At 55.3% G+C, this 57,671-nt stretch carries 43 protein-coding genes (1 of these 43 running past the window's edge); 10 read left to right on the top strand and 33 right to left on the bottom strand.

Annotated features, from left to right (window positions below):
• The 12 genes from EXY20_RS19585 to EXY20_RS19530 all read right to left on the bottom strand — a co-directional run.
• A protein-coding gene (locus EXY20_RS19585) for a CDP-glycerol glycerophosphotransferase family protein (RefSeq protein ID WP_135553791.1) crosses the window boundary here: on the bottom strand, nucleotides 1-1,014 show its 5' portion. The gene continues 156 nt to the left of window position 1, outside the view; the window shows 1,014 of its 1,170 coding nt (coding positions 1-1,014); the start codon lies at nucleotides 1,012-1,014; the stop codon falls past the left edge of the window.
• Between the two features lie 16 nt (nucleotides 1,015-1,030).
• Entirely contained in the window at nucleotides 1,031-2,023 is a 993-nt protein-coding gene (locus EXY20_RS19580) for a glycosyltransferase family 2 protein (protein ID WP_135553790.1), read from the bottom strand.
• 53 nt (nucleotides 2,024-2,076) lie between these two features.
• Entirely contained in the window at nucleotides 2,077-3,303 is a 1,227-nt protein-coding gene (locus EXY20_RS19575) for a hypothetical protein (protein ID WP_135553789.1), read from the bottom strand.
• 36 nt (nucleotides 3,304-3,339) lie between these two features.
• A complete protein-coding gene (locus tag EXY20_RS19570) occupies nucleotides 3,340-4,134 on the bottom strand; it encodes a LicD family protein (protein WP_167859373.1) in 795 nt (264 codons plus the stop codon).
• 32 nt (nucleotides 4,135-4,166) lie between these two features.
• Nucleotides 4,167-4,988, bottom strand: a complete 822-nt coding sequence (locus tag EXY20_RS19565) for a glycosyltransferase (protein WP_135553787.1) — start codon at nucleotides 4,986-4,988, stop codon at nucleotides 4,167-4,169.
• 329 nt (nucleotides 4,989-5,317) lie between these two features.
• Nucleotides 5,318-6,025 carry a sugar transferase gene (locus tag EXY20_RS19560; protein WP_328592560.1) on the bottom strand — a complete coding sequence of 236 codons (708 nt, stop codon included), beginning with the start codon at nucleotides 6,023-6,025 and terminating at the stop codon, nucleotides 5,318-5,320.
• A 52-nt stretch (nucleotides 6,026-6,077) separates the two neighbouring features.
• Entirely contained in the window at nucleotides 6,078-7,190 is a 1,113-nt protein-coding gene (locus EXY20_RS19555) for a DegT/DnrJ/EryC1/StrS family aminotransferase (protein WP_135553922.1), read from the bottom strand.
• 62 nt (nucleotides 7,191-7,252) lie between these two features.
• Entirely contained in the window at nucleotides 7,253-9,073 is a 1,821-nt protein-coding gene (locus EXY20_RS19550; protein WP_135553786.1) for a polysaccharide biosynthesis protein, read from the bottom strand.
• Between the two features lie 219 nt (nucleotides 9,074-9,292).
• Nucleotides 9,293-9,991 carry a CpsD/CapB family tyrosine-protein kinase gene (locus EXY20_RS19545; protein ID WP_135553785.1) on the bottom strand — a complete coding sequence of 233 codons (699 nt, stop codon included), beginning with the start codon at nucleotides 9,989-9,991 and terminating at the stop codon, nucleotides 9,293-9,295.
• Nucleotides 9,975-10,733, bottom strand: coding sequence for a YveK family protein (locus EXY20_RS19540; RefSeq protein ID WP_135553784.1), 759 nt, complete (start codon nucleotides 10,731-10,733; stop codon nucleotides 9,975-9,977). Before EXY20_RS19540 ends, EXY20_RS19545 begins: the two co-directional genes overlap by 17 nt.
• Before the next feature lie 92 nt (nucleotides 10,734-10,825).
• Nucleotides 10,826-13,351: an S-layer homology domain-containing protein gene (locus EXY20_RS19535; protein ID WP_135553783.1), complete on the bottom strand. Its 2,526-nt coding sequence runs from the start codon at nucleotides 13,349-13,351 to the stop codon at nucleotides 10,826-10,828.
• Nucleotides 13,352-13,479: 128 nt separating this feature from the next.
• On the bottom strand, nucleotides 13,480-14,244 hold the full coding sequence (locus tag EXY20_RS19530; protein WP_268966420.1) for a tyrosine-protein phosphatase: 765 nt from the start codon (nucleotides 14,242-14,244) through the stop codon (nucleotides 13,480-13,482).
• 229 nt (nucleotides 14,245-14,473) lie between these two features.
• On the opposite strand from EXY20_RS19530, the gene EXY20_RS19525 reads away from it, so the two are divergent.
• A complete protein-coding gene (locus tag EXY20_RS19525) occupies nucleotides 14,474-14,773 on the top strand; it encodes a Rieske (2Fe-2S) protein (RefSeq protein WP_135553781.1) in 300 nt (99 codons plus the stop codon).
• Nucleotides 14,774-14,858: 85 nt separating this feature from the next.
• Here EXY20_RS19525 and EXY20_RS19520 read toward each other — a convergent pair whose 3' ends face one another.
• From EXY20_RS19520 to EXY20_RS19450, 14 genes are all read right to left on the bottom strand, one after another.
• Nucleotides 14,859-16,853, bottom strand: coding sequence for an Ig-like domain-containing protein (locus EXY20_RS19520; RefSeq protein WP_135553780.1), 1,995 nt, complete (start codon nucleotides 16,851-16,853; stop codon nucleotides 14,859-14,861).
• 173 nt (nucleotides 16,854-17,026) lie between these two features.
• A complete protein-coding gene (locus EXY20_RS19515) occupies nucleotides 17,027-17,449 on the bottom strand; it encodes an RbsD/FucU family protein (RefSeq protein ID WP_135553779.1) in 423 nt (140 codons plus the stop codon).
• 3 nt (nucleotides 17,450-17,452) lie between these two features.
• Complete coding sequence (gene rbsK / locus EXY20_RS19510) at nucleotides 17,453-18,370, bottom strand: ribokinase (RefSeq protein ID WP_135553778.1); 918 nt, start codon at nucleotides 18,368-18,370, stop codon at nucleotides 17,453-17,455.
• Nucleotides 18,367-18,984, bottom strand: a complete 618-nt coding sequence (locus tag EXY20_RS19505; protein ID WP_135553777.1) for a KpsF/GutQ family sugar-phosphate isomerase — start codon at nucleotides 18,982-18,984, stop codon at nucleotides 18,367-18,369. Before EXY20_RS19505 ends, rbsK begins: the two co-directional genes overlap by 4 nt.
• A gap of 83 nt (nucleotides 18,985-19,067) precedes the next feature.
• Nucleotides 19,068-20,069: a LacI family DNA-binding transcriptional regulator gene (locus tag EXY20_RS19500; protein ID WP_135553776.1), complete on the bottom strand. Its 1,002-nt coding sequence runs from the start codon at nucleotides 20,067-20,069 to the stop codon at nucleotides 19,068-19,070.
• A gap of 1,736 nt (nucleotides 20,070-21,805) precedes the next feature.
• The gene (locus tag EXY20_RS19490; protein ID WP_135553775.1) at nucleotides 21,806-22,753 is read right to left on the bottom strand and encodes a dihydrodipicolinate synthase family protein; all 948 of its coding nucleotides are present in this window, start codon (nucleotides 22,751-22,753) and stop codon (nucleotides 21,806-21,808) included.
• Nucleotides 22,754-22,766: 13 nt separating this feature from the next.
• The gene (locus EXY20_RS19485; RefSeq protein ID WP_167859372.1) at nucleotides 22,767-23,876 is read right to left on the bottom strand and encodes a sialidase family protein; all 1,110 of its coding nucleotides are present in this window, start codon (nucleotides 23,874-23,876) and stop codon (nucleotides 22,767-22,769) included.
• A 97-nt stretch (nucleotides 23,877-23,973) separates the two neighbouring features.
• Complete coding sequence (locus tag EXY20_RS19480; RefSeq protein ID WP_135553773.1) at nucleotides 23,974-25,659, bottom strand: hypothetical protein; 1,686 nt, start codon at nucleotides 25,657-25,659, stop codon at nucleotides 23,974-23,976.
• Between the two features lie 49 nt (nucleotides 25,660-25,708).
• A complete protein-coding gene (locus EXY20_RS19475; RefSeq protein ID WP_135553772.1) occupies nucleotides 25,709-28,477 on the bottom strand; it encodes an FG-GAP repeat domain-containing protein in 2,769 nt (922 codons plus the stop codon).
• A 19-nt stretch (nucleotides 28,478-28,496) separates the two neighbouring features.
• The gene (locus tag EXY20_RS19470; protein WP_135553771.1) at nucleotides 28,497-30,110 is read right to left on the bottom strand and encodes a type 2 periplasmic-binding domain-containing protein; all 1,614 of its coding nucleotides are present in this window, start codon (nucleotides 30,108-30,110) and stop codon (nucleotides 28,497-28,499) included.
• A 118-nt stretch (nucleotides 30,111-30,228) separates the two neighbouring features.
• A complete protein-coding gene (locus EXY20_RS19465) occupies nucleotides 30,229-31,137 on the bottom strand; it encodes a carbohydrate ABC transporter permease (protein WP_135553770.1) in 909 nt (302 codons plus the stop codon).
• 23 nt (nucleotides 31,138-31,160) lie between these two features.
• On the bottom strand, nucleotides 31,161-32,081 hold the full coding sequence (locus EXY20_RS19460; RefSeq protein ID WP_135553769.1) for an ABC transporter permease: 921 nt from the start codon (nucleotides 32,079-32,081) through the stop codon (nucleotides 31,161-31,163).
• A 176-nt stretch (nucleotides 32,082-32,257) separates the two neighbouring features.
• Complete coding sequence (locus EXY20_RS19455) at nucleotides 32,258-33,661, bottom strand: hypothetical protein (protein WP_135553768.1); 1,404 nt, start codon at nucleotides 33,659-33,661, stop codon at nucleotides 32,258-32,260.
• Nucleotides 33,662-33,939: 278 nt separating this feature from the next.
• Nucleotides 33,940-35,034, bottom strand: coding sequence for a GntR family transcriptional regulator (locus tag EXY20_RS19450; RefSeq protein ID WP_167859371.1), 1,095 nt, complete (start codon nucleotides 35,032-35,034; stop codon nucleotides 33,940-33,942).
• A gap of 173 nt (nucleotides 35,035-35,207) precedes the next feature.
• On the opposite strand from EXY20_RS19450, the gene EXY20_RS19445 reads away from it, so the two are divergent.
• Together EXY20_RS19445 and EXY20_RS19440 are read left to right on the top strand one after the other, a co-directional pair.
• Complete coding sequence (locus EXY20_RS19445) at nucleotides 35,208-35,987, top strand: AraC family transcriptional regulator (protein WP_135553766.1); 780 nt, start codon at nucleotides 35,208-35,210, stop codon at nucleotides 35,985-35,987.
• A gap of 102 nt (nucleotides 35,988-36,089) precedes the next feature.
• Entirely contained in the window at nucleotides 36,090-36,959 is an 870-nt protein-coding gene (locus tag EXY20_RS19440) for a phytanoyl-CoA dioxygenase family protein (RefSeq protein ID WP_135553765.1), read from the top strand.
• Between the two features lie 66 nt (nucleotides 36,960-37,025).
• On the opposite strand, the gene EXY20_RS40310 is transcribed toward EXY20_RS19440, so the two are convergent.
• Complete coding sequence (locus EXY20_RS40310; RefSeq protein WP_268966419.1) at nucleotides 37,026-40,691, bottom strand: S-layer homology domain-containing protein; 3,666 nt, start codon at nucleotides 40,689-40,691, stop codon at nucleotides 37,026-37,028.
• A gap of 352 nt (nucleotides 40,692-41,043) precedes the next feature.
• On the bottom strand, nucleotides 41,044-41,703 hold the full coding sequence (locus EXY20_RS19425) for an SGNH/GDSL hydrolase family protein (protein ID WP_135553764.1): 660 nt from the start codon (nucleotides 41,701-41,703) through the stop codon (nucleotides 41,044-41,046).
• Nucleotides 41,704-41,832: 129 nt separating this feature from the next.
• On the opposite strand from EXY20_RS19425, the gene EXY20_RS19420 reads away from it, so the two are divergent.
• Complete coding sequence (locus EXY20_RS19420; protein ID WP_135553763.1) at nucleotides 41,833-43,029, top strand: ROK family transcriptional regulator; 1,197 nt, start codon at nucleotides 41,833-41,835, stop codon at nucleotides 43,027-43,029.
• On the opposite strand, the gene EXY20_RS19415 is transcribed toward EXY20_RS19420, so the two are convergent.
• Nucleotides 43,019-44,230 carry an N-acetylglucosamine-6-phosphate deacetylase gene (locus EXY20_RS19415; RefSeq protein WP_235886101.1) on the bottom strand — a complete coding sequence of 404 codons (1,212 nt, stop codon included), beginning with the start codon at nucleotides 44,228-44,230 and terminating at the stop codon, nucleotides 43,019-43,021. The genes EXY20_RS19420 and EXY20_RS19415 overlap by 11 nt on opposite strands.
• A complete protein-coding gene (locus EXY20_RS19410) occupies nucleotides 44,220-45,005 on the bottom strand; it encodes a glucosamine-6-phosphate deaminase (protein ID WP_135553762.1) in 786 nt (261 codons plus the stop codon). Before EXY20_RS19410 ends, EXY20_RS19415 begins: the two co-directional genes overlap by 11 nt.
• Nucleotides 45,006-45,368: 363 nt before the next feature.
• Between EXY20_RS19410 and EXY20_RS19405 the strand changes: the two genes are divergently transcribed.
• Together EXY20_RS19405 and EXY20_RS19400 are read left to right on the top strand one after the other, a co-directional pair.
• Nucleotides 45,369-47,210 carry an LTA synthase family protein gene (locus EXY20_RS19405; protein ID WP_328592557.1) on the top strand — a complete coding sequence of 614 codons (1,842 nt, stop codon included), beginning with the start codon at nucleotides 45,369-45,371 and terminating at the stop codon, nucleotides 47,208-47,210.
• A 46-nt stretch (nucleotides 47,211-47,256) separates the two neighbouring features.
• Nucleotides 47,257-47,925, top strand: a complete 669-nt coding sequence (locus EXY20_RS19400) for a phosphatase PAP2 family protein (RefSeq protein ID WP_135553761.1) — start codon at nucleotides 47,257-47,259, stop codon at nucleotides 47,923-47,925.
• Nucleotides 47,926-47,988: 63 nt separating this feature from the next.
• Here the strand turns inward: EXY20_RS19400 and EXY20_RS19395 are convergent, their stop codons facing one another.
• From EXY20_RS19395 to EXY20_RS19385, 3 genes are all read right to left on the bottom strand, one after another.
• Nucleotides 47,989-48,852: an AraC family transcriptional regulator gene (locus EXY20_RS19395; protein WP_135553760.1), complete on the bottom strand. Its 864-nt coding sequence runs from the start codon at nucleotides 48,850-48,852 to the stop codon at nucleotides 47,989-47,991.
• Between the two features lie 78 nt (nucleotides 48,853-48,930).
• The gene (locus EXY20_RS19390; protein WP_135553759.1) at nucleotides 48,931-49,923 is read right to left on the bottom strand and encodes a Gfo/Idh/MocA family protein; all 993 of its coding nucleotides are present in this window, start codon (nucleotides 49,921-49,923) and stop codon (nucleotides 48,931-48,933) included.
• Nucleotides 49,916-50,959, bottom strand: a complete 1,044-nt coding sequence (locus EXY20_RS19385; protein ID WP_135553758.1) for a Gfo/Idh/MocA family protein — start codon at nucleotides 50,957-50,959, stop codon at nucleotides 49,916-49,918. Before EXY20_RS19385 ends, EXY20_RS19390 begins: the two co-directional genes overlap by 8 nt.
• Nucleotides 50,960-51,148: 189 nt before the next feature.
• On the opposite strand from EXY20_RS19385, the gene EXY20_RS19380 reads away from it, so the two are divergent.
• The 4 genes from EXY20_RS19380 (at nucleotide 51,149) to EXY20_RS19365 (ending at nucleotide 57,194) form a co-directional block, all read left to right on the top strand.
• On the top strand, nucleotides 51,149-52,012 hold the full coding sequence (locus tag EXY20_RS19380; RefSeq protein WP_135553757.1) for a sugar phosphate isomerase/epimerase family protein: 864 nt from the start codon (nucleotides 51,149-51,151) through the stop codon (nucleotides 52,010-52,012).
• Nucleotides 52,013-52,168: 156 nt separating this feature from the next.
• The gene (locus EXY20_RS19375; RefSeq protein ID WP_135553756.1) at nucleotides 52,169-53,923 is read left to right on the top strand and encodes an ABC transporter ATP-binding protein; all 1,755 of its coding nucleotides are present in this window, start codon (nucleotides 52,169-52,171) and stop codon (nucleotides 53,921-53,923) included.
• Between the two features lies 1 nt (nucleotide 53,924).
• Nucleotides 53,925-55,724, top strand: a complete 1,800-nt coding sequence (locus EXY20_RS19370) for an ABC transporter ATP-binding protein (RefSeq protein ID WP_135553755.1) — start codon at nucleotides 53,925-53,927, stop codon at nucleotides 55,722-55,724.
• A 573-nt stretch (nucleotides 55,725-56,297) separates the two neighbouring features.
• A complete protein-coding gene (locus EXY20_RS19365; RefSeq protein WP_135553754.1) occupies nucleotides 56,298-57,194 on the top strand; it encodes a transposase in 897 nt (298 codons plus the stop codon).
• The last annotated feature ends 477 nt before the right edge of the window (nucleotides 57,195-57,671 follow it).

Below are 57,671 nucleotides of genomic sequence, written 5' to 3'. Positions count from 1 at the left end.
TTCAGAACTGAATAGCGGGAGTTCGTTGACATCTAAATACAAACCTCGCTCATCATAATAATTATTTTTGTCAGGAGTAAAAATAAATATCGGCCTTTTTAATATTGAATAATCAAAGAATACAGAAGAATAATCAGTTATTAGCGCATCTGCGGCACATAACAATTCTTGCATGTCCCACATAACAGACACATCACGTACTCTTTCCCCATATTCCATTATTATTGCTTTCATATTTATTGTGTCAGCGACGTTTGGGTGAAATCTCAAAAACAACACACATTTTTTGTTATATTTCTTTTCATATGCGTCTAAAATTACGTTTGGGTCTAACTTTTTGAGTTGTTCCAAACCATTTTTTTCTATATCATTACGATAAGTAGGAGCAAATAACAGTACAGCTTGATTTTCGCAATTAAGTTTTTTTCGAACCTGCAGACCAATTTGTTCACAATTATTCAACAAGAGATCATTCCTAGGTGTCCCACACTCCAGCATTTCACCTTCGTATTCAAAAGCTTTCCTGAAAATTGCAGTAGAATATTGATTACCTGACAATAATATGCTAATATTCTTCGAGTCTCGCTTAGCATATTTTCTATATTTTTTTCCAAGCTTATCTCCTGCATCTGCCTCAATAAGCTTTAACGGTGTTCCATGCCATGTTTGTAAGTAAAATTGCTTTTTTCTTTTTCTAAAGAATAGCGGCTTTCTTATATTGTCCACCCAAACCTTAGAGGTAAACAATTCATATGCAGCGGCAAAAGATTCATATTCCACTACTTTTACATAATCGGGAAGAAGCTGATTTACCTTTCTTGCACCTTTCATTAACCATACAATTTCAGCTTCAGGATGGATATTATGTAGTTTTTCTGATATTGCCTTGGGGTTATCGGCATACTGCTTCCCTGCAAAGCTGCTAAAAACTACTTTTCGCTGATTGATAGGAAACACCATAATAATCAAAGGATATACATTCCTATGTAAAAACTTCTTAATTTTGATTAACAATGATTATACCTCTCGTTCATGAGATTCTAACCTTCTTAAATAACATGGAAAAGATTCTGCATCGCGCCATATGTTTCGGTAACCCAGGAAACATGAGGAAGGCAATTGTCAAAACTTTGATCAGTACTTTCATCCTTTTTTCTACAATAGTTTCTTTGTAATATAATTTTATCACATTAGTACATCTTTCAAATGCCGCATTATCTTCATAATAATTACTTTTTATCATCATGAATAACATTCGTATTGAAGCATAAACATATCTCCCCCGGACTACTCCAGCTAGTTTAGGGTAGTAATTATCAATAAATTTAATAAGTTCTTCATGGATGGTGAAAGAATCAAATTTTTTATTGTTAAAAGTCGATTGTATTATGCTATTCTCCCTTAAAAAATAGTGGTATTTGGTTGATTCATTCACTACGATGCTCTCGCAATTATGTATCAACTTGTAGGTAGTGGCCTTATCTTCCATCAACATTCCTTCGGGATATCTTACTCCAAAGAAAAGCTCTGACCTATACAATTTATTAACTGCAGAATACCCTATGTAATTATTCGCAAATAATAATTCCATAGCTTCATTTTTATTAAAACATCTCCAAATTTTTATTTCATCTGTTTGAAAGGCGATTTTATCAAAATCGCTAACTTTCTTAAAATGTAAAACAGCTATATCAGCCCCATATGTCACTAATCCTTGATACAAGAGTTGATAAAAATCAGGCTCGATCCAATCATCACTATCAACAAATCCTATGAAATTTCCTGTTACGACCTCAAGGCCAGCGTTTCTAGCAGAAGATAATCCCCCGTTAGTTTTGTGAATTACAATGACTCTATCGTCTTTTCTTTTATACATCTCACAAATTTCACCTGAACGATCATTTGATCCATCATTTACAAGTATCAATTCAATATTTTTCATGGTTTGATTTAATATGGAATCTATACAATTACTTAAATATCGCTCTACATTATATACAGGAACGATAACAGATATTTTCACTGTTTAATCCTCCATGAATCAAAACAGATCCATTATAAGATTATTGGGCATTTCTAGGTAATTGGTATATACATATTTATAAGACTTCTAACCGTCACAGAAGAGAACATTTGAGAAATATTTGTTACTTTATCTAAAAATATTATTTGCTGAATCAATCCGCCAATTGCGCCTGACAATATTCCAAATGAAATTATTTGTTTGGATATCTTACTCTTAATCCACTGATGATATCGCAATAAGACTAAAAATGAAAGCATGATTGCCGGAAAAGTAAATCGAAGATATACAGTAATTACAATCGGAGCCGTTCCTACAACTGTTAAACAAACTAAGCTATAAAAAGATAGCATTTTTTTGTGTTTTTCATTTAAAGCTAAAATCGAAGACTGCCGTCTAATTATGAATAGCAACATTAAAAAAAACAACACAATTGATACAAAATAATATTTCTGTAGGTTCATAAATAAATTACTTTGTAGATAAATTGCATAAGCGCTATCATTATTAGTAGCGTAATTATCAGCTTTTATAAAAAAGGCCTGAATAACACGATTAGGTAACCCTGATTTCTCAACAATTTCTGAAAACTGTGTAATGAAAAAAGCCACGCTTGCAATTCCCAATGAAATAACAATACTCCTTTTTTTATTAAAATCATAAATGGAAACGATAATTCTTAATAGCAGTAAGCTTACAGTCGCAATATGGATAAACACTGGTATCATATAAAGGATATATGTCAATACATTTCTTTTCCCTTGTTCAAATTCTCTGTAAGCGCCAAAAATGAAAATTGAAAAGGCCATAATATTACGCACATTGCTGACTAGAATTGGAAAAGGCAAGACACATAATATAAAAATCAATGTCCCAAACATTTCCCTTGATCGAACATTGTTCTTATTAGAGTAGTCTGTAATTATATAAAATAGAATGAAATACGAAATAAAAATCGATATAGCGGGTAGCAAGTGATAGTTTTGCGATTGGGCAATGAAATAAAACAGCAATTCTTGTATAACTAGTAGTTGTTTACTTAATATAATTTCATAAAAGCTATCCCAAGATAGTGTACTATAAGACTTAAGTTGTGCAAAATACCTAGTTAAATCCATCTCATGCTTTGGAATGAACCAATACGCAAAGGACGAGCACAACAATGCCATCATCGCTGAGTAGTGGATATTCCTTTTTCTGTCGCTAAACAATCCGATAGAAGAGAATATCGAGCCAATCAATGGATTTAGGATAAACACTAACCAAGTAAATGCAACCATTTTTACACCCGCCTACTTACTTTATCGCCAGTACAATTACAATATTACTTCTTCAGGCAAATGACCGAACTGTTTTTCCTTCGGAGGCAATTTCATATAATCCCCAAAGTTTTTCCTTAAAAATTCATGTGTCATGCCTGGTACTGGAAGAAATCTTCCCTCAAATTCAATATACTCTGGTGTTCCAAAAAATTCTCTTGGAATAAAGGCATTTTTGAATCTAACATTTCCAAATAGAATCCCTAATCTTTTTGTCTCTTCCTTATTATATCTTCTGACCTGGTTGATTAAAACCTTTTCCAAAGCCCTATTGGATATGCGCTTTATTATTGACATGACTACCCTTTTACCGAAAGTTGCAGTCATATAGCCCCGCTGGGCAAGAGTTCGCGCAATTACTATTTTGCTACATATATACTGCCATGTCGAAGCCACAATACCATCCGCAATATTTTCAAGGCTGAATACATCAATAAAAATCCCCATGTGCGATTCACACATGGCATCTGGTTCTCTAAACACTGTACCATTCATTCTAATTTTAGTGAAGTATAAGGGCCATTTCTCACTAGCTTCTCTTTGAAAAAAATACCTATCTTTATCCAGTTGTTCTTCGCACACTTTTAAAAACTTCAGGTAGTTCTCATTAGTCATTGCAATATCAAAATCGTCATCCCACGGAATGAACCCTTTGTGTCTAACAGCACCTAACGCGGAACCGCCAATTAAAAAATATTGAATCTTGTTTTTTTTGCACAATTCATCAATATAATCTATAATATCCAGTAATTTTAACTGTATATCTCTTATGGATACTTTTTGAGTTTTCACTTCATTGATCCCCCAACCAGTTGATAGTCTATTCAACTTCTAGCAAGTTTTTTAAATAGATATCCACGAATGCTATTTGGTACTAGCACTTGAAAAATAAATCGTATCCAACTATTCCACAAATATTGTTTGTAGCTTATTATTTTCTTTTTATACATATATTTTTGAAGTTCTTTTTCACTTTTGTAGTATCTTTTTCCACCACGGCGCTTATACATATCTGGCCCTACACGCACATACACTAGCGTTTCAGCGAGATTTGCAAATTTGCTTCCATACTCGTACATTCTGATCCATAGATAATAATCTTCGTTGCAGTACCAATCACAATAACTCCCTGCTTTAATAACTTCATTCTTTTTGAACATTACTGAAACATGATTAAATGGACATCTCTTTTTTAAGTATGCTTTAATCTCATTATCTCTTGTCGGGACAATTCTTCTGCCAATGATGTTAGTTTCTATATCAATAAATTCTGAAATAGTCCCGCCGATTAAGCTTATTTCCTTGTTTTTTTGAAATTCTTTTAATTGCTTCTCACATCTTTCAGGCAAAGAAATATCATCTGTATCCATTCGTGCTACTAATTCATTTTTACAATGATTTAGTCCTGTGCTTAATGACATACCTAACCCGAGTTGCTGTTCATTGGTAATTATTTTAAATAACGACGGATATGCACTTGCATATCCATCCAAGACGGAATCTAACTGTTCAGTCAGTGGCCCATCTTTAACAATTACAATCTCATCCGGAAAAACTGTCTGATTCAACATGCTATCTATGCTTTGTTTTAAATACTGCGGTTGTTCTTTTATGTAGACCGACATTAGCACACTATACCGATTCATAATAACTCCTAATGCTAAAGGATATAATATTTTGCAGCTAATCACTCTACTGTCTCAGAACAAATCAATTTTAACAAGATTAGTTCCAGACGGAGGATGTCTACCAGCTTGGGGGACTGATAAAGTGATGTTGTTCATTTTCTACGTACTATGTGTTGAAAATGAGTACAATAGATAGGGTTGGATGATTTCAGCGAAAGTACTTGCTTGACCTTGACAAGAAAATCATCACAAAGATCGACTTTAGACCCTCTACCTTAATATATTCCACTGAAATATTCCAGTTAAGCACATTACTTAAGGATTTGTATGACGATGAGAAAGCTTTGTTATTTACAACTTTCAATAGCAATACGATATTCATCCCAACTAATTTTTTTTTCTCGTAACAGATAGTCTCCAAAATCTTCTGATGTAACCATGCCTTCAGAATTAATATTTTCTCGGCTCAATACTTTTACAAATGTCCTTGCTATTATTTTGAAATCATACAAAAAACTTATGTGATTAAGATATATTAAATCTAAATCAAGTTTATCCTCCCAGCTAAGATTATTACGTCCATTTACTTGAGCCCAGCCTGTCAGCCCAGGCAGAACACTATGTCGTTTCCTATGTTCAGAAGTCATAAACACTACATCTCTTAACAATTGCGGTCTCGGACCCACCAACGACATCTCTCCACGAATTACATTCCAAAGTTCAGGTAACTCATCAAGACTTGTTGATCTCAGAAATTTCCCGAATTTAGTTAACCTTAAATTATCAGGAAGAAATTCCCCATATTCATCTCTGTCATTAGTCATTGTCCTGAATTTATACATTGTAAATACTTTTTCGTGTAGACCCGGTCGATTTTGTTTGAATATAACAGGATTCCCAAGTTTTATTTTTATTAAAATACAAAGGCATATCAAAATTGGACTTAAAATAAAAAGCAATAAACAAGCTATTATCAGGTCAAACAGTCTTTTCATTTTTCTTTCGTACCATCTTTCATTTTTTTCATAATCCATCATTGCCTTAGTATTTTGCATTACCAATCCCCATTCCTTTTTCATGTTTTAATTGGGATTTAGAAAAATTTTTCTATTTTGCAATTAATCTAATTATTCTTACTATTCTTTCGAGATCGCTAACTGTCATCTTCGTATCACTCGGCAAGCAAACTCCAAACTCAAAGATTCGTTCCGACCTACCGTCGCCAACAAAATCATACTTTTCAAATAACGGTTGCATATGCATCGGCTTCCAGACTGGCCTGCTTTCTATATTCTCCGCATCCAATGCTTCCATTACATCAATCGGCCTGATTTTGCCCCACAAAGTAATGCAGCTCAACCAATAATTCGGCTCGTTCCACTCATTTACGGGCATAAATGATAATCCTTTCAGCCCTTCTAGTCTATCTTTATAGAACTCAAATATTTTTCGTTTTTGCTGGATCCTGCGATTCAACACATTCAATTGGCCTCTGCCTATTCCCGCGACAATATTACTCATTCTATAATTGAAACCTAATTCGCTATGTTGATAGTGCCTAGCCGGATCTCTCGCTTGGGTTGCCCAAAACTTTACTTTTGCAATCCGTTCTTCATTGTTGCTTATAAGCATCCCACCGCCTGAGGTGGTTATAATTTTGTTTCCATTAAATGAAAAGATGCCATAATCGCCAAGGGTGCCTGTGTGTTTCCCTCTATACAAACTTCCCAGGCTTTCAGCGGCATCTTCAATCAACGGTACACCGCGCATCGCACAAATTTTTACTATTTTCTCCATATCCGCAGTTAACCCGTAAAGATGAACCACGATGACGGCTTTGGGAGTATATTTTTTAAATGCCTCTTCGAGTAACTCCGGACTCATGTTCCATGTATCTTCATCACTATCGATAAACACAGGGATAGCATTCAAATAAATGATCGGGTTAGCAGTCGCTGCAAATGTAAGTGTAGGGCAAAAAACAATATCTCCCTCTCCTACTCCCGCAGCCATTAATGCCATGTGAATTGCAGCCGTACCAGAAGAGAGCGCTGCGGCAGACTTAATACCAACAAGAGATGCAAGCTCTCTTTCGAAACCATCTATATTGCCACCGATCGGAGCAATCCAATTCGATTCAAATGCTTCATGTATGTACTGCTGTTCATATCCTTCTTCACTCATATGGGGAGAAGCAAGGTAGATCTTCTTATGAGTCATGGTGTCGGTTTGAATTGCCACCTATCCTTACCCCTTTTCCAGTTGCTAAGTTCAATACTGCGTTAAGAAGCATCCCGATAACTAGGCACAATCATTTTCACAGCCTCTTGTATCACTTGCTGCTCCGCATCGAGCACGCGCTCGAGCCGTTTGATCTCAAACTCCAGCTCGCTGCGGTTGATATTCATCGGCTTCCCGACGAAGATCCGTTCCATCGTGGTCGCTGTCGCGCCCTCTTCACTGAGCAGCAGCTCTTCGTACAGCTTCTCGCCCGGCCGCATGCCGGTGAATTCGATCTTGATGTCCACGCCTGGCTCGAAGCCTGAGAGGCGGATCAAGTCCTGGGCCAGGTCGAGTATCCGGACCGGCTTGCCCATGTCGAGGATGAAGATCTCGCCGCCCTGGGCCAGGGAACCGGCCTGGATGACGAGCTGCACGGCCTCGGGAATGGTCATAAAATAGCGAATCATGTCGGGATGTGTCACGGTAACCGGACCGCCATGAGCAATCTGTTCCTTGAAGCGCGGGATGACGCTGCCGCGGCTGCCCAGGACATTGCCGAAGCGTACGGCGACGAACTTGGTCTTGCTCGTGCGATCGAGACACTGGATCAGCATCTCGGCAATGCGTTTGGTCGCCCCCATGATGCTTGTCGGGTTGACGGCTTTATCGGTCGAGATCAGCACGAAACGTTCGGCTCCGTATTGATCGGCGCACTCTGCAACATTTTTGGTGCCGAATACGTTATTCTTAATAGCTTCCGCCGGGTTGCTCTCCATTAAAGGAACATGCTTGTGCGCCGCGGCGTGAAAGACGACTTGCGGTTGGTATGTATGAAAGATCTCTTCGATTCGCGGCCTGTCGCGAATATCGGCGATGATGCTTTGAATGTTCAAGGTCGGGTAAGTGCGCCGCATCTCCATCTCGATGTCGTAAATGCTGTTCTCGCCATGCCCCAGCAGCAACAGTTTCTCCGGTTGGAAACGGGCAATCTGTCTGCAGAGCTCGGATCCGATCGATCCGCCGGCACCGGTAACGAGGATGCGTTTTTCGGTTATGTAACTGGCAATCAGCGCCAAATCCGTTTTCACCGGATCGCGTCCGAGCAAGTCCTCCACTTCCACATTGCGTATGTGATTGATCGAAACTTTGCCCTGGATAATATCATTGATTCTCGGGATGATCTTCAAGGTTGCTTTGGTCTTCTTGCAAATGTCGATGATGTCGGAAATGTCTTTCCTCGATGCGGAAGGAATCGCGATAATGATCTCGTCGATTTCGAACAGCTCGACGATTTCGATGATTCGATGGCGACCGCCCACTACGGTAATCCCATGTACCTGCATCCGATGCTTCTTGATGTCGTCGTCGATAAATGCGACTGGCATCGTCCGGGAAGCGGAGTTGAACTTGAGCTCCTTCAGGATCAAGGTGCCGCAATCCCCCGCACCTATAATCAACGCCTTCAGTTGGTTGGTCTTGCGGTTCAAGTATTTGTCGCGCAGGACTCGCCAAGCAAATCGTGTACCGCCGATCAGAAGAACCAACGTTTCGAAGTTGCGAATGACGATGGATAGCGGGATGCGTTGCCCGCTGATCAGGTAGGTCAGGAAGTAGGTCACGATTGAGAAGGTGACGACCACCTTGAGTACGGAAATCAATTCGCCGATGCTGGCATATTGCCAGATCCGGTTGTACAGCTTGAACAAGATCAGGCAGGCCGCTCCGACAACGGTCGAGACGCCGCCGAAAATAACCATCTGTTGCACATATTCCGTCGGAATTTCACTTCCGAATCGAAACCAATAAGAGGAAACGATACTGACCCAGACCATGGCAATATCCAACATTAGCAAAGAGTACATGCGAATCCGGTAATTCATAGCGTTCCCCCAGTATGCTTCGACCCGTCATCCTTGCTTAACCTGCTTAATGACATTGGGTATATCCTACCGCCTGATCATCTCTCTGGCTAGTGGACATTATTGTGTCTACTAACTGCGAATGCCCATAACGGCACCAATACGCCGGCCGCCACAAAGGTCGAAAGTTGACAACGATAGTCGAAGGGGTACGCAACGAATCAAAGTTGTCGGCAATCGCTACTTCTGGTCTGCCTGGTTTCCGTAGTAATAGTAGTAGTAATAATTTTCGCTCGTCTTGCGGTCGATATTGTTGAGCACCACGCCAAGCAATCTCGCTTTGACATGCTCCAGATTGGATTTTACCTTCATTGCCGCTTCGCGTTTCACTTTGCCGGAATCGATAACGAGCACGACACCGTCCGAATAGGTGGAGACGATCTGCGCGTCGGTCACAACCAGCGCCGGCGGCGTATCGATAATAATCATGTCGTAAAATTGTTTGAGGTGCTCGACGAGCGACAGCATTTTTCGGGAACCCAACATTTCGGACGGGTTGGGCGGACTGCTTCCCGCCGTCAGTACGTCGAGATTCGGGACGAATGAACTGCGTACCACCTCATCCACTCCCGCTTGCCCGGTCAAATAGTTCGTCAACCCGATCCGGTTGGTAAGCAGGAACGTTCGATGCGCGGTCGGCTTGCGCAGATCGGCGTCGATCAGCAGCACCTTCTTCTCCGCCTGTGCGCTGACGACAGCCAGGTTGGAGGCCGTTGTCGACTTCCCTTCCCCAGGTCCCGCCGATGTAATGACAATAACCCGCAAATCCTCGTCGATCGCCGAAAACTGGATGTTCGTTCGCAGCGTACGATAAGCCTCCGAGATCGGAGACTTCGGATTGATTTCGGAGATGATCAGCCTTCTATCGGATCGTTGCATTCGTCGTTTCACCTACCTGTCTCTTCGATGACTGCTGCTCTTGTTTGGCCACAAGTTCATCGTGACTGACTCTCGTAATCATGGCCAATGTAGGAACGCCCAAATATTTCTCCACGTCGGCGTCGGTTTTGATCGAATCGTCCAGGTACTCAAGCAAAAAAACGATGCCGATTGCAATCATAAGCGCAACGATCATCGCAATGGCAATGTTCAGCTTCGGATTCGGTTTGACCGGCGACGGATGCTCCAGCATTTTGGCCTGGTTGAGGATGGAGACGTTGTCGACTTTATAGATTTTGGAAATTTCCGCCTGGAACACGGTCGAGATGGCATTGACGATATCGGCCGCGCGTTCGTAAGACTTGTCCTGCACGATAACGGTCATCACCTGCGTGTTGTTGACCGAGCTCACGCGAACCTTGTCGATCAGCTGTTCGGCCGTCAAGTTGAACTGCGGGAACTGACTCGCCACGATGTCCATGATGGCCGGCGTTTTGATAATTTCCTTGTAGGTATCGATCAACCGAATGTTCAAATTGATATCGTTCAAGTTCAATTGATCGTTCGACATCACTTTGGCGTCCGACTTGTTGACGATCAGTTTGGTCGAAGCCTGGTATATCTTTTCAATGAACATATAACTGTAAATGCCGGAGGCTGCTCCGGCAAGCAAAACGATGCCAATGAGCAGTATCCAGCGTTTGCGGATGATGCGAAAATAATCTTTTAACTCCAGTTCCATAATGCCCTCCATTCATCTCAAGCCTGCCGGCAAACGCCTGGTGAAAAATTCCTCCTCCCATCTGCATGAGAGGAGGAATGGTTTCGTGTTGGTTATTTGTTCAGCAGTCGATAGATGACAACCGCCGCTTGCGCGCGGGTGGAGTCGGCATTCGGATTGAAATTGCCGCTCGGATCGCCGATGACGATACCGGATTTGGCAGCGAGCGCTACCCCGTCCTTCAAGCTTGGATTGATCGACGCCGCATCGCCGAATCCTTTCAAGGCTGCATCCGGCGCGGAAACCTTGACGGCCTTGGATGCGAAAATCAGTGCGCGCGATGCGATTGTTGCCATCTCTGCGCGGGTAATCGTATCGTTCGGCGCAAAGGTGCTTTCGTCGCGGCCGTTGATCAGGCCTGCCTTCACTGCGGAAGCGACGTACGGTTTAAACCAGTCCGTATCGTTCACGTCGGCAAAGTTTTCTTTGGCCGTTGCGCTTTCGAGTCCGAATGTTTTGACGATCATTTTCGTAAATTCGGCGCGGGTCACTTTATCGTTCGGGACGAAGGCGCCTTCGGCGCGCCCTTCGACAATCCCCTTGGCAGCGGCGACTTCGATCTGCCGGCCGGCCCATTGCTTCACGTCGGCGATGTCGCCGAAGCTGACTTTGTGCTCGACGACCGTAAACGTGCCGCCTGCCGAAATCGGCGTTCTGAACGTCTGGGTGGACGGGTTGTAGACGCCTCCCAAATAATCGACCGTTCCGTTGTCGTTCACTCGCACCAGCGACAGCAGCTCGGGATCGACCTTCGTATCGGCCGCCAGTGCTTGTACGGCGCCTTTGCCGGCTGCGATCGAGGCGCCGGCACCGTTCTCTCCGGCCAGGGTGAAGGTAACCGGCATATCGAACGGAATTGGATCGAAGCTAATAGGAACCGTTCCGCCAGGCATAACCATATTGAATCCGACTACAGGAGCAACGGGCGGACTGCTGACAGCCGTCAGAACGGTTTCGTCATTGTCCTTCTTCTCCATCTTGACGGTTGTCCCCGGCTGGTAATCGCTGAGACTGATCGTGACGGATACCCCGTTTACTGTAACGGCGACGGAATCGACGCCGCTTGCTTTGGCCGCTTCGATGAAATCGTCGGGAAGCGAAATTTCGGCTTCGGCTGCGTCCACGTTGCCCAAGTCAAGCGTCAGCACGACAGGAGCCGGAGGCGTGTCGGGATTGGCTTCCTGGGATTTGGCATTCAGCGTATCTGCCGTTTGCTTCAAGCTGCTCATCTTGTCCAGCAGCGAATTGGTATCGAGCGAAAGCGTCGCCTTGTTGCCATCCACCTTCACGCTGCCGGATACATCGGTTGTACCTGCCGCCTTAATAGCGGCTCCCGTTGCTGCAGCAAGCTCGGATGCGTCGCCCGCTCCGTTCTTCAGCAGGTCGTCCAGCTTCTCGGCTGCCGATGTAGGCGCCGGTGTTGCCGAAGGACCTGGCGTTGCCGAAGGCGCTGGTGTTGCCGAAGGTGCCGGTGTTGCGGACGGCGTCGGCGTGCCCGGCGTGATAGGGCTGGGATCGGGACTGGTATTTGGATTAATTACCGACAATTGCACACCATCTTGATGGGACAATTCGCGGTTGTTCCACGTGCTTCCGCTCAGTTTGATCTTGGCAGTTAATGTCGTTGTTTCCGTTGAATGCCCGGATGCCAGTGTCACATAGACATTCGGCTCGTTGTCATCCCCGACCGGGGTAACCGTGATCGCGGAATTGCTAGAATACCAGCTTACATATTTATACGGAATAGAAAGACCAAAAATTTTCAATTTGTACTGTTTGGTCCGACCGTCCGAAGACTCCGTCCCAGGCGCGAAGGCGATTGAAATATCGCCGGCGACATTCATCTCTGCGAACAGGATCACTTTCAGCGCTTCATAGTTGGTGTCTGCTGCCGCAACGATCCCTTGAAGCGTATCGGCAAGAAGATTGGAAGTGATCGGGATTCCCGAGCGGACACCTAATGCGGTGAAAAATTTACCTACATCCGTGGTGGTCGAAACCGCATCAAAGGCGTTCTTGAAGATCGTTTTTGCCGTTGCGCTTATATCGCCCGAATCCATGATCGCAAACATATTGGTAATCGTAATCTGGTTTCTCAACGCGCTCTCGAGAGCAGTGGCGTACGCCTCGACATCCGCCGCGTCGATCCGCTCGTTCGAATCGACAGCGCCGTTCAACAGGTTGATGGTCGCCAGTTGGCCCTGTACTAAATCATGAAGCGTCGCCCCGCCCGGCACAAAGTGTGAATAGGGGACGGCAATGGTGGTAATCAGCCTCAGCAATCCTTCTTCGTCCAGTCCGGAAATCGGACTGCTTCCATTCACCGCGCTCAGCAGACTGGTAATTAGACTGTAATTGCTAGAATTGTTCGCAAGGACCATCGCTTTATCCCGCGCGTCTCTCACCACTTGCTTGTCCGAGTCTGCAATTTTGGCATAAATCGCTTCAATGTTACTGATAATTCCCGTTGCATGAGCAGTCCCGACAAAGGACGAAGTACCTACTCCAAATACCGACGAAACCAGCAGTCCTGCTGACAGAGCCGTCGCCATGATCGGCTTTATGTATGATTTTCTCATAGTTCCTCCTTCGTAGACCTGTTAAAATTTTACCATGACTGGAAGCAAAGAATCAATTATTTTGTCATATTATGTAGGAATTTTTGCTTAATACGGGATTGAGCCTGTCGGAAATCGGTCGCTTCTTGTCACCTCCAGAATAAAATAGGGTGCTTCTTCGGTTTCATGGCCAGATGGGCATCGATCGGATGCCCCGTTAAGACGGCTTCGGCATTAAAGCGATAATAGTCCGCATAGGACTTGCCCAGCCGACTGTCAATCGCCGCGTATGCCTGCCGCAATCCGAAAGGGCGAAATATCGGATCGTGCGCGTCCGAGGCGATGAAATGAACCAGATTGCGGCGGCACAGCTGCAGGGTGACGTCTCGTATTTTTTTGCCCATGCCGCCGTTCACCGACTGCGCCGTCACCTGGCATAATGCGCCACGGGCAATTAACGCCAGCAATTTGTCCGGGTCTTTGGCGATTTCCCGGTTGCGTTCCGGATGGGCGATAATCGGCGTAATCCCCAGCAATTCCAGTTCATGAATCGTTTCGGCAGCGGAGTCGGGAATGCGGGAGGATGGGAATTCAAGCAGCAAGTAAGGCGAACCGCCGAGCGGGATGACGATCCCCTCCGACAAATCGCGAATCAGCTCGTCGTACAGACGCACTTCCTGTCCGGCAAGCACCTGCAGCGGAATGCCTCGGGAAAACAAAGCTTGAGCGAAGTTATCTACGGCAAACAAAATTTCGTCCCGCTCATTCGAAAATTTGCCATTGGCGTGATGCGGTGTGGCGACAATCGTTGAAATTCCTTCTTCAACGGCCAATGTTGCCATATGGATTGCCTGGTCCATGTCGCTCGCTCCATCATCCAGACCAGGCAATATATGGCAATGAATATCAATCATGCTTGCTCCAACCTTCGCTGTCTGATGTACCTCCCTCCTATTATCGCACATTTTGTCACGATATTTTGTACCTTTTGTAACAAAATGCGACAGAGGCGCAAAAATGAATAGTTGGACCTACGACAATCGGCCGGGAATCGTTCATACCTCCTCTTGACGTTTATGTGGTACAATCGTTAGTAAATGGCCATTTACTCCACGATGGAATCACACTTAGGGGGAACGTCGCGTGAAGGAAGTAGTGTTGGGGGAAGAAGCGGCATTCGGCAATTTGCCGGCGGAAGTAAACGTGGGCAATGACCCGTATTTTCTCGTTCGTGACGAAAGCGGAGACTACAAACTGCTGTCGCGCTTGTGTCCGCATGCAGGCGGGTATGTGATGAATTTCGGCGGCGGCGCGCTCGTCTGTCCGCTGCATTACTGGGAGTTCGACGCCTGCACGGGCAGTTGCACGACGGTCAAGGGCGCCTCGCTCGACGCTTATCCGGTGACGGTGCGCGAAGGCGTGCTGGTAGCCGACATGGCGTAGCCAGCGCTCGAAACAGGAAAGGCACATGCTGACCGGCATGTGCCTTTTGCTGTCGAAGAACGTCGCATTTCCCGGGCAATATCGTTTATTGCAGTTCCGTGGACGGCACGACGGGAACGAACTCGTATGGCTCAATTTCCTCGAGCGCATATCGAATATCTTCGCGGTCGGCGAGGCCGTCCTGGTTCAAATCCCAACCGAAGGCTGCCTGATGGCGGGCAAGCCATAACGCGTCGACAATCGAGAATCGCCCGATTGTCCCGTCATATTTGCGCGGCGCCACGGCAAGTGTTCCCTGCAGAAACGTACTGTCGCCGGCCACGGTCAGCGCAAGCCGGGAAGTCGGAATGACTGCAGGAGCGTACCCGCCGAAGATGGAGCCGGTCGTCGAAAACGTCCATTCGCCGGCAGGCAGCGCTTCGAATATTGCCGTGCCGCCATATGCAACGGCCGTATGCGTCTCTTCCCCGTCCACTTTCTGCGCAAGTACGGTTACGCCGTTCGGCAGATCGCCGCTCAGCCCGCTTCCCGGCGCAGCCTGCAGCGTGATGGCGGTCATGTTGGAAGAAGCGGTTGCTCCGACTTTGATAAAGCCGGCCAGCGGCTGAATCGGCAAGATGCTGTCCGATACATCGAACGAAATCGCGTAGACGCCTTCCGTATTCGGAACGGCGACACTCGCGCCGGCAATACGCTGCACTTGCCTCTCTACTGACGTCTCGGCATTCGTGAAAATAACAGTCCCGCTCACGTCGGAGAAATTCTGGTGTCTGACATCGATGGCGTTGCCGTAACTGTCGAGGATGCGCAGGTCGTTGTACGCAAGCCAGCTCCCCGGAAAATAGTAAGGCGACGACGATGTAAAATGCGCGGCCAGGTTCGTATCCAAATGCAGCTCGCGATTTTGGGTCACGTTCCCGTACAGGGTGTTGTCGACGCTGTAGCCGTACACATTTTGCCCCGGGATGGTGTAGTAGGCGGTAATTCCGTAATAAGCAAGCTTGCTGAGATACAGCTTCGTCAGCCCCGACCCGCCCGGCACGCTCAAATGATAAAACGTGTTGAAGCCGTTTGAATAGATCGCCGCGAACGAAGTGAGCGTCATTGCCGGGTAGTCGGGCGCGCTCAAGCGGAAATCGTACTCCGCGATATCGCTGGCCGGGAAAACGATTGTCCCGCCGCCTGCGGGCAGAACGGCGCCATTGCGGAACAGCACGTAAGCGTGCCCGCTGTCCGTCGCATTGACTTGCAGGCCGAACGCCTGCCCCGGCTCCATCAGCGCGCCCGTTGCTACCGGCAGCGTAAGGATCGGCGTGCCGGTCCCGTCCTGGAACGTGACGACGGTATTGCTGAAAGCGAAGGTGCCGGTTCGCAGCGAATCGTCCACTTGGACTTGCAGCGGAACCGATTCGTCTCCTTTGATGACGATCGTGCCGCCAACGTCGCTCTGCGCGACATTCCGGGCATAAGCAAATTTCGACGAGGCAAAACCGAAGGTGTACGCCTCCGACAACCCCCAGTCGACGTTCGGGAACGTCACCAGCACCCCGTATGAGGTAGTCGTCCATACCGCCTGCGGCGCCGGCGACACCCCCGTATACATGTATCCGTTGCCGTAGCCGGCTTGCCGGTAGCTGACCGCAGTACTGTAAAGCCCGTTCCCGGCGGTTGCGCCTTTGACCATAAAGGAAAGGCCGGGGACGGTCGCCGCTTGCACGGTGACGGCGCAACTCGCGGTATCTCCTCCGTCGGTCAGCGTTGCCGTAATGACGGCGGAGCCGGGTCCCATGGCGACAACTTCGCCGTTGGACGCAACAACGGCGACTGCCGGGTTGGACGAACTCCAGGTCACCGCCGGATTCGTGAGGCCGGATTGCACGTTGGCCGTCAGTTGGAAGACGCGTCCGGCGGCGCTGCTCATATCGAGCGTGCGTGCGCTTGCGTCAAGCGTTATTCTGGCCGGCGCTTCCGCGCGGCTTGTCCCGGACGGGATGAACAGCGCGAACAGGAGCAGCATAAAAACAGCAAGCAATAAGGCATTCTTCTTCGTAGCCAATCGTGATCGTTGCTCGATTGCCATAGGGCCTCCCGTGGTAGATGATATGGATCCCGGAATTGCGATTCCGGGTGACAGCGGGTAATCATTCGACAAATGATGACAAACTCCTGCATGGGCGGCGGCGTCTTCCGAAAAAGGCAACAAAAAGCCGACCGGTTGTCGGCGACAACACGATCGGCTTCGGGCCGGGCAAGTTATTTCAGCGGCACCACGCCCACGGTCAGCAGCAGGTTGGCGTAAATGCGCTGTTCGCCGGTGGCGATGGCGATTTTGACGTTGGCTTCGCGGCAAGCGTCATAAAAGGCGAACCGGCCGATGCCGTCCAGCTGCAGGCTGCCGCCGAGCAGCGAGCGAAACTCGGCGAAAATCGCCGGCTCGTCGCCGGAGTCGGGCAGCATGACTTCCGCTTTTTCAATCGGGATGGTCTGGTCGAGCACTTTCAATACGTCGGTAACAAGCGGGATGCCGTGCGTCAGGTTCAAGTACACGCGCTGCGCCATAACGTTCGAGCCGGAATCGAGCGGGTAGTTGCCGTCGGCGATCAGCACTTTGTCGCCGTGGCCGCAAGCGGCAAGCGCGCGCAGCAGTTCGGGATGAAGACAAGCGGTTTTGAGCATTGGTTATTGTTCCCCTTTCATAAATGATTCCACTTCGTTGCGATGCGGCAGCGAAGGAATCGCCCCTTGCCGCGTCACGGTCAGGGCGCCGACGGCATTGGCGAAACGAGCGGCTTCCGCCAGCGATTTGCCTTCGGTCAGCTGCACCGCCAGCGCGCCGTTAAACGAGTCGCCCGCCGCCACCGTATCGACCGGGGTCACCCGGAAGCCGGGAACGTGGCGGCTGCCGTCGGCGCCGACGATCAGCGCGCCTTTGGCCGCAAGCGTCACGACGACTTGGCCGACGCCTTTGGCCAGCAGCTGTTTGGCGGCGTTCTCCGCGTCTTCGATCGTTGCGACTTTGACGCCCGTCAGCAATTCCAGTTCCGTTTCGTTCGGGGTCAAAATGGTCGTGGCCGCCAGCAGCTCGTCGCTTAGCGGCTGCGCCGGCGCCGGATTGAGGATCAGCGGCACGCCGTGGCGCTTCGCCATTTGGGCGGCGCTTTCGATAGTGGCGATGTCCATTTCGAGCTGCATGACGACGACTTGGGCGTTCTGCACCACCGCTTCGACTTCCGCCAGCTCTTCCACGGTATAATGAAGATTCGCGCCGGGAACGACGATGATCCGGTTCTCGCCGCTTTCCTCGACCACGATCGAACCGATGCCGGTCGCATGCCGCTCGTCGGTGCGCACATGAGTGTCATCAATGCCCTCTTGCCGCAGCACGTCGCGAAAATCGTCGCCGAACGGGTCCTTGCCCAGCTTGCCGATCATCGCCACCCGTCCGCCGAGGCGCGCGGCGGCGGCAGCCTGATTCGCCCCCTTGCCTCCGGGAAACCGGCCGAAGCTGTTGCCGATAATCGTTTCCCCCGCGCCCGGCGCCCGTTTCGTACGGACGACCAAATCCATCATAAAACTGCCGATCACAACGATGCTCATGCGCCCTGCTCCTCCTTGGTCGATACGTCAGCCGCTAGTTGTTTGCCAAGGCTGCCGCCGGGATGATACAAATGAAAGTCCGCGTTCGTAAATTGCTTCAACTCGCACAACGCCACCGCCAGCGCGTCGCCGATCGCCAGCTGCAGCAGCGCGCTTGTCGTCGGCGCAAGACCGAGATGATCGGCTTCCTTCTCGTAGCCGTAAGTCAAGGCGACATCGGAGCCGAGGGCCAGCGTCGATTGCGCGTTCTTCGTGATCGCGATGCGCGGCGCGCCGATGCGCTTGACGATGGCGAGGGCGTTCAGCACTTCGGCCGTTTCTCCGCTGTTCGACAGCAGGATGACGACGTCGCGCGCTTCGATCATGCCGCTGTCGCCGTGCACCGACTCCGCCGCATGCACGAAAAACGCCGGCGTTCCCGTGCTCGACAGGGAAGCGGCGATTTTGCGGCCGACATGGCCCGACTTGCCGATGCCGACGACGACAACCTTGCCGGTCGCCCGGCGAATCAGCTCGACCGCTTGTTCATATTGTTCGCCCGCTTGCTCGGCGAGCCGCTGCAGCGCGGCTGCTTCCAGCGCCAGCGATTGCCGGACCGTTTGCCGGACATCCATCGGACTTCACTCCTCATTTTCCTGTGTGTTATCGTTTACATATAAGCCATGCCTTGCTCGGCCGGTAGTTCAAGAGCCGCCTGTCAACGACACTCCAGCTTCGGATAAAGCACGCGCTTCTCCCTGCCTGCGGCCGCCTCGCCGCTCCCTTCTCCCCGACGCCGCATCACCAGTTCGCCGACTTCTTCGCCGAGCCGCTCCGGATTTTGCCGGATGACGGTCAGGCGCTGGTGGAACAGCGAAGAAAACTCCAGGTCGCCGAACGACACGATGTCGAGCTCGTCAAGCGGAAAACCAAGTTCCTGCAAGCCGAGATAGACGCCGAACGTCATTTCGTTGTTGGCGCAGTATACCGCCGTCGGCCGCCCGGGCCGCGTCATCAAGGCGCGGATCGCCGCTATGCCGCCTTGCCGCGTGTAATCGCCTTCGATGATCAGTTCCGGCTCCGCCTGGAGACCGGCTTGCGCAAATCCGGCGCATACCCCGGCATAACGCTCGCGCGCGGTGCTGATCGTCTGCCTGCCGTTGATGACGGCAATGCGCCGATGGCCGCGGCCGGCCAAATAAACGATCGCTTCGCGCGACACGTCGACGTTGTCTTCGGCGACAACATCGAGCGACAGACCGTCGATCGTCCGGTCCGCCAGCACGACATGGGTGCCGCCATCGCTGGCTGCCTGCACGAGCTCCCGGTTGCCGCCGGTTCCCGCCAGCACGATCGCCTCGACCCGCTTCTCCAGCAAAAAGTGCAGCGCCTCGCGCTCCTTCTCCCGATCTTCCGCCGAATCCATGATGAGCAGGTGGTAGCCCGCCCCTTCCCGCTCGATGCGCCGCTGCACCGCCCGCGCCACGGTCATGAAGTACGGGTTCGTCATATCCGGCACGATCAGGCCGATGCTGCGCGACTTTTCCTGCTTCAGGCTGCGGGCGATCGCGTTTGGCCGATAGCCCAGCGCGCGGATCGTCGACTGCACATGCTCGCGAACCTCGGCACTGACATAGCCGGAGCCGTTCAGCACGCGCGAAATCGTCGCGGTCGACACGCCGGCGGCTTGCGCCACGTCGCGTATGGTCAGTTTTGGCACCGCTGCCCCTCCTTCAGCCCGCTGCGGCCGGCAGCGCACTCCCTCCGCAAGCTCCTGCGCAAGCGGAAACACCCGTTGCGTTGCGTGTGTTATCGTTTACACATTTCACAAAATCATTATAAGGCATGGGATTTGCTGTTGTACAGCCTGGTAAAAAGGAAGCGTTTCGAAAAATAGTCGAACGTCCCTTGTGGAGCCGGCACAGCGCCGCTGCGGCAAGGAGCGTCGCTTCGTTGCCATGATTGCCTGTTCAGCTGCGTTGCGCGTTTACATCCGCATCGCGCTCCAATCGTGCAGGTCGAGGACGCCTAATGGAGTATGCGCAGCACAGATCAGGCGCGTTGCAGCCGGAGGGGAGGATGGTTATAGTAATATTTCCCTATATGATAAATAAGTATCCTATTGTTCAACCCAAATCCTATTTGCTGCGAGCGTGAGAATTTTGGGGAGGAGCATCGTTATCAGTTTAAGGCAAAGTAAGTTAGCATTGCTTGGAATGCCAGCGAAATAAGGCTGATTTCAGCCTTACAGCGGCCGTTCGGCGAGTGACGGACGAAATAAGGCTGATTTCAGCCTTACAGCGGCCGTTTGACTAGTGGCGGACGAAATAAGGCTGATTTCAGCCTTACAGTGGCCGTTCGGCGAGTTGCGGACGAAATAAGGCTGATTTCAGCCTTACAGCGGCCGTTTGACTAGTGGCGGACGAAATAAGGCTGATTTCAGCCTTACAGTGGCCGTTCGGCGAGTTGCGGACGAAATAAGGCTGATTTCAGCCTTACAGCGGCCGTTTGACTAGTGGCGGACGAAATAAGGCTGATTTCAGCCTTACAGCGGCCGTTTGACTAGTGGCGGACGAAATAAGGCTGATTTCAGCCTTACAGTAGATCCGGGACAGCTGCCGTCGCTTAACCTGATAACATAAGGGAGCTACTTTAATTTAAGTGCATTTATACGCTTAAAGGTCCGGGCTCGTATGCTGGTTCTGTCACTGGTTCTACTACTGGTTCTGCTACTGGTTCTGCTACTGGTTCTGTTACCGGTTCGGTTATTGGTTCTGTTACTGGTTCAGCTGCTGGTTCTGTTATTGGTTCTGTTATTGGTTCTGTTATTGGTTCTGTTATTGGTTCTGTTATTGGTTCTGTTATTGGTTCTGTTATTGGTTCTGTTATTGGTTCTGTTATTGGTTCTGTTATTGGTTCTGTTACTGGTTCTACTACTGGTTCTGCTGCTGGTTCTGCTACTTGTTCTGCTACTGGTTCTGCTACTTGTTCTGCTGCTGATTTTTGTTACTGGTTCTACTACTGGTTCTGCTGCTGATTTTTGTTACTGGTTCTACTACTGGTTCTGCTGCTGATTTTTGTTACTGGTTCTGCTACTGGTTCTGGTAAAGAGCCGTCGATCGACTTGCTATTGTTTCACGGTACAACATTTCATGAATATGCAGCGAACAGCATACAACGTCGGAGTGAGCCCCGCAATATAGCGCATGAAGCATGCGCTGCAACGCCCGCCGGAGCCCCGCGCGACGCATATTGCGCATGTTTCATGCGCTGCAGCACCCGCCGGAGCCCCACGCGGAGCATATAGCGCATGTTTCAAGCGCTGCAGCGCCCGCCGGAGCCCCATGCGGCGCATATAGCGCATGTTTCATGCGCTGCAGCACCCGCCGGAGCCCCGCGCGGCGCATATTGCGCATGTTTCATGCGCTGCAGCACCGCCGGAGCCCCGATCGGCACTCACTGCCGTGCAGCCACAGCCGCATCCGGGCTCGCCGTCGCGCACGCGTCCATCAGGCACGGATACCGCAGTGTCAGCTTGCGGATTTCTGCCCGCTGCCGGGCGGACAGCTGCTGGATCGGCTTGCGCGGCTTGCCGACGTCAAAGCCTTGCAGTCGAAGAATTTCCCGCTCGAAGGCGATAAAATCGTATTTCAACAGTTCGACGATGCCGCGGTTCACCTCGAACTGCATTTGTCTGGCCCGCCGGATGTTTCCTTGCTTGAACTGCCGGTACAGCTCGACGAACAGGCCCGGCATGATGTTGTAGGTGCTGCCGATCGCCCCGCAGCAGCCGATCACAAGTCCGGAAAGGCATATCTCGTCCGGGCCGTTGAACACGAGGAACTGTTCCCCGCAGCTGTCGATCGTCTGCTGCAGCTCAAACATATCGGTCGAGGTGAACTTGACGCCGATGATGCCGTCCACTTGCGACAGTTCCCGGAAGAACGCCGCGTTGGAGTGGATCCCTGTATTAGCAGGAAAGTGGTAAATGATGAGCGGAATGTCCGCAGCGTTCACAATATCCAGGTAATGCTGCTTGATCTCCTCCTGCCGGTGCTTGTAATAGAACGGCGCCACCGACGATACGGCCGACGCGCCGACACGAGCCGCATGTTCGGTCAATTCGACGCTCGTGGCGGTGTCCATCGCGCCGACATGAGTGATGACCGGAATCCGCCGGTCGACAACATTCAGCACGATCTCCAGCAGCTGCTTGCGCTCCCCGATCGTCTGCAGGAAGCCTTCGCCCGTGCTGCCGCACAAATATAATCCTGCCACCCCCTTCGCAATCAGATGCTCCACCAACTGGCGGGTAACCGGCTCGTTGATCGAGCCTGTGCTCGTATACGGGGTAATCAGGGCGGGGATGATGCCTCCCCACTGTTCGTATGGTTTCTCCATCATGTTCTCTCCCTCCTCAGGCAATCCGCAGCCGAATCCAGCGAATGACGCTGACGCCGTCTTCGACCGCCCAGAACGATACGAAGTAACACCCGTCGTTCATCCGGCATATCGACGGCGCTCCGAACCGGAGCTCGTGGAAATTGTCCACCATGTTGTCCCGGGGGGCGAATGCCGTCAATTCGCGTGCTCCCCAAAGCGGCAGCTCCGTTTCGTTCACCCACTCGTCGCCGTCCAGGCGGGACAGGTTGGCCCACAGCCCATGCCTGTCCGTTCGCCTGTATACGGTCAGAACGCCGCCGGCATCCGTTAACGCAATTGCCGGCGTCTGTCCGATCAAACCGGTCGAGCGCGGATTCGTAAACGTTCGGCCGCCGTCGGCGCTAATCGCATAATGCTCGGGCAAGTCGCAGCCCTCCGCTTCGTTGTAGGTCCATGCCACGGCAAGCAGCCGCCGGTCTATCAACTCGAGCAGCTTCGATTCCCAATAAATCACCCGCTCCCTCCCACCGTCCATCACATCGGAATAGGCGGGCCACGTTCGCCCGCGGTCCGCGGAAACGAAAGCAACCATCTTCATCCCGTTCGGGCATTCGCCATCCCAGCCTCTCCACGTGGAAGTGGCGAGCAGCCAGCGGCCATCCTGCACCGACACGATCGGAGCGTTCATCTCGAAGCTGGGGCCGACAAGCGGCGGCTTGATTGGTTCGGGCGCGCTCCATGTACGCCCGCGGTTCGCCGAGCGGAGCAGCAGCAGCTCCGTCTCCACGAAGCCGAGGTTGTCTGGATTGGCCAAACCGAAGTCTTCCCGCGAACGGTCGTGCCGGATCATGAAGGCGACCAATTCGCCGTCCAGCAAGGCGATTCGGCAGCAATCGGACGTTTTCCTGGGCCCCGTGCCGGGGTACATGCGCCCTTCCATCGACCAGTTGGTTCCGCGATCGAACGAACGGGCAATGCACGAATGCAGATCGGGCGCTTCGAACGCCTGCCCGATCGTAAACGCCGCCACCATCTCCCCGTCCGGATATTGCACGACGGACGGCCAATAAGCATGTTTGCTGTATACATGCGGCACCGGGTTGCGGTACAGGATGCCGGAGTCCAACACTTCCATCGCGCTCATCTCGATTTCTCCTTGTAAAGGTCGTTCAGAAAGCCGACTTTTTGAACAAGCCCTTATAATGAAGTTTGCCTGGTCTGGCCAAAACCAGCTTGGCGAATCACCGTTCCGGGCTGCAGAAGCGAAAGCCGTACAAATTCGCATCTTCCATTTCCACCAGCAACCGAACCCGCTTGCCTCTCAGCGCGGACAGTTCCCCCTGGAAGCGAACCGGATGCGCGATGCTGTTCGTGTGCACCGGCTCGCAATCCGCAAACGCAAACCCCGGCAAAAAATGATCCGCATAACCGGCATGAGGCAAGTGGTTGCCGTGGTTCGGCCGCGTCGGCGCAAGCAAATGCGGGGCCGTCGAAGGCGTTGTGCCGCCGAACGTCATCACCGGCTCGGCCGGCCCGATCGCCACGCGAATGGCTCCGCGCGATGCGTCGACATTAAGCTCCAGGCAATCGCCGGTCACCTCGATCGGTTTCGTAATCAGCACCTCGCGCTGGATCCCGGCCTTCAGGCTGACGTAGCGGTTATGCTTCTGGGTGTACAGCGCAATGTTATGCGTTGACCACCGGTCCGAATAATAAGGTGTTTGCGCCGGATTGTTGCGGATGACCAGGTGGTCCCCGTCGACCACATCCGCATAAAACCAGTCCTCGTCCCGGACCCGGACCGGCGGCGTCATGCCGATCACCAGCCGGTCGTAGCTGTCTTCCTCAGTGCCGTGCGGCACCCATGCTTCCCGGCTCGACGTTCTGTCCCATGTTTTGCCGCCGTCGCGGCTGATCGCGATGCGCATTTCGTTGGTGCCCTTGCGGCACCACGGCCACCGGTTCGGATGCTCGGGCGACGTTTCGAAGATCGGCCCGCCTTCCGGATGCGTACGATCCGAATGGAACCAACTCAGCAAACCGAAGACAACCCCCTCCGCACAAAACGGCGTCAGCCCCATCGGCTCGTCGTACCGCTCCGGCGAATGTGAATCGGCGCAATCCGGATACAGCACCGTATCCGACGTCCAGTTGTTCAAATCGGCGGAGGCGAAGCGGGCAATGTCCCGGGAAGGGATCCAGTGCCCGATTACGCCCTGCGACATGGCCACCCATTCGTCATGGATGTCGTCCCAGAAGTGCAGCGCGTGATGCCGCGGATCCAGTTCGCTGCCGATATCCGTCAACCGCTCCTGCCAGGAGTCGTCGTTGCGGAAATCGGGCAACTCGCCGGCGAAATAGTTGCGGGCTGCGCTGTTGTGCGACGACCCCAGGTCGTCGCTGCCCTTGCGCAACGTCACCGAACGGAGCGCAAATCGCCTGGCCGGGTCGGCGACGTTGCCGTAAGCGCCGAGATCGGCCAACACAACGAACGGCACGCCCAGATTGTTGTCCGTCGAGACGCCGGATGGCGTCGGGAACGGCGCATGCTTGTGCATGTCGGTTCCCGACGGCGCCTCCGTCAGGTGAAGCGCCGGTTTCTCCCAATGAATGCCGTCGCTGCTGGTCGCGTACCCGATGCCATGGAACATGTGATGGGCGCGATCCCGGCGATACCCGGCATTTTCGATTGTTGCGCTGCGTTCGATATCCCACCAGTAAGCGTGGTAGATCGCTTCGAATGTGCCGTCATCGCGCCGGCGAACGAAGCCAGGGGCGACGCCGGCGGTTTCCCACGGCCGGTCGGCCGCGATGACGACGCCCCGCTGCTTCGGATGATGCACCACCCGGGTGAGGCCGGTAGACCGCGCAATGATCCCATCGTCGATAAACAGCTGCCAATGATCGGCCGCCCCGCGCAATGTCATGATACGTTGCTCCCTTCCTTTTTCGCTCCCGCTTCCCGTTCCATCACGGCTAGGACTGTGCATAATCAACACGAATTTCGGTTACCCGCGGGCTGTTGCCGCCGTTGACCGCGCCAAGCGCCAGCCGGTATTGGATCCATCGCCCGGCAAGCGGCAGCCGCGCTGCTGACTGGCCGTTCCCGAACCAACCCTCCTGCCCGTTGGGCCCGCACCAATCGGCCGCTGCCAACTGCTCGCGGGAGGCGGCGGAACGAAGCTGCGCCTTGACCCACGTCTTGACCGGCACCTCCGCCTCCCAGCCGATGCGCTCCACCGCTGCTCCTTCGGGCAGCTCGAAGGCGGCGGACACGTAATACTCCTCCGGTCCGCGGTCCATGATGTTGCCGGCGTCTACCGACATAATGCCGTGCGGTCCCGAGGTCGGCAGCTTCGTTGTCCTGCTCTCCGCAAAACCTTCCGGCCCGTTCCACCAAATTTCCGACAGCCCCTGGTGATTGCCGTACGTTTTGTGATTGGCGACAGCCAGATCGATCCAGCCGTCCTCATTGAAATCCATGGCCAGACAACCCGACGACGAATGCGTAAACAGCCGCGTATGATGCCGATACGAATAAACCCCGCCCGGCTGGCCCCAGTATATATAAGCATCCAGATCGCGGTCACGGCCCGAATGATACGAGGTCGTAAAAATATCGAGGATGCCGTCGCGATTAAAATCGGCTACTGTAAGCGAGTTCGATGTATGGCCGGGAAGCACGGTTTTGCGATCTTCCCGGTAGCCTTGCGGACCGCCCCAATAAATCGTGACGTTCGAGTCGTACGTCCAGCGTTTGCTCGGCGAACAATGCCCGCCGATAATGAGCTCCAGCCAGCCGTCGTTGTCGAGATCGGCCGCCTGGGCGCAAATGCCGCCTTCGGCCGCCAGCCAGGTCGACCGCTCCATGCTGAACCCGTCCGGGCCGCCCCACAAAATGAACGTAAACGTTCCGTACGTTTGCGACACGTACAAGTCAAGCCAGCCGTCATTGTTGAAGTCGGCCGCCAGCAGCCAGCGCGGTTCGCGGTATTCTCCCCCCTCGGAGCTGCCGTCCGGCGCGATGCCATGCGCAAGCTCCCTCAGGTTCGGGTCCATCATGATGCGCTGCGGATGGTCCAGATCGAGCCCGTTCGGGCCTCCCCTGAACACAAGCAGCTCCGGATTGGTAATGCCGGCGAACACAACGTCCAGATAGCCGCTTCGGCGAAAATCGCCTACCGCGCAGCCGTGCGCGCGCATCGTTGGAATCACCTGCCGGTTGGCCGGATCGAATCCGTCAGGAGCGCCCCAGTACAGGAACGAGCCAGGGTCGAGATGGAACGCGTTCTCCGAGCAGTTGACGAGCAGCATATCGTGAAAGCCGTCGTCGTTGAAATCGCAGCAGATCGCATCGACTGCGCCTTGCCCCGGAAATTCGATTCTGCGCTCCGGCGCAAAGCCGTCCGGCCCGCCAAGATAGGCGAGGGCGGGAATGTCTCCCCTGACCCTGCCGGTAATACGGTTGACGAAGATCAGCTGCGGACGCGGATCGTCGGACGTTCTTCCGGCGAGCGCCACCGTCGCGTCGTGCGTCGCCAGCCGTACGGGATTGTCGACGCCGATCCCGTCGGGGGCGCAGCGGTACACAAGCGATTCGGTCGAATTCAGGATGTCGGTGCGGCCCTGGCAAATCACGATGTCCAGGGTGCCGCTGCCGTCAAGGTCCGCCAGCAGCACATCCCTTGCGCTTACAGTCGGCAGGCCGGTCCGACAGCCGTTATCGAAGCCGGTTGCGGTAGGCCAATACACCCACGAAAGCTCCTCTTCCTCGCCCGCATTGTCGACCGATCGTTCGTGCCGCTTGCCGCATACGGCGATGACGAGCTCTTCGCGGCCGTCCGCGTTCAAATCCCCGGCCGCTGCGGCGATCGCATGCGGACAATCGACGATCAGCGGCACCCCGAGCGTGCGATCGGAGTTCGCCGGGTACAAATACACGGCGTTATTCTCGTCGCGGAACAAATGCGCTCTTCCGCCGAGCCGAACGATCTTCGGCGTCCAGCCTTCGACAAACGTCGTATACCCGGGCGTTGAGCTGGGCAGCGCAACCGCCGCCGTGTCATCGCCGCCGACAACGGTAAACCGCTGCGAATCGAGGCCGGTCTTGCCGCCCCAAAGCACGCGTGGCGCGCCGTCGCCGCGGATATACAGGTCGGCGCAGCCGTCGCCGTCGATGTCGCCTGCCGCCATATGTGTAATTTCGATGTCGAGCGTAACCGATTGCGCAGGAACGAACCCGCGCTCCGTTTGATAAAAGATTTTCAGCTTGCTTTCGCTGCCGAAGGCGATGTCCGGACGCCCGTCGCCATTGAAATCGCCAATAGCCACCGACCGGCAGTTCGGCGCCGGCAATTCGATTTTGTACCGCTCGCTCAGGCCCTCCGGCGAACCGTAGTACACATAAGCGACAACGTCGGAATGCGTGCCGTTGTTCTGGTTCGCCACGACGAAATCGGCATAGCCGTCGCCGTTCAAGTCGCCAAGCGCGCCGTAATACGCGCCCAGCGTCGGCAGTTCGGTCCGTTCGGAGCTGTCGAGCGGACTGCGGTATACATAAGCGGGCGGCGCTTCGTCCATATCCTGACTGGTCGCGAACAACACGTCGGCGTAACCGTCGCCGTCGAAATCGAAGCGATACACCCGCTGCAGGACGCCGCCTCGCGATACGTACAGGTTTTGCCCGCCGTTGCCGAACGTTCCTTGCGACAATTGCTCGTAGCCCGCGTCAATCCAAGTTCCCATACCTTCTCCTCACAGCCGATTATTTTTTCCTGCCGAGCGCTCCGTTGTAGATGGCCACCACGTCATCGGCTTTCATCGCGTTCGCCTTGGCAACAAAATCGCTCCATTCGCCCAGCGGCCGCTGCCCGTTGATAAACTTGACGATGTTCTCCTGCACGAACGTATCGAGCGGCGTCTTCAGGTTGTTTTTCTTTTCGTTCTCGTCGGCGGTCAGTACGATCGGCGGCGCCGTATACGTGTATACCTTTTCGTTGTAAAGCTTCTTGGCTACCTCAAACAGACCGCCGATCGGGTTGCGGGCATAATCGAACAGCTCCGAATTGCGAGCCAGCATGTACCAGTTGCCGTTTTGCCCGTAACCGTCCACCTCGTAAGCTTTTTTCGCGTCATCGGGCTTGTTCACATCCCACAGCAGCTTATACGTGCCGTCGGCATTTTTCGTATACGTTTCGCCTTGCACGCCGTACACGAACTTGTCGGTATTGTTGACGTCGTACGCGTAGTTCCATGCCGTCAATATCTCGTCGATCGCCTTCGACTTGGCGCTGATCGTGCGTGCCCACATCGTGTTCATGCTGAAGCTGGCCGACCACGGATACATCTTGCCGTTATATGTCGGAGGCAGGATGCCGGCAAACTTCGCGTCCTTGACGCCGCCCTCCTTCAGCGCGCCCGACAGCGTAGGCAACAGCTGCATATTGTCCGTAAACGCAAGCAGTTTGCCCGTCGCCACCATCTGGTTCCAAACCTGGTCGGTCATCGTCGCCCAGTCTTTGTGCAGCAACCCCGCCTTGTACCAGCCGTTCAGATACGTGACGAGATCCTTCAAATTGGCCGTATTCAGCGGATTGACCACTTTTTTGGAATCGTTGTTGTACGTATTGAAAAAGAACGAAGTACCGAACACTTTCGCCACGTTCTCCAGCGTGTTCAAACCGGCGCGGGCGCTGATGACCGGGTCGCCGTTATTGGCCTTCTGCAGCACCTTGAGCGCCGCCGTCAAATCGTCCGTCGTTTTGATCGTGTTGATATCGAAATTGTTATTTTTCAGCAAATCTTCGCGAATGCCGATCCCGTTGTTGCCGGAAGGGAAGTCGTTGATGTTGGGCAGAAAATAGATTTTGCCGTCCGTCGCGCGCAAGCTGTCGGCCGATTCCGGGTATTTGTCCACCCATTTTTTGAAATTGGGAATTTTGTCGTAATGGTCGCTGATCGGCACGAACAAACCTTTTGGACCGTACTCCTTGACCGCATCTCCGCCGGTGCCGTACACGGACAAAATATCGGGCAAACTGCCGGAGGATAGCGTAATATTGAACTTCTCCGCGAAGGCGTCGAGCGGAACCGGCGTAATCTCGAACTTGATGTTGCCGGCCTTCTCCAGCAATTGGTATACCTTCAAGTCGTTCGTATACTTGAACGGGCCGTACTCGACCAGCGTCCATTTCACCGTTTTCGGCTGCGCTGCGGCAGTCGGGGAAGCGCTCGCGGACGAAGCAACGCTTGCCGGCGGGGAAGCCGACGGGCTCGTACTCGCCGATCCCGATTTGCCGCTGCCCGAGCAGGCGGCAAGCAGCGATGCCATGCCGACAACCATCGCAAGTCCTGTGGTTCCATAAGTTTTCGCTCTCATTTGTTACCCTCCCGTTAACGTGTAATCCATTGCCCCTTGTTCGTTGCGCCATATGGCCGTGCCGATCTTCCCACTTGCTTGCGCCAACCGGAAATCCGCCTACATAACGACCACCACCTTACCCTTTGATCGAACCAATCAGCACGCCCTTGACAAAATATTTCTGGATGAACGGATAAACGAGCAGGATCGGTCCGGTGCTTACAATGACCGCTGCCATTTTGAGACTTTCGTAGAACCCGTTCCGATCGCCGCCCGTTTCGGCAAAGTCCGACACGCCCTGCTCGATCGCCCGTCCCCGCATCTCTCCCACAATAATGAGCTTGCGCAGCACCACCTGCAGAGGGGCTTTGGCGGGATCGTTCAGGTACAGCAGCGGCGCGAAGAAGCTGTTCCAGAAGCCGACGATCGTAAACAGCCCGATCGTGGCGATAATCGGCTTCGACAGCGGCAGCACGATGCGGAACAGGATGCGCCAGTTGCCGGCGCCGTCGATATAAGCGGACTCGCGCAGTTCTTCCGGAATGTTCTGGAAATTGGTGCGGAATATGATCACGTTCCATACGCCGATCGAACCGGGAATGATCAGCGCCCAAATCGTATTCATCATGCCCAAGGTCTGAATAAGCAAGTAGGACGGGATCAGACCGCCGCTGAAAAACATCGTGATCGTCAAATAAACCGTGATGACGTTGCGGCCGTAAAACCGTTTGAGCGAAAGCGGATAAGCGGTAAGGCTCGTGAACAGCAAGGTCATGAAGGTGCCGGAAACCGAATACAGGATCGTATTGTAATAGGCCCGAAGAATGCTTTCGTCACCAAGCACGACCTTGTAAGCGAACAAATCGAAGCCGACGGGAAACACCGTCACCTTGCCTCTGTAGACCGCATGCGTGTCGCTGATCGATATCGAAAATACGTACAGGAACGGGTAAATGAATGCGCATGTAAGCAATAAAAGCGCGACGAAATTGAATATGTCGAACGCGCGGGAGCCGATGCCGCTTCTATGGCCGACCACCTTCATGACTTGCGTTCCTCCTTTTGCGATTACCAGAGGCTTTCCTGGCCCAATTTTTTGCTCATCTGGTTCACAGTCACCAGGAGGATAAACGCCACCACGGAATCGAACAGCCCGATTGCCGCCGCGTAGCCGAAATCAAGCCCCTGTATCCCTCGCCGGTACACGTAGGTGGAAATGACGTCGGCGGTATCGTAAATGGCCGGGTTGTACATGAGATACACTTTTTCGAAGCCGACTTCGAGCATATGGCCCATGTTCAAAATGAACAGGATGACGATGGTCGGCATAATGCCGGGCAAGGTGATGTGCTTCATCTGCTGCCAGCGGTTCGCCCCGTCGATGACAGCGGCCTCGTATCGATCGAGCGGCACTCCTGTAAGCGCTGCCAAATACAAGATCGAACCCCAGCCGACTCCCTGCCAAATATCGGAGGAGATGTACAGCGTCCGAAACCAGCGGGCGTCTCCGAAGAAGCTTTGTTCGGGCAGGCCCAGCGAGCCGAGCAAGGCGTTGATCACGCCGTCGGTCGCGGCCAGCTTCATCAGGATGCCGACAACGACCACAGTGGAGATGAAGTGAGGCAAGTAGCTGAACGACTGCGCGATCCGCTTGAGCCTCTCGCTCTTCAGCTCGTTCAGCAGCAGCGCGAGCACAATCGGCGCCGGGAAGACGAAAATGAGCGAATACACATTGATCATCAGCGTGTTCTTCACGATTCTGAAAAAATAGGGATCGTTAAAAAATTGCACGAAGTACTTGAATCCCACCCAATCGCTGGCGAAAATTCCTTTGACGAGATCGTACTTTTTAAAAGCGATCGTCACCCCGTACATCGGAATGTATTTAAAGATGAAGAACAGCACGATCGCAGGCAGAATCATCACGTACAAGTCCCAATCGTTCTTCAAATAGTAAAAGAACGTTCTTCGCTTCGCCGTTCTGTTCATGGCATTGTCCTTTACCCGATAATTTGTCATACGTTCGTTTTGTCGAGCAGGCGGTTGAGCTGAATAATCGATTAAACGCGATTCGTAAACCTAGTATAAATCAATCCGACTGATTAATCAATAATCGTTTATTACTTCCTTTTTTAGGATACCTGTCGTACAGCATTTGATGGACTTCATCCGATGAAATAGGCATACAGCACACTTTTGCAGCCGGTCACCTCGAAAACAATCGCCGTCGCCTCCGGCCCCGCTGCGGGCAACGCGCCTTTCGACCAGCGGATCGGCACATCCGTCCCCGAGCGCCGAACGGCTGCGCAATCCGCGAACCCGCAACCGGTCACCTCGTTGCCGTCGCGGTCCGTCAACGCCGCTTTCACATAGCCGCCTTCGCCGATCTCAGCGGTCACGTAAAGCTCGCCGTCCGGACAATCCTCGTGCCGATAATGGACGGCAATGCGGCCCGGACGGTTCGGATCCGCCGCCCTGTAGCCGGCAAACCGGTCCGCGCCGAGCCTGGCGAGCAGCAGCGACGTTTCCCGGAATGCGGTGTGCCGCCCGTTCCCGCCCCCGTAATACAACTTCATCTCGTCGCCGCGGATGACGGGAACCGAAGCGTAAATCGCCCCGCAGTCGGCATCGCCCGTCGGATAGCTGCCGGCGCCGAGCGGGAGAAACGACTGTCCCGGACAGACGCGATGCCACTCGACTGTGTCGGGGCTCCATGCCAGCTCGCACGTAACGGAATCGAAATCCTGGGCGTCTTGGTCGGTATGGAAAATCGCCGGCAGCCCGATATAGATGTCGCCGTACGGAAAAACGGGCATCGAATATACCTGCGTATGCGGATCGTTTCCCGCCAGCACAACTTCCGGCTTCGTCCAATCCGTGAAGTTGCCGCTTTGCGTTCTTGCGACGACCCGCACCCCGTCGATCCATTCCCGCGTAAAGGCGATGTACTGGCCGGATCTTTCGTCGTAGAAGGCGTTGTTGTGCGTGTCTCCCCTGGCATTGTATCGCGGCCACGGCGTCGGCGGCTCCCAGCGCAACCCGTCGGGCGAGAAGCTTACCGCCATGGCGTCCGGGCCGCGCTCCCCGTGTTTCATGAACATTTTGTAGCGGCGGCGCGGATTCGTTTCGTGCGTGTCCTTGAACACGCCGGCGCCGTGCACGCCGCGCAAGACGATATTGTTGCGCTTGCTGCCGTCAAATTCGACAAGGCCGAGGTCCGGTTTGACCCATTCCAGCCCATCGCGCGAATACGCGTATAAAACGGCCATTTCCCGGTTCCGGTATCCCGCGTACGGTTGGTGCGGGCGGGCGGACAGCGGCGTGGCGGCGCTGACCTCGTCGATGACGAAGCAGGTGTACCACAGCTTGAACAAGCCGTCCGCGTCATCGTACATGACGTTCGGATACATGTTGTCGATCCGCGTCTCCCATCGCTTCGGCGGATCGGCAAAATATTGCTCCGGCAGCAGCGGATTGCTCGCTTCCTTGCGGACACGGCCCAGTTCGAGCGCAACATTGTCTTTCGTGCGGATCAACCGGTCGTCCAGCAGCAGTTTTGTCTCCCGCATCGTTCTCCCCTTTCGTGCCGACTCATGGCCGGCCCCCTCTCTTGTGACTGTAGGACAGCGAAGCTTATCATTATTATAAATCTGTCGGACAACTTGGTCAATATCAAATGTAAACTTCGTAATATTGCTCATTTTTTGTGAATAATCACTTTCTGTCCGACTGATATAGCGCAGAATAAGACGTTTCATGCCCATTCTTATGAGGTGACAAAAAATCCCGAACCGTTCGCGATGCGATGTTCGGGATCTTTCGGCAAACCCTGGGTTCGTGTGAAACGTTACGGCATTTTGACCAGCTTGCAGCTTTGGCGCACGATCAACTGCGGCTGCAATACAATAACGTAGTTCGGGTCGACCTTCTCTCCTGCAATCATCTTCAGCAAAATTTCCGCCGCTTTGCTGCCGGTTTCGTATTTCGGGTAACGCACGCTTGTCAGCTTCACCGGCAGCGTTTCGCACAGCTTGCTGTCGTCGTATCCGACGACGCCCAGGTCGACGCCGATTTGCAAACCGAACTCCCCGGCCGCATCGTATAAACCTTTGGCCACTTTGTCGTTAAAGCAGAACACCGCATCCGGCTTCGAGTCGAGCCGCAGCAGCCGTTTGCCCGTCTCGAAGCCGGGATTTTCAATATGAAGCTTGTCCTCGAATATGACGTAGTCCATGTTGACGTCCAGCCCCGCCTCGTACATCGCCCCCAAATAACCCTGATACCGCTGTTCCGAGCCCGAATATCGCGGCAGGGAAAGAAAGGCGATGCGCGTGTAGCCGAGCTTGATCAAATGTTTGGTTGCCGTGTACGCGCCGAAGAAGTTGTTGGAAATGACTCTGGGCGCCTTGATATCGGAAATGCCGCGGTTGCAGAAGACGAACGGAATCCCCTTCTGGGTCAACAGCTGGAAGCTGGCGGTCGCGGGCTCGTCCGTCACGGCGGGAACGATAATCATCCCCTGGATATCGGAATTCACCAGCTTCTGAATATACTGCTCCTGCTTCTCGTTGCTGTGATCGGTGTTGCAGATGACGACGTTGATGTTGTGGTCGTTGGCGACGTCCTCGATGCTGCGAAGAATTTCCGGATACGTGTCGGATACGATATTCGGCAAAATAACCCCCCACGACGCGACGGACTGATTGACGGGCTGATCGGTCCGCTCGGCGATGTAGGTGCCGCTTCCGTCAATCGAGTACAAATAATTTTCGCCGATCAGTGCGGAAATGGCCTTTTCGATCGTGGTGCGGGTCACATTGTACTTCTTCATCATCTTCACCCGCGTGTCTATACGGGTGTTCGGGGGCAGGTGCAGCGTTTCTTCCTTGATCTTGTCCTTGATTTCATGATACAGATAAGCGTTATTACTGCTTTTTGTCACACCAATTCTACCTCCGGGTCCGAATCTGTCAGTTTGATTACTAAAATTATAGCCCATATTCGGATATGTGGCAACGCAAGGCGGACTGACCCGGCCGAATCGGGGTGTGGTATAATGGGCGTGCGGTATTTATTTCCCGTGGCCCGTACGGCTGCGGGCGGGAGGATGTTCTCGTGCGCGCGCTGGATATCGGCACATCGATCGTCGGCCATGACGCCGATTGGAATATGGGGTTTCACCAGCATCTCGGCTTCGAAATATCCGCCGTTCTCGAAGGCAGCGGCAAGTTCGCGTTCGGCGACGAGGTGCATCGCATCGAAGCCGGCCACATCGTGTTGATTCCTTCCAACCTTCGCCACGCCTATTGGGCCGAAACGCCGATTCGTTTCGCCGTCAATATGGTGTATCCGATGCCGGAGCAGGCATACCGGTTGTTCCGCCAACTCGTGCCCGGCGACCGGCCGGAGCTGATCCGGTTGTCTCCGTTCGACCTCGAGCACTACCTTTCGTTATTCCGCGTATGGATGCGCGAAGTGTCGGGAGCGCCAGGGGCGGAGGAAGCTTACGTCGCCGGGTGGCTGCAGCTGTTCCTGCTGTTTCTCGCCGAGCATACCAAGCCGGGGCAAAGCACGCTCAGCATCGGCGCGGCGGCGGATTACATCCGCGGGCATCTGCAGGACGAGCTGTCGCTCGCCGAAGTCGCCAAGTCGACGGGGCTGTCGGAAACCGCTTTTCGCGGCCTGTTCAAAAAGACGTACGGCATGACGCCCAAAAGCTACCTTCACGCCTGCCGCATGGCCGAAGCGAAGCTGCAGTTGCGCGCTACGGACAAGCCGTTGCAGCAGATCGCCGAGCGGATCGGCTTCTCCGGCATCCATTCGTTCAGCGCCTGGTTCCAGCGGCTCGAAGGGCTGCCTCCGTCGGAATGGCGGAAGCGGCAGCAGCAAACATAACGGCGCGTTTTTCATTAAGCTTTGCTCCGTTTTCGACAAATACGGGTCCGCTTCCGGCATGTATACTGGCCTTAAACACCAGCATTTGACGGAGGGACAACGATGAACGTAACGATTGGCCAGCGAGAGCTCGAGATGGGCGGACGGTATATGACGGAGCTGCGCAGCTCGAACGATATTATGCACGATACGGAGGCGCTGCGGCAGCGCATGGAGGAAGACGGGTACTTGCTGCTTCGCGACTTCCATGACCGCGACACGGTGCTGCGCACGCGGACGGCGGCGCTGAAGCAGCTGGCGGAGAAAGGCCGGCTGGCGCCGGACACGAACCTCGAGGACGGCATCATCGGTCCCGAAAACAAGGGAGCCGAGTTCGGTTCGATGCCCGAGCTGCTTGACATCGTCAACGCGCCGTGGGTGATGTCGTTTTTCGATCGTTTCCTCGGCGGGGAATCGATGACGTTCGACTACAAATGGTCGCGCGCCGTGCCCCGCGGCGGCTTCAGCGGAGCGCATTACGACGTCGTCTACATGGGGCGCGGCACCAAACAGCTGTACACGATGTGGACGCCGATAGGCGACATTTCGTACGAAATGGGCGGCCTGGCCGTCTGCCTCGGCTCGCACCGCTTCGACAAAATCAAGGCCACTTACGGCCGCATGGACGTCGACCGCGATCTGGTGGCCGGCTGGTTCTCGAACGACCCGGTCGAAATCGTCGACCAGTTCGGCGGCAGATGGGCAACGACCGAATTCCGTGCCGGCGATGTGATGATTTTCGGCATGTACTTGATGCACGGCTCGCTGACGAATACGACCGACCGCTTCCGGCTCAGCTGCGACACGCGTTACCAGCTCAAGAGCGAGCCGGTCGACGAGCGCTGGATGGGCAAAAAACCGAAGGCCCACGCCGAATCGTCGGGCAAATCCGTACTTCCGATCGATGAAGCCCGCAAAGCGTGGGGCGTTTAGAATTGCGACAAAATCGGCCACGGCAGCAATTGCCGTGGCCGATCCCATTCCCAATCCCGTTCCCGGTTAGATCAATCCCGATTGCTTCAGTAAGCGCTGAATCGTTGCCGCCACTTCGGCGCGGGTCATGTAAGCCTTCGGCGCCAGCGTATCCGCGCTTCTACCCGATACGATGCCCGCTTGCACGGTGTCGGCAACGCCGTTCTTCGCCCATGCCGCCACCGCAAGCGCATCCCCGAACGCATGAAGCGTTGCGTCCGCCGATTGCGCAGCGAGTTTGTCCCGCAGTCCGGTCAGTTTCATCGCTTTGGCGATGATCGCCATCGCCTGCTCGCGCGTGATCCTGTCGTCCGGCCGGAACGTCCCGTCGTCATACCCGTCGATCAAACCGTTGGCATTGGCGGTTTGAATGACACTGTCGAACCAGTCCGTCGCTTTCACGTCCGAGAAGGAGGCGGAACCGCTCTCCAGCTTCAGCCCCAGTCCACGAACGATAATCGCTGCAAATTCAGCACGGGTGATGTCCTGGTCGGGGCTGAACCGGCCGCCTCCCGTTCCATCGATGACCAAACGCGAGCTCATATCGTTGATGGCATCCTTCGCCCAATGCGTCGCCACGTCGCTGAATTCCAGCGGATGCCAGACCACCGAATACGTGCTGTTCGTCAAGCTGTTGATGACCGCAAAGTACTTGCCATCGACTGACTTCACCTGGGTCGGCACATGACGCACCGTGCCATCGGCTTCGACGACAACGCCGGTCGTGATCTTGCCTGGATCAACGCCGTCCGGAATCGCGATGGCGCGCTCCACGTAGGCGGTAAACTTCGACACGTCGACGGTTGTGTCGCCATACACCGCTCGGACCTTGAAATCTACCGAAGGGACGACAAGCGTAAACGAACCTTTTTCGGCTGCGTTTTCGATGACCTTCACCTGTTCCTCCGTCGGAGCGGCGATCTCGATCTGAATTCTGATGTCCTGGGGCGCTGCGCTCTGGCCAATCTGATTCGAGATGGCATCAATATTGACTTGTCCCGCAGGCAGCGTATAGCTGGCATTCCCCGTTTGAATTACCAGTATCGCTTGCTTCTGCTCCATGTTCTTTACCATTTGCCCGTTCAGTTCGCCAATGAGAACATCGGATTTTGAAGCAATGGGAAGGGTGACAACCGCATGTTGCCCTGCCGCCGCGAGCCTTTCATCCAGTTTCTTCGGATCGATGGTGATCGTCGTGACGATCTGGTTGTTCCGTTCCGTTGTCGTCTCGATTCCCGCACTTTCGGCTTTGCCATTGACCAGCACATTTACTCCTGACGGTTTCGTTGACGGCGACGAAGGGGCGCCTGTATTGCCGACTGCAGGCTCGCCCGGTTCAGAATGATCGATTGGCGGTGTGGCGTTGACCGTAAATTTTGCCTCTATCGTCGTTTCCGTATTGCTTTCCGTATCAACCGTGATCGTCTCGTCATAATTGCCTATCGCCAAGGCGTCTTTGGGTCTTATCGTGAACGTTGCCGTATCCTGCGGGTCAATTCTCGTCTCACTCAGCGTACCGACTGCGTAATGGACGGCGTCGGGTTGCTTGAGCGTTACCGGTTTATTGCCCGTGTTTGTGATCGTAACGATCTTATCGACCTGTGCCGGATACCCTTCCGTAACGGCACCGAAGTTCGCCACCGTTATATCCGGTGAAATGGTGAAGCTTTGGGCCCAGAGCAGCGCTGAATTGGGCGTACCCGTCGACACCGTCCCTTCGTATCCCGTGCCTCCGATCTCGACATAAACGGAGTGGATCTCCTCCGGCCAATAAACATACAATTTCCCGGCGTCGTCAGTCCGCATTCCTTGGACGCCATAGTCATAGCCAAGCTCTGGCGTCGCGAGCGAATATACAGCGGCATTCACCGTGGCCGGCGTGCCGATGGTCAGCACGTATAACACCAATTCCTTCTCGCCGTTGTCGGATCCGTTGGAGAAACCATTGCTCGTCCCGGCATTGCCGTTGCCCCCCCCTGCACCGGCTGTTCCGTTGGACACGCCGTTGCTGCCCTCCACGCCCGTCCTTCCTGTTGAGTCGCCGGCACCGGCCACCCCCCCGAAACCTCCAATACCCAAAAAGCCTCCCGCGCCGGCCGCGCCACCCGTACCGCCACTGCCGCCGCGCGGGCCGGCCGTATTCACTGTTCCGCCGGTGACGACGACCGTCCCGCCGGCTCCACCGACTCCGCCAGATGCCCCATTGCCGCCGTTGCTGCCGTAGCCACCGACTCCGCCAAATCCGCCATTGCCGCCGTTGCCGCCATCGCTACTGCCAATACCGCCCGCGCCGCCCATGCCGCCCGCGCCGGCATTGCCCCCTGCGCCACCGGCGCCGCCTGCGGCTCCGTTACCGCCGCCGAAGCTCGCTGCGACGACCGTTCCGCCGGCAATGGTCACAGCGCCGCCATTCCCCCCCAGACCCCCTGCACCGCCGACTCCGCCGACTCCGCCGACTCCGCCAAACCCGCCGTTGCCGCCATCGCCGCCGCCCGCGCCGCCCGCGCCGCCCATGCCGCCCGCGCCGCCCGCGCCGCCGAAGCCGCCCGCGCCGGCATTGCCCCCTGCGCCGCCTGCGGCTCCGTTACCGCCGCCGATGCCCGCTGCGACGACCGTTCCGCCGGTAATGGTCACAACGCCGCCATTCCCCCCCGGCCCCCCTGCACCGCCGTCTCCGCCTAATCCGCCGACTCCGCCAAACCCGGCGTGGCCGCCGTTGCCGCCATCGCCACTCGCATTGTCAAATCCGGACGCCCCATAGCCGCCAATTCCGCCGTTACCGCCAGATCCGCTGGCACCGCCGAATCCGGCGGCACCGCCGCCGATATCCGCACTGCCGCCGGAACCCGATGCGCGAACAATCCCTCCGGCTACTGCGATCGTACCGCCATCGCCTCCGGCTCCGCCTTTGCCGCCGGCGCCGCCAGAACCGCCTTCTCCGCCGTGATTGCCGTCTCCGCCGTTCATAAATACGATATCAGAGGAGGCGCCATCCGCGCCATTCAGGCCAACCACGCCATTGCCGCCCGCTCCACCCGCACCGCCTGCGCCGCCACCGATGCCGGAGCCGCCGCCATTTCCCGTCGCGATAACCGTACCGCCCTGGATCGTGATATCGCCGGCGGCATCGCCGTCGCCGCCGTCTTGTCCTGGGGATCCGTTAATGTCTATTAAACTTCCGTCACTGCCGTCACTGCCATCGCTGCCGCCATTGCCGCCTATCCCCGAACCGCCATCAGGGCCGCCCGTTGCAGTCATACGGTCTTCATCTGTTCCATGAATCACAAGTTTCGCGGTTCCGGGCACATTCAACCCCGCGCAGCCGCCGCCGCTCACCAGCGAATTGTCGCCTCGCAACGTCAGATCCACCGTTGCATTCCCAATGATTTCGAACGCGCAGCCGCCAACGCCGCTGACGTTAATGTTCACATTGTCCAGAACAAGGTTGGCGGAAATTCCGCCTTCCACCACAATCTTATGTATCAGCGTCGACCCGGATATCTCCAAAACATCGGATCCCTGTATGAATAAAGTCCCGGCCCCCACGTCAAAACGGTAACTTCCCGTATTGCCCTGTACCGTGAAATCGCCGGCTTGCGCCGGTCGACCGTCCGTATCCGCGAAAACCGCCCCAAAAGAATAAGTAAACACCATACTCATGATCACAAAAAGGTAAAAGACTTTTTTGCCCATCCCCAAACGTCCTCTCCGATCGGAATAAATTTCCGGCATAATAGCAACCGCTTTCAGAATAAAGTGGAAATCGGGATCACCTTCAGCCTTCGATTCATGAACCCCGTATTTCGGTCCAAAACTCCGTCCTCCTCTGTTTTCTAAGACCTCCGTCCCTGTGTCTGCAGACCTATTCGTTTCTATTATAACATCCTTCTGAATGAAGTCGATCCCGATATCAAAGACCTGCCGGGCACGGTGCCCCCGTGTTTCTGTTCTGATTTCCTGTCGTCGGCGACGAAGCTCGCCCTACAAAAAAAACAAGCCGCGTCCCCCCTTGGGAGGATCGCAGCTTGTTCCCTTTGGCGCCGGCTTACGCTTGCCCGGTCCAGGCAAAACCGACGCTGTCCAGAAACGCCCGGGCCAGCACCATGTGACCAACCTGGTTCGGGTGAACGCGGTCCCAGGCGAGCGACGCCGGATACAGATGCTCGAGCACCCGGTTCATCGCCGCTTGCGTATCGACGAAGATGGCGCCGTGCGCAGCGGCGACTTTCTTCACCGCCTGGCCGTAGCGGTCCATCGTCGCCCGCATCGCGTCATTCGCATTCGGCTCGATGTAGAACGGCGTCATGAGCACAAGCCCTTTCAGCTGCGGCTTGGCGCTGCGCACGAGCTCGTCCAGCGTCGCCTCGTACTCTTCGATCAGCACGTGCTTCTCCGACTGGCGCGGCAAGTCGTACTGGCGCCACACGTCGTTGATCCCGATCATGACCGACAGCCAGTCCGGCTTCAGGTCGATCACGTCGGTTTGCCAGCGCTCCTTCAAATCGCGCACCGTGTTCCCGCTCGTGCCGACATTGACGACTCGAACCGCCAGCTCCGGGTATACCGCGCCAAGCAGCGCGTCGATCTGGGCGACGTAGCCCTTGCCGATCGCCTCAAACAAGCCTTCTCCAACCGGTTTCGCGCGGCCGCAATCGGTGATGGAGTCGCCGATCATAACCAATTTATCGTGCTTCTGCAGCTTCATGTTTCGTTGCACACCTTTCAGGGCAAATGAAATCCTCTTCTATTTTCCCCTCCGGCTTCCGCTTCGTCAATATGATTGTTATAGTAGAAGCAACCTGCTTACCATCGAAAAAAGGAGCACGTCCCCCCTATGGCAAAATCGCGCGGACGCGGGCCGACGCTTGCGAAAGATATGAACCGGCTCGCCCTGTACCGCCAAATCAAACGGCAGCGCGTTGCCACGCGGGCGGAGCTGGCCCGCCGGCTCGAGCTGAACAAAAACACGGTCGGCGCCATCGTGGACGAACTGATCCGGGCCGGCTACGTGCGCGAAACCGGCCCGCAAACGACCGGCGGCGCCGGGCGCAATCCGCGCGGCATCGAGTTCCACGCCGCGAACAAGTGGGCGATCGGCGCGCAAGTCACCGCCGATGCGCTGCACCTGGCAGCGGCGGATCTGTACGGCGAGCCGCTGGCGACCCGCACCGTGCCGCTCGGCGAGCATACGCCGGACGCGGTAGCGGACGCGCTCGCCCTCGCGGCGGAAGCGCTGCTGCGCGAGCATGGCGCGGGCGCAGCCTGCATCGGCATGGGCATCGGCGTGCCCGCGCTGCTGGACGAAGCTCGCGCGGCGGTGCTTCGCTCCAGCCATCTCGGCTGGAGCGAAGTGCCGCTCGCCGCGATGCTGCAGCCGCGCGTGCCGGTGCCGCTGCTGTTCGACAACAGCGTCAAGCTGTCGACGCTGGGCGAAGCGGAGCGCGGCGCGGGCGCAGGCTGCGCCGATTTCGTGTACGCCCACTTCGGCGGCGGCGTGGGCTGCGGCATTATCGCCGGCGGCGCGCTCGTGCGCGGGCAGACGAACGCCGCCGGCGAGCTCGGCCACATTGCGCTGCAGCCGGACGGGCCGCTGTGCGGCTGCGGCAACCGCGGCTGCCTGGAGACGCTCGTCAGCGTGCCGGCGCTTGCGGCGCAAATTGGCGCGCGCGCGGGCGTACCGGCCGAAACGGTGACGATGCCGTGGATCGTCGCCAGACTGGCGAGCGGCGACGCAATCGTTGCATCCGTCATGGAAGAAGCCGGGAAGCGGATCGGGCAAGCGCTGGGCGCGCTTGCCGCGATTCTCAATCCCCGGCTGATTGTGTGCGACGGATCGCTTATGGAGGCTGCCGCTTACCTGTTCCCGATCATCCGCGGCGAAATGGAACGCTGCGGCATCCCCGCTTCCGCGCGGCAGGCGGCGCTTGTGCGCTCCTCCCTTACGCCTTGGGCCGGCGCGCTGGGCGCAGCCGCGGCGGTCATTCGCGGCTGGGAGGACACGATCGATCCGCTGGCGCTCGTTACGGACTGACAGCGACGCCGCTCTTGTAGACCGAGGCGATCGTCGGCGGCTCGCCGTCCGGCCACTCGAGCAGGACGAGGTCCGCCGGCGCGCCGGCGGCAAGCCCTGCCGCCGCCGGCAGCTTGAACGCCGCGGCAGGCCGGAGCGACGCCAGGTCCCAGGCGTCGGCGGGTTCGTTCAAGCCGGCGCGGACGAGCGTCGTGACGCCGGCAAGCAGCATTTGCGCCGAGCCGGCCAGCACCTGCGGATGCTCCGCCAGGTGGAGCCGGCCTTCCGGCGTCAGCACGACGCGGCCGCCGATATGCGTCTCGTATTCGCCGGGCGGCATGCCGGCCAGGTGGACGGCGTCGCTGACCAGCATGAACCGGTGCTGCTTCGCGCGCTGGAACACCTTGAGCAGCGACACCGGCAAATGGAAGCCGTCGGCGATCACCATCGCCTGCAGCTCGTCGCAAGCAAGCTGCTCGTAGATGTAGTTGGCATGCCGCGGCTGCATCGCGTGCGAGCCGTTGCCCAGGTGCGTCGACATCGACGCGCCGGCGCGCACGGCTTCGCGAATTTGTTCGGGCGTCGCCGACGTATGCCCGATCGACACAACGACGCCGCTGGCCGTGCACTTTGCGATAAAGGCACGCGCGCCGTCCCATTCCGGCGACAGCGTCAGCAGGCGGATCCGGCCTTCGGCCGCTTCCTGCCAGCGCTGGAACTGCTCCCAGTCGGGAGCGGCGACATAAGCGGCGTTATGCGCGCCGCGGGCGCCGTCCTGCGGCGAAATGTACGGCCCTTCCAGATGGATGCCGGCAATGGTGGCATCGATCATGGCATCGTCGCGGCAAGCGCGGACAATAGCGCGCAGCGCCTCCGTAATCGCTTGCGGCGAATTGGTGATGATCGTCGGCAAATACGACGTCACCCCTTCCCGCCACAGCAGCCGCGTCAGCCGCGCGACATCGTCCGGCGTCACGCCGCCGTCCGCATTGATGTCGATGCCGGCGAAGCCGTTGATTTGCAAATCGACAAAGCCTGGGGCAACCAGCGGCAGACTTGCCGTCTCCGCTGCCGCCGCGACCAGCGGCTCGATGGCGGCGATGCGCCCGCCTTGCAACGTCAGCCGCAGCGGCTCGCCGCTGCGGTAGTGTCTCGCATGCACGACCGTTTCCTCGATCTCCATCTCGTTCCCCGTCCCGTTAACCGCCTCATTATACGCCATATCGACCGCTCCATCCCAGCCCGTAGGAGTCTTCATCGACATACAAGGTGCAAGCGGGATGCGTGCGCAAAATCGTGGCCGGGCACGCCGTGCCGATCGGTCCTTCGAGCGTGTGGCGTACCGCGTCGCGTTTCGTCGGCCCCGGCACCATGCAGAACAGACGACCGCCCGCCATCAGCGTCGGAATCGTCAGCGTCATCGCATGCGTCGGCACATCGGCCAGCTTGGCGAAACAACCGTCGTTCACTTGCTGCTTGCGGCACGCCTCGTCGAGCTCAACCGCCTTCACGGCAAACGGGTCGGAGAAATCGGCCACCGGCGGATCGTTGAAAGCGATATGCCCGTTCTCGCCGATGCCGAGGCAAACGATATCGATCGGCGCCTCCGCCAACAAGCCGGCGTAACGCCGCATCTCCGTTTCCGCGTCGACGGACGCGTCGAGCAAATGCACCGTGCCGGGCCGCACCCGGTCGAACAGTCCTTCGCGCAGGAAGCGGCTGAACAGCTGCGGCGCATCCGTGCTCAGGCCGATGTATTCGTCCATGTGAAAGACGGTGATCCGCGACCAATCGATTTCCGCATCGGCCGCCAGCGTCTGCAGAAATTCGTTCTGCGACGGAGCCGCGGCGAAAATGATTCGCGCCGTTCCCGCTTCGCGCAGCCTTTCCTTGATCGCTTCCGCCGCTTCCCGTCCCGCGGCCTCTCCCATCGCTTGACGGTCCGCGTATACGCGAACGTGCAGCCGATCGACTTGCCTTGTCAATTTGAGCGTCATGTCATAGCCTCCTACAATTCGTATAATATTTATACGATTAGCATAATCGATTTTAATCATAATTTCCATGATAAAATTACCGGGTTGTCCTTTCGGCAAATCGGCGGACTTTTTGGCAGTTTGCGCCATCTGGACGGAAATAGCCGGATAATCGCCCGGCTTTCTCCCACCTTCGTTCGGAAGCGGCAATGGAGCCAGCGATAGCCGGGTTGCGACGCGACCTCAACAAAGCTATAATGAATGAAGATCACTTACGTGCTAGGAATCGGCAGGCGTCCGCATATCTGGATGCCTTATTTTTTGCCGTCCGCTCCGAGTGCATTTCTGCGTGCGGCGGCAATGAGCTGAAAGGTTGATGTCCGCTTGAAACCGACTTTGCGTGCCGCGCTGACGAGTCCGTTTGTCGTCTTCACGGTTTTCATGCTGGGCAAGATATACTTGTCCTGGTTCGTTATTTTCGAATCTGCGTTTTCCTGGCTGCCGCTGCTGACCGGTCTGCCGACGGTGTGGGCCGCATTCGCGCCGATCGAGCTGTTTGCCCGCAAGCGCAAGCTGATGCTGTATATGATCGTCAACGTTGTGTTCACGTCGGTCTATTTTGCCGCTATCATGTACTATAAATATTTTGGGGTAATCGTTACGTACCACGCGCTTCAGCAGGTGGGCCAGGTTACGGAAGTCAAGGGAAGCGTCTTTTCGCTGCTGCATCCCTACTTTCTTTTCATTTATACCGATATCGTGCTGTTCGGCTTGCTGCTGACGTTTCGCAGAACGTTCCGCAGTTGGGCCGTACGCGGCATGACCCTGAACCGGGCGGCAGCCGGTCTTATCTTCCCGTTGGCGCTGATGGTCAGCATCTTCTGCATGTGGACGAACCGCGACAGCATCAACGAAATCAAACAGGCGCAGCACATGGGCATTCTCAACTACGAGTTGTACGCCATTTTTGCCAAGCGCAGCGAACCGCTTCTGGACGAAAGCGAAATTACCGCGGAAGCGATCATGAAAGCGAAGGGGCTTGCGGCGAACCCGTCGCCGAATTACTGGCGAGCGGCGGAAGGGAAGAACATTGTCGTGCTGCAGCTGGAGGCGTTCCAGAACTTCCTGCTCGGCCTGAGCGTCGACGGGCAGGAAATTACGCCGAACATGAACAGTTTGATGAAGCAAAACTTCTACTTCCCGCATATCTTTCAAATGGTGTCGCAAGGCAACACTTCCGACGCCGAATATATGCTGAACACGTCGTTCTACGTTCCGCCTTACGGCGCGGCGGCGCAAGATTACGGCGACCGGGCGCTGCCGAGTCTTCCGAAGGAATTCCGGGGCATTGGCTACGAGGCGCTGACGTTCCATACGAACGACGTCGTGTTCTGGAACCGCGAAGAGTTGTACAAGGCGCTTGGCTTCACCCGCTACTACGACAAATCGTTCTACGGAGACGCGGACACGGTGGCGTTCGGCGCTTCCGACGAAGTGCTCTACGACAAAACCGTGACCGAGATGGCTCGGCTGCAGGGCGAAGGCAAACGGTTCTACGCCAACATCATTTCGATGTCCGGCCACCATCCGTTCAACCTGCCCGATCGCAAGAAGAAGATCGAGTTGCCCGATCGTTTCGACGACACGCTTGTCGGCGATTACTTGACCGCCCAGCAGTATGCCGATTACGCGATCGGCCAGTTCATCGACAAACTGAAGGAAACCGGATTGTGGGATCAGACGGTGCTGTTCATTTACGGCGACCATATGGGACTGCCGATTTATTCGCTTTCGTCCAAAGAGCACGCACTGATGAAAGATATGCTCGGCCGCGACTATTCTTATCCCGATATGCTTAATATCCCGCTGATTATCGCCGGCGGCGGCGTCACCAGCCCGCAGGTATTTCCACAAATCGGCGGCCATGTCGACTTCATGCCGACCATCGCCAACCTGGCGGGCATATCGCTTGCGGACCATCTGCATTTCGGTCAGGATCTGCTCAATACGCAGCACAATTTGCTGCCGGAACGCTACTATTTGCCTTCGGGCTCGCTGATCAACGACACGACGATTTACGTGCCCGGCCGCGGATACGCCGACGGCGTTACTTATGCGCTGCCGACCGGGGACGGGGCGATGCCGAGCGAGGACGAATACAAGCGGGCGCTGGAACTGCTTCACATGTCGGACAGCTACGTCAATCAGCTTCCGAAACACGACTGACGGTTGATGTCCAACTATTTTGGATCGGTTAAGGGGGAAACTGGTTATGCTTATACCTAAACTGCAGCAACGAATGCAGACGCTGTCCTGGAAGAGATTCGCTCCGCTGCTCGGGATGCTCATTTTTCCCGTGCTCGGCGCGCTGTATGCTTTTGTCAACCGGCCAAACGATCAAGTATATACGATTTTAACGTCGCTCGACGATTCGATTCCGTTCATCAAATTTTTTGCGCTGCCTTATTCGATCTGGATTTTTTACATCTATGCCTGTCTCGTTTATTTTTTCTTCAAGGACGTCAAAGTATACTACCGTTCGCTCATCACGTACACCGTCTGCGCGCTCGTATGCTACTTGATCTACATGGTGTTCCAGACGACGGTGCCGCGGCCGTTCCTTACCGGCGACGACCCGTTTACGCAAATTGTCCGGTTTATCTATAACCGCGATCAGCCGTACAACTGTTTCCCGAGCATTCATTGCTTTTCCAGTTACATGGTCATGAAAGCTTTATACACCAGCAACTTCCGCAACCGGATCAACCAGACGCTCATTTACGGCATGTCGATCACGATCATCCTGTCGACGTTTTTCATCAAGCAGCATGCGGTTCTCGACGCGGCTGCGGCGTTCATTCTGGTGGAGCTCGTGTACCGCTTCGCAATGCGCGGAGAGAAGGCAGCCAAAACCGCCTACAACCGTTCGCTTGGCGCTTGACCCTCATCATCCTGTGCAAAAAAAAGACTGTCCCGAACTCATACGGGCAGTCTTTTTTCGCTTTCAGCGGGCGTCGCGGTAAGCCGACGGCGAAGCCCCTTTGAGCTGGCGAAACACGCGGGTAAACGTACGATAGTTGGCAAAGCCGGCTTCCAGCGCCACTTCGGTCAGCGGCATCGACGTCGTGGCGAGAAGTGTCGCGGCGCGGGTGACCCGCAGTTGGTGCAGGTACGCTTGAAACGAATGGCCGGTGTACAGCTTGAACATCCGGCTCATGGACGACACGTGCCGGCTGTAGCGGTGCGCAACGGTGCCGAGCGTAATCGGCTCGTTGTAGTGCATATGCACAAATTGCAGCGCCTGCGACAACTGCTCCTTGTCGACCGCTTCCTCGTCCCCGGTTCCTTTGGGCTGCAGTTCGAGCATCCGGCGCAGCACGATCGTCACCGTCTCGAACAGTTTGGCGCGCATGACGGCATCCCTGCCGAAGCGGTCCCCGTCGTACTCGGCCTGCAGCTCCTCGAGCACCCTGACCGCATCGGCGAAGCCCGCCTTGTCCAGGTCGCAATACGACGGCAGCGCGGTGCCAAGCTTGAACAGCGTGCGATTGATCGCGGACTCGTATTTCGAACCGGTCATCAGTTCGATATCGAACATGCAGCAGAACAGCCTGAGCGGCGTCTCCGACTCGCAGCGCAGCTCGTGCATATGATGCGGCAGCAGCAGCGTTACGGTGCCCGGTCTCAGCGCATGCGTCTTGCCGTTGACGGTTTCGGTCCCGAAGCCGTCGATAACCAGCGACAGCTCGGCAAAATCGTGGTGATGCAGCTTGCAAAGCGTTCCGATCGGGTTGACGGAAATATAAAGAGGCAATTGGCCTTTCTTGAATTTATTTAATGCCAGCGCATCCTGGTATTCGGGAAACATGACGGCACCTCGCCCAGTACGGTAAAATCACCTGTTATTTTACCATACCGGGCGAGGTGCGGAGAAATAAAAATATGGTTAGCGGGCTACCGCTGCTTTAGCCCCGCTGGCAATCGATTCGAACGCGGCCAGCGCGACGGCGGCCGAAGCCAAACCGTCTTCTCCGCTGATCGGCACCGGCGTTCCGTTCAACACCGCATCCACGAAGTCGGCGACCAAATATTGGTCCATGCTGTCGCCCCATCCGCTCCATTCGGCTTTGTTCGCGCCATTGCGGTACACCTGGTTCGCCTGCGCGAACGAATCGACGCTGATCGTCCCGTTCGTCCCGACGAACTCCAGCGTCACATCGCCCCATGTCGGGAACGAAGGCAGGCGCGACCAACTGGTGTCGAGCACGACCGGAATGCCGCCGCTGAACGTGGCGTGCACCATGCCGGCGTCTTCCACTTGCAGCTCCGGATGAAACAGCGTGCCCGACTCGGCATACACTTCTTCCGGCTCCGCGCGCAGGATCCAGCGCAACAAGTCCATGACATGGACCGTATGGTCCAGCACGGCACCGCCGCCGGACAATGCCGGATCGACGAACCAGTTGCCCGGCATCGAGCCGCGGTTCGTGCCTTTGACCGCAATCACCTGGCCGATATCGCCGCGGTCGATCGAAGCTTTGGCTTCTATGACCGCCGGCAAGTAGCGGCACGGGAACGCGGTCATCAGCTGCACGCCGCGCTCCTTGCAGACGCGGATCATCTCATGCATGCTCTCCAGCGTAACGCCGAGCGGCTTCTCGCACAATACGTGCTTGCCGGCTTCGGCGGCCAGAATGGTCAGCTCGGCATGGCTCGCGTTCTCCGAGCAGATGACGACGGCGTCGATGCCTTTGGCCAGCAGCTCGCGGTAATCGGCGTAAAAAGGCAAGCCATACGGCTTGAGGCCGGCTTCGGCGCGTTCGCGGTTGTTGTCCCAGCCGCCGACCACATGTACGTCCTCGTTGTTCATGAGCGCAGACAAATAACTATTGACATGCCCATGGGCGAAGCTTGCGATTCCGACGTTTAATTTAGGCACGGCTCGCGCCTCCTTTCAGCGTTACGGGCGCACCCGTTTGCGCCGACTGCACTGCGGCGAGAGCAACTTCGACGGCGGCTAGCGCGTCTTCGGCCGTCACGATCGGCGTGTCGCCGGTTTCGATGCACCGAAGAAAATGCGCCAGCTGCCGCTCGTACGGCCCGAGCAGCAGCGGCGACAACCGCTCGCTGCCGGCCGGTTTCGCGGCGATATCCGCCGCATCCCCTTGCCGCGGCGCGCGGACGATTTCGAGCGTCGCGGACTCGCGGCTGCCGCCGCGCACGACGCCTTCCGAGCCGGCCAGTTCCGCCGAGTAGGCGAAGCCTGGCGTGTTCCCCCAATGCGCCGACAAGTTGGCGATCGCGCCGCTTTCATAGCGAATCGTTACATTCGCATGCTGAATGCCGGGCGCCTTGGCGATGGTTGCATATACACGCGTCGCTTCGCCAAGCGTCCACCGCAGGAAATCGATGTCGTGAATCATCAAATCGAGCACAACCCCGCCGCTGCGCTCATCCTCCCAGAACCAGCTGCCGGCGGCCGGACCTGCGCCCGCGCGTTTCGTATGCGCGACGCCGATTCTGCCGAGACGGCCGGACTGCACATGACCGCGCATGTTCGCATAGTCCTGGAAAAACCGCAGCACTTGGCCGATAAACAGCCGTTTGCCGGTTTGCCGGCTCGTTTCGATCATTTCGCGCGCATCCGCCGGGTTAAGCGCGATCGGCTTTTCGCAGATGACGTGTTTCCCGCCTTGAAGCGCCCGCACCGTAAATTCGCGGTGCAGAAAAGTAGGCAGCGTCACGCAAACCGCTTCCACTTCCTCGTCGGCAAGCAGCTCCTCGAACGTGCCGTACTGCTTTACCTTGTGCAGGTCGGCGACGCGCTTCGCCCGGTCTTCCTGCAAATCATACACGCCCGCCAGATCGGCGCCGCGAATATTGACAATGCTTGCGGCATGCGTCATTCCCATCGCGCCGCAGCCAATGACCGCCACTTTCACTTTCATTCCTCCCGTGAAGCTGAATTTGCCCATGCTCGTTCTGGCTCATTGCTCAATCGACCATGCTACAATTTTAGCTTTCCCAAGCGATGCCCTAAGGTCATTTTCATGCGGGAAACGGACAAATTTTGACCAACGCAACAGTTGAAATGACTCATGATTCGGCGCAAAATAACGTAAGCTGGAGTGGAATGGCCAAAATTCGGACAAGGGGGCTTACCCATGAAAATCGGCATCAGCTCATACAGTTTGCAACAGGCGATTCGCTCGGGTGAAATGGATATTTTCGGCGTCATCGACTGGATTGCGGACAACGGCGGCGAGCACGTGGAAATCGTGCCGATCGGCTTTGACCTGATCGAAGACGCGTCGCTGGCCGGCAAAATCGCGGCCAAAGCGGCCGAACGCGCCATCGACGTGTCCAACTATGCGATCGGCGCGCAGTTTCTGCAGCCTTCGGACGAAGCATACGAGAACGAAATCGCCCGCGTCATGCGCCACGTCGACGTCGCGCACAAGCTCGGCGTGACCCGAATGCGCCATGACGTTGCGTCGCGGCCGTTTGCGGAGGGCACGGACGAGCAGTTCGCCTCCGACCTGCCGCGCCTTGCGGAAGCGTGCCGCCGCATCGCCGACTATGCCGCACCGCTCGGCATCACAACCAGCGTCGAAAACCACGGCTACTACATCCAGCGCAGCGACCGCGTTCGCGAGCTGGTGAAAGCGGTCGACCGGACCAATTTCCGCACGACGATCGACGTCGGCAATTTCCTGTGCGCGGACGATTCGCCGGTTGAAGCGGTGCGCGGCAATTTGCCGTACGCTTCGATGGTGCATGTCAAAGATTTTTACGTGCGTCCGGCGCAGCGCGATTACCTTGGAGCCGGCTGGTTCCGCTCCGGCGGCGGCAACTTCCTGCGCGGCGCGATCGTCGGCGAAGGCGACATCGACATGCCGGAAGTGATCCGCGCCATCAAGGAGTCCGGCTACGACGGTTATCTCTCGATCGAATTCGAAGGCGTCGAAGCGTGCAGAGGCGCCGTGATCTCGGCGCTGGCGAACTTGCGCAAGCTGCTGGCGCACTAGCGCTCTCGAGCGACGGCGAGTCATCCTTATCGGCCCTGGCCGAAGGGATGGCTTTTTGCGTTGCAGAAAAATTCGTTTTATCGAAAATATCGCTTCCATTTCGAGGCAGCGATCATTATAATATAGAAACATGCGTTCGATTAGATGGAGGTATTCATGACCTTTCTGGCCAAACTCAATTGGTTTTTCCGCGAGAAGGCGGGCGCTTACATCCTTGCCGTCGGCCTGTTGACGCTCGTCAATCTGCTGAACATGATCCCGCCGAAAATTGTCGGCGACACGATCGACAGCATCAAGACGGGCGATTTGACGCGAGCCGGCCTTACCGGAACGGTGGTGCTGCTCGTGGCGCTTGCCTTCTTCCTGTACGGCATCAGCTATGTGTGGGTCACGCGCCTGTTCAGCAGCTCGTTCCTGCTGGAGAAGGTGCTGCGCGGCAGGCTGCTGGCGCAATGGACGAAGATGACTCCCTCCTTCTTCCATCGCAACCGGACCGGCGACCTGATGGCGCTCGCCACCAACGACGTGCTTGCCGTTGGCCAAACGGCCGGCTACGGCGTGCTGACGCTCGTCAGCACGGTTGTCGGCACGACAGTCGTCATCGTGACGATGGTTCTGTTCACCAGCTACAAGCTGATGCTCGCTTCGCTGCTTCCTCTGCCGCTCGTCGCTTACGCCATGGGCCGTCTCGGCAAAATGATGCGCAAGCGGTTCATCGCGTCGCAGGCGGCGTTCGGCACGATGAACGATCATGCGCTGGAATCGATCTCCGGCATGCGCGTCATTCGTTCTTATGTGCAGGAGAGAGCCGACACCGATGCCTTCGAACGCGTCACGACGGACGTGATGGAGAAGAACAGCAAGGTCGCTTTCATCGGCTCGTTGTTCCAGCCTGTCATTGCGTCGATCGTGGGACTCAGCTTTTCCATCAGCCTCGGCTACGGCGCCTATCTCGTCTTTCACGACGAGCTGTCGCTCGGACAGCTGGTTGCGTTCAATATTTATTTGGGCCAGCTCATCTGGCCGATGATATCGTTCGGCGAGTTCATCAACGTGCTGCAGCGGGGCACCGCTTCCGTCGAACGGCTGGACAATGTGTACGCGCAGAAGACGGACGTCGCCGACGCCGCCGATCCGATCGACTTGGCCGAACCCGGTACGATCGAACTGCGCGAGCTAAACTTCCGCTACCCGGGAGCGGCGGCGGACACGCTGAGCCAGATCCGGCTCTCCGTCGAGCCGGGGCAGACGATCGGCATTGTCGGCCGCACCGGCAGCGGCAAGTCGACGCTGCTGAAGCAGCTGCTGCGGCAATATCCGATCGCGGAGGAGCGGCTGCTTGTCTCGGGCGTTCCGATCGAACGCATCCCGCTGACGCGCGTGCGCAGCTGGATCGGTTACGTGCCGCAGGAGCACATGCTGCTGTCGAAGTCGATTCGCGACAACATCGCGCTCGGACGCCAGGACGCCAGCGAGGCGGACATCGTCCGTGCCGTCGAGCTTGCTTCTTTCACCCGCGACATCGCGCAGATGAAAGACGGCCTCGACACGATTATCGGCGAGAACGGCGTCATGCTGTCGGGCGGCCAGAAGCAGCGCGTCGCCATCGCGCGGGCGCTGCTGGCGGAGCCGGACATTCTGGTGCTCGACGACGCGCTGTCCGCCGTCGACGCCCGCACGGAGCACGCGATTCTTCATCATATCCGCGAGACGCGCAGCGGCAAAACAACCTGGATTGCCACCCACCGGCTGTCCGCAGTAAGCCACGCCGGCTGGATCGTTGTGCTGGACGACGGGCGCATCGTCGAAGAAGGCACGCATGACCAGCTTATGCTGTTCGGCGGCTGGTACAAAACGCAATATGAGCGCCAGCAAGCCGAAGCGAAGCTGCTGGAAGAAAAGGAGGGCTGACATGACCGCCAAACCGAGACCCGTCGCTCCTCCAACGCTGGAATCCAAAGGGTCGGTCGTACTCAAGCGGCTGATGCGCTACGTGCTCGCCTACAAGCTGCGCATGGCGTCAGCCATGCTGATCCTTCTGGCCGCAACCGCCGCGCAGCTGCTCGGACCGTACATCGCCAAAATCGTCATCGACCGCCATATCGCCGTGGCGGACAGCAGCGAGCGCGACATGGGCGCCGTGCTTTGGCTGATCGCGCTTTATGTCGGCATCCTGGTGTTGTCGAGCGCGTTGACGTTCGCCCAGTCGTATTTGCTGCAGACGACTGCACTGCGCATCATCCGCAAGCTGCGGATGGACGTAATGCGGCATGTGCAGCGGATTCCGCTGCGCTATTTTGACAACACGCCGGTCGGCCAGGTCGTTTCCCGCATCGCTAACGATACCGAAGCGGTGAAAGAACTGTTCATGAGCTTCATGGCCACCTTCGTCGTCAGCGGCGTGACGATGCTCGGCATCGTGGTCGCCATGTTCATTCTCGACGTTCGGCTCGCCTTGCTCACTCTGGTGATGTTCCCGCTGTTCGCCGTGTTCATGTACTTCCATCTCAAATATTCCAAAGGGTTCATCGCCATCATGCGGGCCCGGCTCAGCGACATGAACGCGAAGCTGAACGAATCGATTATCGTCATGCCGATCATTCAGGCGTTCCGCAAGGAGAAGGCGACCATCGACGAATTCGAAGCGCTGAACGAGGACCGTTATGCCAATCAGCGCAAGCAGATGCGCATTTACGGCTTGTCGACGCGCAACATCACCAGCCTTGTCAGCGGACTGATGATCGCTGCCGTCATTTGGCATTTTGGCGGCATGTCGCTCCACGGGGCCATTTCGTTCGGCGTGTTTTACGCCTTTATCGATTATTTGGGCCGGTTCTACCAGCCAATCATCGGGATCTTCGAGCAGTTGACGAACGCGCAGCGGGCGATCGTGTCGGCGGAGCGCATCTTTCATCTGATGGATGAGCAGGCCGAGCCGGAAATCGCCGAAACGGTCACCGTGCCGCGTCCAAGGGGCAACGTCGTTTTTCGCGATATCACCTTCGGTTACAAGGAAGGCCAGGATGTGCTAAAACAAATATCCTTCGAAGCGAAGACGGGCGAAACCATCGCGCTCGTTGGCCATACTGGCTCCGGCAAAAGCTCGATCATGAACCTGCTGCTCGGCTTCTACGAACCGAACGGCGGTTCGATCACCATCGACGGAACGGACATTCGCACGATGTCAAAGCAGGCGCTGCGCAAGCATATGGGCATTGTGCTGCAAGATCCTTTCCTGTTTGCGGGCGATATCAAATTCAACGTCAGCCTGTATGACAAATCGATCACGCCGGAGCGTGTCAAGGATGCGCTTCGCGAAGTCGGCGCCTCGACGTTTGTCGAGCGGTTGCCGCATGGCTACGATGAACCGGTGGTAGAGCGCGGCAGTACACTGTCCGCCGGCCAGCGACAGCTTATTTCGTTCGCGCGGGCGCTCGTCTACGATCCGGCAATTCTGATCCTCGACGAGGCGACTTCCAGCATCGACAGCGAAACCGAAGGGTTGATCCAGCAGGCGCTCCAAGTGCTCAGTCGTGGGCGCACGACATTCATCATTGCCCATCGGTTATCGACGATCAAGGATGCCGACCGTATCCTGGTGCTGCACCGCGGCGAAATCGTCGAGCGCGGCACGCACGAAGAACTGATGCAGCTCGGCGGACGCTACAATCGAATGTACCAGATGCAAACCGGTGAAACCGTAGGTGCCTAGGGTGCCTGCGTTAACCCTCAGAAACGATTGCCTGTTATCCGACAGATGGATGACGGCAATCGTTTTTGTTATAAATCTGTCGCTCGCAGACCTGATTAGCAATACTTCCGGAACCCTGCCTGACCTCTGCCCGGCCACTGTCTCCTACGTACCGCATGCCTGCGGTCCCCTCCTGCCTGCCGTCGCTTGAATACCACCTGCCCCCGGACCACCTTCATGCCTGCCGTCGCCTGAGTACCCGACTGCCAGTGTTCCACCTTCCTGGCTACCGTCGCCTGGCCGCCTGGGTACCGACTGTCTGCTGTCCATTGTATGTCCGTTGGCTTCTCTCATTCCCCTAACTCTTATCCTACAGCGGGCCTGAAGTGCCCTGTACATCTCCCACCAACTCCTTCTGTCCGTTATCCCATTGACTCAACAAATTGAACATCATTTATTTGGCCTGGCTCAACTTGAAATAAGAACACATGTTTGGTAGAATGAAAATATTGGAATACCGATCAAGTGAAATATTACAAATATAGATGTTTTACTGTGAGTGGTAGCGCAACTCGTCACCGAGGAGGAGCATTTATGCAGCACATAACAGTACCTGTATCGCTACAATTGGATGCCGCCTTGTCTCGCGAACAGTTCGATCAACAGTTTCCGACAGAAACCGCTTGCATCGACTATCTTGTCCAACTTCGTTGGCCGGACGGGTATGCATGCTTGCGCTGCGAATCGAAGCACTATACCCGCCTCGAAACACGGCGGTTGCCTTTATTTGTGTGCAGGGACTGCCGCTATCAAGCTTCACCGATCGTCGGAAGCGTGATGGAGGGGAGCCGGACTCAGCTGCGCATTTGGTTTTTAATCTATTTCCTCTCCTCGCAATCTGCATTCCGGATGAATGCCCTGGCAATCAGTCGTCAAGCTCGTGTAACCTATAAAACTGCTTGGCTCATCCTGATGAAGCTCCGTCAAGCCATCGCCGGGTGTGATGCTCAGACTCCACTTTCCGGTTCGGTGACAGTAAATAACGGCTTTGCATCGGAACGCGACCATTATTCGAATCAAACTGATAGGCAAGACGCCCCCGTATTAATGGGGGGTTCATGGGATGCATCGGGTTCGCTCAACCATTTGAAAATCAAACTTGTTTCGAAAGAGCATATGTTGGAGAAACGAGTGCTCTCCGAAGGAGTCGCCGACTTCACCCAACGACATGCGGCTCCAGAAGCTATTGTCAGCAGCGTGAACGCTCGCTTTACAGCGCGGTGGATCAAGCGACTCCTTCCTTATTTTGAGCAAGCTATTCAATGGCTTCACTTCACCTATGGCAGCATCGGCAAACGTCATTTGCAGTTGTACCTTGACGAAGTCTGTTATCGATTGTGCAACACATACCGCGGCGAGTCATGTTTTGCTCCCTTTGTTCGACTATGCAGCAAATCCAAACCGACACCATATGCATCTATAGTCGCTTGACTTAGTCACAGAGCAGATATTGTTCAAGTTCATTCCACACGGACTAGTTAGACGTTTACGCGCGACTAGAGCGTGTATTTATACATGTACTTGTTCGATTTGTTCGGAACTTATTTTGGGCAGTGGTTCGTGTGTTGATTCGTGTATTTCGTTCGTGTGTTGGTTCGCATGTTGGTTCGTTGTTAGTTCGTGTGTTGGTTCGTGTTTGGTTCGTGTGTTGGTTCGTTTGTTGGTTCGTTTGTTGGTTCGTTTGTTGGTTCGTTTGTTGGTTCGTTTGTTGGTTCGTGTGTTGGTTCGTGTGTTGGTTCGTGTTTGGTTCGTGTGTTGGTTCGTGTGTTGGTTCGTTTGTTGGTTCGTTTGTTGGTTCGTTTGTTGGTTCGTGTGTTGGTTCGTGTGTTGGTTCGTGTTTGGTTCGTGTGTTGGTTCGTTTGTTGGTTCGTTTGTTGGTTCGTGTGTTGGTTCGTTTGTTGGTTCGTT

Origin of the sequence: Paenibacillus cymbidii (genome assembly GCF_004764705.1) — a bacterium.
Classification (GTDB): domain Bacteria; phylum Bacillota; class Bacilli; order Paenibacillales; family NBRC-103111; genus Paenibacillus_AN; species Paenibacillus_AN cymbidii.
This window is presented reverse-complemented; position numbering and strand designations above follow the sequence as displayed.

Excerpts from the sequence above, each read along its gene's own strand:
- EXY20_RS19480 (WP_135553773.1), bottom strand. The coding sequence starts at position 25,659 with ATGACATTGCGCGGGGCGGCCGATCATTGGCAGCTGTTTATCGACGAT.
- EXY20_RS19565 (WP_135553787.1), bottom strand. The coding sequence starts at position 4,988 with ATGAATCGGTATAGTGTGCTAATGTCGGTCTACATAAAAGAACAACCG.
- EXY20_RS19485 (WP_167859372.1), bottom strand. The coding sequence starts at position 23,876 with ATGAGCGCGATGGAAGTGTTGGACTCCGGCATCCTGTACCGCAACCCG.
- EXY20_RS19375 (WP_135553756.1), top strand. The coding sequence starts at position 52,169 with ATGACCTTTCTGGCCAAACTCAATTGGTTTTTCCGCGAGAAGGCGGGC.
- EXY20_RS19395 (WP_135553760.1), bottom strand. The coding sequence starts at position 48,852 with ATGTTTCCCGAATACCAGGATGCGCTGGCATTAAATAAATTCAAGAAA.
- EXY20_RS19475 (WP_135553772.1), bottom strand. The coding sequence starts at position 28,477 with ATGGGAACTTGGATTGACGCGGGCTACGAGCAATTGTCGCAAGGAACG.
- EXY20_RS19365 (WP_135553754.1), top strand. The coding sequence starts at position 56,298 with ATGCAGCACATAACAGTACCTGTATCGCTACAATTGGATGCCGCCTTG.
- EXY20_RS40310 (WP_268966419.1), bottom strand. The coding sequence starts at position 40,691 with ATGGGCAAAAAAGTCTTTTACCTTTTTGTGATCATGAGTATGGTGTTT.
- EXY20_RS19410 (WP_135553762.1), bottom strand. The coding sequence starts at position 45,005 with ATGACGCTCAAATTGACAAGGCAAGTCGATCGGCTGCACGTTCGCGTA.
- EXY20_RS19520 (WP_135553780.1), bottom strand. The coding sequence starts at position 16,853 with ATGGCAATCGAGCAACGATCACGATTGGCTACGAAGAAGAATGCCTTA.
- rbsK (WP_135553778.1), bottom strand. The coding sequence starts at position 18,370 with ATGAGCATCGTTGTGATCGGCAGTTTTATGATGGATTTGGTCGTCCGT.
- EXY20_RS19545 (WP_135553785.1), bottom strand. The coding sequence starts at position 9,991 with ATGCAACGATCCGATAGAAGGCTGATCATCTCCGAAATCAATCCGAAG.
- EXY20_RS19555 (WP_135553922.1), bottom strand. The coding sequence starts at position 7,190 with ATGACTCATAAGAAGATCTACCTTGCTTCTCCCCATATGAGTGAAGAA.
- EXY20_RS19370 (WP_135553755.1), top strand. The coding sequence starts at position 53,925 with ATGACCGCCAAACCGAGACCCGTCGCTCCTCCAACGCTGGAATCCAAA.
- EXY20_RS19385 (WP_135553758.1), bottom strand. The coding sequence starts at position 50,959 with ATGGGCAAATTCAGCTTCACGGGAGGAATGAAAGTGAAAGTGGCGGTC.
- EXY20_RS19460 (WP_135553769.1), bottom strand. The coding sequence starts at position 32,081 with ATGAACAGAACGGCGAAGCGAAGAACGTTCTTTTACTATTTGAAGAAC.
- EXY20_RS19425 (WP_135553764.1), bottom strand. The coding sequence starts at position 41,703 with ATGAAGCTGCAGAAGCACGATAAATTGGTTATGATCGGCGACTCCATC.
- EXY20_RS19415 (WP_235886101.1), bottom strand. The coding sequence starts at position 44,230 with ATGGCGTATAATGAGGCGGTTAACGGGACGGGGAACGAGATGGAGATC.
- EXY20_RS19535 (WP_135553783.1), bottom strand. The coding sequence starts at position 13,351 with ATGAGAAAATCATACATAAAGCCGATCATGGCGACGGCTCTGTCAGCA.
- EXY20_RS19530 (WP_268966420.1), bottom strand. The coding sequence starts at position 14,244 with ATGATTGATATTCATTGCCATATATTGCCTGGTCTGGATGATGGAGCG.
- EXY20_RS19420 (WP_135553763.1), top strand. The coding sequence starts at position 41,833 with ATGGCAAAATCGCGCGGACGCGGGCCGACGCTTGCGAAAGATATGAAC.
- EXY20_RS19560 (WP_328592560.1), bottom strand. The coding sequence starts at position 6,025 with ATGCAAAATACTAAGGCAATGATGGATTATGAAAAAAATGAAAGATGG.
- EXY20_RS19515 (WP_135553779.1), bottom strand. The coding sequence starts at position 17,449 with ATGCTCAAAACCGCTTGTCTTCATCCCGAACTGCTGCGCGCGCTTGCC.
- EXY20_RS19380 (WP_135553757.1), top strand. The coding sequence starts at position 51,149 with ATGAAAATCGGCATCAGCTCATACAGTTTGCAACAGGCGATTCGCTCG.
- EXY20_RS19540 (WP_135553784.1), bottom strand. The coding sequence starts at position 10,733 with ATGGAACTGGAGTTAAAAGATTATTTTCGCATCATCCGCAAACGCTGG.
- EXY20_RS19465 (WP_135553770.1), bottom strand. The coding sequence starts at position 31,137 with ATGAAGGTGGTCGGCCATAGAAGCGGCATCGGCTCCCGCGCGTTCGAC.
- EXY20_RS19490 (WP_135553775.1), bottom strand. The coding sequence starts at position 22,753 with ATGATGGAGAAACCATACGAACAGTGGGGAGGCATCATCCCCGCCCTG.
- EXY20_RS19440 (WP_135553765.1), top strand. The coding sequence starts at position 36,090 with ATGAACGTAACGATTGGCCAGCGAGAGCTCGAGATGGGCGGACGGTAT.
- EXY20_RS19470 (WP_135553771.1), bottom strand. The coding sequence starts at position 30,110 with ATGAGAGCGAAAACTTATGGAACCACAGGACTTGCGATGGTTGTCGGC.
- EXY20_RS19400 (WP_135553761.1), top strand. The coding sequence starts at position 47,257 with ATGCTTATACCTAAACTGCAGCAACGAATGCAGACGCTGTCCTGGAAG.
- EXY20_RS19550 (WP_135553786.1), bottom strand. The coding sequence starts at position 9,073 with ATGAATTACCGGATTCGCATGTACTCTTTGCTAATGTTGGATATTGCC.
- EXY20_RS19455 (WP_135553768.1), bottom strand. The coding sequence starts at position 33,661 with ATGCGGGAGACAAAACTGCTGCTGGACGACCGGTTGATCCGCACGAAA.
- EXY20_RS19505 (WP_135553777.1), bottom strand. The coding sequence starts at position 18,984 with ATGGATGTCCGGCAAACGGTCCGGCAATCGCTGGCGCTGGAAGCAGCC.
- EXY20_RS19575 (WP_135553789.1), bottom strand. The coding sequence starts at position 3,303 with ATGGTTGCATTTACTTGGTTAGTGTTTATCCTAAATCCATTGATTGGC.